The organism is Stenotrophomonas sp. HMSC10F07 (assembly GCF_001807895.1).
Taxonomy (GTDB): Bacteria; Pseudomonadota; Gammaproteobacteria; order Xanthomonadales; family Xanthomonadaceae; genus Stenotrophomonas; species Stenotrophomonas sepilia.
Genome location: NZ_KV791351.1, coordinates 1 through 46,668, shown reverse-complemented (window position 1 = coordinate 46,668; position 46,668 = coordinate 1). Strand labels below are relative to the sequence as shown.

The following is a 46,668-nucleotide window of genomic DNA, read 5'->3' as shown; positions in this document are numbered from 1 at the left end:
TGGCCCGGCGCTACCACCGCGCATTCTGGTAGCGCCGGGCCATGCCCGGCGACGCGTCGGGTCAGGCCTTCTTGCGCTCGGCGATGTAGGCCTGGATCTGCTGTTCCAGCACCGGCAGCGGCACCGAGCCCTGCTTGAGCAGGGTGTCGTGGAAGCCCTTGATGTCGAACTTGTCGCCCAGCTCCTTCTCGGCCTGCGCACGCAGGCGCACGATCGCGATCTCGCCCAGCTTGTAGCTCAGCGCCTGGCCCGGCCAGGAAATGTAGCGGTCCACTTCGGTGGTCACTTCATGCTCGCTCAGCGCGGTGTGGTCACGCAGGTAGGCCAGCGCCTGCTCGCGGGTCCAGCCCTTGCTGTGCACGCCGGTGTCGATCACCAGGCGCGCGGCGCGCCACATCTCATAGGTCAGGCGGCCGAAATCCTCGTACGGGGTTTCGTAGATGCCCATCTCCACGCCCAGCTTCTCGCAGTACAGCGCCCAGCCTTCGCCATAGGCGGAGATGTAGGCGTTGCGGCGGAACTCGGGCAGGTTCTTCTGCTCGGCGGCGATCGCGCCCTGCAGCGAATGGCCCGGATCGGATTCATGCAGGGTGAGCGCCGGCAGGTTGTACAGCGGGCGCGACGGCAGGTTGTAGGTGTTGAGCCAGTAGGTACCCATGCCACCGCGGCCGGCCGTCCAGAACGGTGCGATGTCCGGCGGCACCGGCACGATGGTGAAGCGGGCGCGCGGCAGGGTCATGTACTTGCCCAGCTGCCCATCGGCGCGCTTGGAAATCCACGCGGCGCGCGACAGCAGCTCTTCCGGCGTCTTCGCATAGAACTGCGGATCGGTACGCAGGAAGGTCAGGAACTCGGCGAAGCTGCCCTTGAACTTCACCTGCTTGATGATGTCGTTCATCTCGCCCTGGATGCGGGCAACTTCCTCCAGGCCGATGCGGTGGATCTCGTCCGGCGACAGGTCCAGCGTGGTGTACTCGTGGATCTGCTGCCTGTAGTAGGCCTTGCCATCGGGCATCGCTTCGGCGGCCAGGGTGGTGCGCGCCTGCGGCACGTACTCGTTGACGAAGAAGGTGCGCAGCTGCTGGAACGCCGGCACCACCTTGCCGCTGATCGCTTCACGCGCCTGCGCCTGCAGCCTGGCCTGTTCGGCGGCCGGGATGCTGTTGGGCAGCTTCTTGAACGGCGCGTACAGCGGCGATTCGGTCGGGTCCTTCAGCTCGGCAACGGTGGCGATGGACACTTCGCGGCCATCCAGCACCGCGCGCGGCACGCTGAAGCCGCGCTTCAGGCCGGCGCGCATGTTCTCGGTCTGCTGGCCGAAGTAACGCGGCACATCGTTCAGCCGTGCGATGTAGTTCTGGTAGTCCTGCACGGTCTTCATCTCGCGCCGGGCCATGAAGGACAGGTTGGACCAGAACGAGGAATCGGCATTGAAAGGCATTTCGTAGCCGCGCAGGCGCGTCTCTTCGGCCAGGTTGAACACCTGGTCGCGATAGATCGCGTAGTTGACCTGGTTGTCCGGCGACAGGGTCTTCGGGTCGATCTTCTTCAGTGCGGCCAGGGTCTCGTCCCACACCTTCAGGCGTGCCTGCTGCGCGGCCGGGCCGATGTCGGGCATGCGGGTGGCGTTGGCCGGGGCGTCTTCGTCCTCGCTGGCTTCACCACCTCCCTGCTGGCGCCACTTCCATTCCTTCTCGTACAGCGCGCGGAAGGCGGCATCCGCGGGCGATTCGGTGGCCACGCTGGCGGGCGCGGCGGCGGCGGCGGGCGCAGCGGCCAGGGCCACGGTGGGGGCGGACAGGGCGATCAACAGGGCAACGGCAAGACGGGTTTTCACGAGCACAGGTTCCCGGGAAGGCAGACCCCGATCATGGCACCGCCCACGGCCCGTGGCATGGGACGAAGGTCCTGCCTGCAGCGCAGGCAGGACCGGGAACCGGCCGCTCTGGTAGATGCCAACCTTGGTTGGCACACGGGGAAACCCAGCGCCGACCAAGGTCGGCATCTACCAGGGCAACGCCGCTGAACATGCAGTAGATCCACGCCATGCGAGGATGCGCCGGGGATCCTGACAGGGGTCAGAGCCCTTTCCAGTGGAAAGGGATCCGACCCCGCAGCCTCAGTGACTGGCCTTGTCCCGCTTCCAGCCGCGGTGCTTGATGTCCAGGTGCAGGCTGTACAGCGCGGTGAACGCCGGGAACAGGTTCTGCAGCACGCCCACCGAGTCCTGCTTGGCCGAGAACAGGAAGTAGCTCAGGGTCATCAGGCTGCCGAGCACGCTCATGTACCAGAACAGGCGCGGTATGACGGGTTTGCCGGCGCGCTTGGAGGCGATGAACTGGACCAGCCAGCGGCCGCCGAACATCAGTGCGCCGGTGTAGCCGATCAGCTTCCAGCCGGTCACATGCAGGCCGGTCCAGTACAGCCAGGTCAGGGGCTGATCCAGCCAGTGCAGCTCCAGATCCATCAGCGCTCCTCCACCGCGGTGCGCTTGCTTCGGGTGATCAGCCAGGCTACGCCACGCAGGTCGCGGATGCCGACCAGCGCGCGGCCGAGGTTGTTGTACTTGGACACGCCGGCGGTACGGTGGCGGTGATTGACCGGCACGCTGGTGGTCTTCCAGCCGGCACGCTGCATCAGCGCCGGCAGGTAACGGTGCATGTGGTCGAAGTACGGCAGGTCGAGGAACGCGCTGCGTTCGAACAGCTTGATGCCGCAACCGGTGTCGGGCGTGTCGTCGCGCAGCATGCGCGCACGGATGGCGTTGGCCCATTTGCTGGCCCAGCGCTTGCTGCCGCTGTCCTGGCGGTTGACGCGCCAGCCGGCGAACAGCTTCACCTGCGCCTCGGCGGCGTCGCGTGCGGCAAGCAGCTTGGGAATATCGGCCGGATCGTTCTGGCCATCGCCATCCAGGGTGGCGATCCACGGCGCGCGCGCGTGCTTGACGCCGGTGCGCACCGCCGTGCTCTGCCCGCTCTGGTTCACATGGTGCAGCACGCGCAGTTCCGGGGTGGTTGCCTTCAATCCCTGCAGCACCGCCAGGGTGTCATCACGCGAGTGGTCGTCGATGTAGACGATCTCGAACGGCAGCCGGCCACGCAGCGCAGCGGTGATTTCGGCGACCAGCGGGGCAACATTGTCGCGCTCGTTGAACACCGGGACGACAACGGAAAGCTCGGGTTGGCTCATAAGGCACTCGGCCAAAGGGGGGACAAAGACCGCGCATTCTCCGAAACCGAGGTTATCCGAAGATGAACCCGGCGGCGTGAGGATCCTTCCTCAGGCGCGATCGCCAAAATACTCGCGGCACCACTGCACCACAGGCGGCAGGCCTTGTTCGATCGGGGTCACCGCATCGAAGCCGAAAGCGTCATGTGCGCGCCGGGTATCGGCCATCGTGCGCACCATGTCGCCGGGCTGCATGGGCTTGTAGACCTTCTGCGCAGGGCGGCCGGCGGCCTGCTCGATCACGCTGATGAAGCGCTCCAGCTCGACCGGTGTATGGTTGCCGAGGTTGAACACCCGGTGCGGCACCGGACCGTCGGCCGGATGCGCGAGGGCGCCGAGGATACCGGATACGATGTCGGAGACATGTGTGAAATCGCGCTGCATGCGGCCTTCGTTGAACACGTCGATCGGCCGACCGGCCAGCACCGCGCGCGAGAACAGCAGCGGTGCCATGTCCGGCCGGCCCCACGGGCCATACACGGTGAAGAATCGCAGCCCGGTGGCATGCAGGCCGTACAGCTGCGCGTAGGTGTAGGCCATCAGCTCGTTGGCCGCCTTGGTCGCCGCGTACAGCGAGCGTGGCTGGTCCACGCGCTGGTCTTCGGAGAACGGCGGCGTGGCCGAATCGCCGTAGACCGAACTGCTGGAGGCATACACCAGGTGCTGCACGCCACGGTGGCGGCACAACTCGAGCATGTTGACGAAGCCGACCAGGTTGCTGTCGACGTAGGCATGCGGGTTTTCCAGCGAATAGCGCACGCCGGCCTGCGCGGCCAGGTGGATCACCGCGGTCGGCCGCACCTCGTCGAACAGTGCGGCCAGGCCCTGCTGGTCGGTCAGGTCCAGGGTGCGCAGGTCCAGCGCCGGACACAGCGCGGCCACGCGGTCACGCTTGATCTGCGGGTCGTAGTAATCGTTGAAGTTGTCCAGGCCGACCACGGCCTGGCCGGCCTCCAGCAGCGCGCGGGCGGTGTAGGCACCGATGAAGCCGGCAGCGCCGGTGAGCAGGATGGTCATGGCAGGGGCCTGGGAACGAAGTTCAGGCCCCTGATGTTACCGGTCTCAGAACAAACCGAAACGCTTCTTCGCCACGTTGGTGCGGCCGGGCTCGATCACATCGTTGATCTGTTTCGCATCGAAGCGGTCGAGCAGGGCGTCGGCGCCCTTCTTCAGCTTCAGGTCCATCTCTTCGGGGTACAGCGGAACCAGGCTCATGAAGCTGATGGTATTGCCATCCTCCAGCTCCAGCGTGGCGAAGTCCTCCGGGGCGGTCACCGGCGGCAGCACGATGGCACCGTCGAAACCCACGCCCGGCGCATAGGGCTCGCTGGGATGGCCGTTGGGAATGGTGTGGCCGAAGCCCAGCCACGTGTCGTACTCGTGCGGCAACCGCGCCATGCCCTTCAGCAGGCGCACTGGCCAGTAGTTGCGCTCATCCTCGAAGGCGTCCTGCGTGATCGGCCAGTCGGCCGGCAGGGTCACCATCAGTTCCATGTAGCGCGGCACGTCCGCATCCACCTCGGCGGGCACGGTCATCGGCAGGTCGCTCATGCCGGAGGTGACCAGGCGCAGGTACGGGCAGTGGTCATTGGCCGGCACCACGTGCACGTCGATGTGCACCAGGTCGGAGATGATTTCATGGAAGACACCGGACACCGGTCCCAGGTGGTGTTCGATGTGGGCACTGATCGCCTCGATGTGCCGTTCTTCGCCGATGGCGAGCACAAAGTCCTTCTCACGGCGATGTACCAGTATCTGGGTGCCGTCCGGGCTGACGTCTTCGTAGTCGTTGCTCATGTCCTGCTCCCTGGATGAGGCCACGGGCCGGAAGACGGTGCATTCCGCGGTGCGCGTGGCAGTGCGTTCCCTGTCATTCGCCGGGCGCGGCAGGAACAGGCCGCCTCCCCGGCGCGGCGCCGGGCTCAGCCCTGGCGCGCGCGCAGTTTTTCCAGCACGCCGTCCAGGGTGTCCAGGTCGGTGTAGTGGATGATCAGCTTGCCCTTGCCGCCACGGCCGTGGCTGATCGCCACCTTGGCGCCGAGCGCTTCGGACAGCTCGGTTTCCAGCGAGGCGATGTCGGCCTGCTGCACCTTCGGCGAGGCCACCGGACGGCTGCTCGGCACCTTGCCGGCGGCGAAAGCCTGCGCGCGCCGCTCGACCTCGCGCACCGACCAGCCTTCGTCGGCCGCTTCCTGGGCCAGCTTGCCGGCCAGTTCGGGGGCCAGGGTCAGCAGCGCACGGGCATGCCCCATTTCCAGGCGGCGGGTTTCCAGCAGCAGGCGGATCGCCACTGGTAGTTCCAGCAGGCGCAGCAGGTTGGACACCGCCGCGCGCGAGCGGCCGACGGCCTCGGCGGCCTCGGCATGGGTGAGCGTGAACTCGCTGATCAGGCGCTGCAGCGCTTCGGCTTCCTCCAGCGGGTTGAGGTCTTCACGCTGGATGTTCTCGATCAGCGCCATCGCGATGACGGTGCGGTCTTCCAGCTCGCGCACCACCACCGGCACTTCGTCCAGCCCGGCCAGCTGCGATGCGCGCCAGCGGCGTTCACCGGCGACGATTTCGTAGTTGCCCGCCGGCAGCTGGCGCACCAGGATCGGCTGGATCACGCCCTGCGACTTGATCGAGTCGGCCAGCTCGGAGAGCTTGCCCTCATCCATCTCGCGGCGCGGCTGGTACTTGCCCGGCTGCAGCTGGCCAACCGGCAACTTGCGCAGCACTTCCCCCGGCAGCGGCTCGATCACCGCCGTGGTGGCCTGCACCTGGCTGACCGCGCCCTTCGGGCCCAGCAGCGCGTCCAGGCCACGGCCGAGGCCTCGCTTCTTGGCTGCCGGCTTGCTGCTGGTCATCAGACGGTCTCCACGGCCTTGGTGGCCTTGTTGCGTTCGTTGTTGCGGCGGATGATCTCGCCAGCCAGGCCCAGGTAGGCCACGCCACCGCGCGAGGCGCGGTCGTAGCCGACGATGCTCTGGCCATGGCTGGGTGCCTCGGCCAGGCGAACGTTGCGCGGCACGATGGTGCGGAACACGCGATCGCCGAAGTGCTCGGTGAGCTCGGCCGAGACCGCGTTGGCCAGGTTGTTGCGCACGTCGAACATGGTGCGCAGCACGCCTTCGATCTCCAGCGCCGGATTGAGGTTGGCACGCAGCGCTTCGATGGTTTCCACCAGCGCGCTCAGGCCTTCCAGGGCGTAGTACTCGCACTGCATCGGCACGATCACCGAATCGGCAGCGGCCAGCGCATTGAGCGTCAGCAGCGACAGCGCCGGCGGGCAGTCGATCAGGATGTAGTCGTACTCGTCGCGGATCGGTGCCAGCGCGCGCTTCAGCCGCTGCTCGCGCTCGCTCTGCGCCATCAGCTGGATCTCGGCGGCGGTCAGGTCGATGTTGCCGGGAAGCAGGTCGTAGCCTTCGGCGGTCTGCACGCGTACATCGGCGGCGCTGGACTCGCCCAGCAGCAGATCGTAGGTGGAGGCGGCCAGCTCACGCTTGTCCACGCCACTGCCCATGGTCGCGTTGCCCTGCGAATCGAGGTCGACCAGCAGCACGCGCTTGGGTGCGTTGGCCAGGGAAGCGGCCAGGTTGACGGCGGTCGTGGTCTTGCCGACGCCACCCTTCTGGTTGGCGATGGCGATGATGCGGGCCATGCGGGTGTGCCTCGTCGACGTGTGCTGGGACCGGTCATTATGCGTACAACCGGCCCCTTGCGGAAATCGTGGATCGCCAACCCGTTGTTGCACAAGGGGCTGGCGGCGGGAATCAAGGGCCTGTAACAGTGACCAGGTGGCGTTCGCCGGCCAGGCCGGGCACGCTCAGCGGGGTCACCTCGCGCACCTGCCAGCCAGCCGGCAGGTCCGCGATCTCCTCATGCGGGTAGACGCCCTTCATGGCCAGCAGCACGCCCCCCGGCCGCAGCAGGTGGCCACCAACGCGGACGATGCCGGCCAGGGTATCCATGGCACGGGCGGTCAACTGGTCGTAACGACCCGCCTCGTCCAGCGCCTCGGCGCGCGATTCGGCCACGCGGGCATTGCCCAGGCCGAGTTGGCGCACGGCCTCGCGCATGAAGCGTGCCTTCTTGCCATTGCTCTCGACCAGGGTCACCTGCAGGCCCGGGCAGGCGATGGCCAGCGGGATGCCCGGCAGCCCGGGGCCGGTGCCGAGGTCGGCCAGGCTGCCATCGGCCACGAACGGCTGCATCGCCAGCGAGTCGAGCAGGTGGCGGGTGACCATCTCCTGCGGGTCGCGGATGGCGGTGAGGTTGTAGGTGCCGTTCCAGCGGTGCAGCAGGGCCAGGTAGCGCAGCAGCGGCGGCGCCAGCGCGGCATCCAGGCCCATGCTGGCCAGGCCCTGTTCCAGCGTGGCAGCCACGCTGGCGGGAAGTGGGTGTTCGCTCATGCCGGCATTATCGCCGGTTTTGCGCGCTGATTCCCCGCCTCAGTGCGGATACCAGGCCAACGCCGCCCGGAACTGACCGGTGGCCTGCCATTCGTGCAGGTGCCAGCGCGCGGCCTCGCCCAGTTCCGGGTCGCACCAGCGCAGGTGCAGGGCACCATCGGCCCCCGGCGCAAGCTGCAGGCGGTGCAGGCCGAACGAGATACCCTGGCCGTGCGCCTTCAGCATCGCTTCCTTGGCGCACCACACGCGGAAGAACCAGTGTTCGCGGTCGGCCTGGTCCAGGCTTTCCAGCCACGCCACCTCCTCCGGGTGGAAGAAGCGCTGCACGATCTCCAGCAGGCGGGCGCGCGGCCGCAGCAGTTCCAGGTCCACGCCCAGCCGCACGCCTTCGCCCAGCGCCACCAGCAGCACCTCACCGCTGTGGCTCCAGCCGGTGCCGTAGTGGGCCAACGGGCCGCTCAGCTCCGGCCGGCCCTTGTCGTCACGGACCAGTGGCAGCGTCTGCGGATCGGTGCCCAGCGCCTGCGCCAGTACCTGCCGTGCCTGCGGTTCGCCGCGCTGGCCGGGCACGTGCGGGCGCCGCCAGACCGTCACCGGACCGAAGCGCCACGGGCCATCGAGGGTGGCTGGCAGGCTCATCCGCACGCGCCCATCACGCAATTCCACGACGGGTTCACGGCCGTGCGCGTCAACTGGTCACCGTTCCCCACCGGAGGTTCGATCATGGGCATCATCATCTGGCTGATCGTCGGCGGCATCGTAGGCTGGCTGGCCAGCATCATCATGAAGCGCGATGCCCAGCAGGGCATCATCCTCAACATCGTGGTCGGCATCGTCGGCGCGCTGATTTCCGGCTGGCTGTTCGGCGGCGGCATCAACGAAGCGATCACCATTCGAACCTTCCTGTTCTCGCTGATCGGTGCAGTGATCCTGCTGGCGATCGTCAATCTGTTCACCCGCAAGAGCATACGGTGATCTGAGGGGTAGCGCCGGGCCATGCCCGGCGTCACCCTGCCGCCGCTGCGCTCGCCGGGCATGGCCCGGCGCTACCTCAACTCAACCCAACTGCACCCACGCCGGCGCATGGTCGCTCGGACGTTCCCAGGTGCGCGGCTCGCGGTCGATGCCCGAAGCCACCGCACCGCTCTTCAGCGCATCGGAGACCAGGGTCAGGTCGATGCGCAGGCCCAGGTTGCGACGGAAGCCGGCGGCGCGGTAATCCCACCAGCTGAAGGTGCCCGCCTCGTCGTTGTGCAGGCGGAAGCCATCGTGCAGGCCCAGCTGCAGCAGCTTGTTCAATGCGCCGCGCTCGGCGGTGGAGGTCAGGATGTGGTTGTCGTTCCACACCTCCGGGTCGTGCACGTCGCGTGCGTCCGGGGCAATGTTGAAGTCCCCCATCACGATCAGCTTCGGGTGGCGCTGCAGTTCTTCGGCGATCCAGGCATGCACCGCCTCAAGCCAGCGCAACTTGTACTCGTACTTGTCGGTACCGATGTCCTGGCCGTTGACCACGTACAGGTTGATTACCCGCAGGTCGCCGAAGGTACCGGCGATGACGCGCTTCTGCTCGTCCTCGAAGCCGGGAATGCCGATCTGCACGTCCTGTGCAGGCTCACGCGACAGCAGCGCCACGCCGTTGTAGGTCTTCTGGCCGGCGAACACGCTGCGGTAGCCGGCAGCGATCAGCGCAGAGTCGGGGAACTTGTGGTCCTCCAGCTTGGTTTCCTGGATACCGACGATGTCCGGGCCGAACTCCTTGAGCCACTGCTCCAGGTGCGGCAGGCGGACATTGAGCGAATTGACGTTCCACGAGGCGATTTTCATGCGGGCATTCTACCCGGGTGGCCGGGATGGGGCTCGGCCCGGATTCCCGTGTAGAGCCGAGCCCACGCTCGGCTGCATTGATCGGGCACCCAGCCAGGAGCAGCCGAGCGTGGGCTCGGCTCTACAGAAGAATCGGGCCCTGATTCAGTAGAGCCACGCCTTGCCTGGGTTCACCGCAGCAGCAGCTTCAACAACCCCGCAATCTTCGAATACGGCGGCCGCAGCCGGTCGCTGGCCGCCCAGCGCGACTGCCACAGCACCGGCAGCCGCTTGCTCATCGCATCGAACCCGGCCCGGCCGTGGTACGCGCCCATGCCGCTGGCCCCTACCCCGCCAAACGGCAATCCATCGGCGACGAAGTGCAGCAGCGTGTCATTCACTGTCACCCCGCCGGCCACCACCTGGCCGAGGATGCGCTCCACCGTGGCCGTGTCATGGCTGAAGGGATACAGCGCCAGCGGCCGTTCGCGGGACAGCACGTCCGCCAGCGCCGCCTCCAGGTCCGGGTAGGCCCGCACCGGCAGGATCGGCCCGAAGATTTCCTCGCGCATCAGGTCCAGATCGTCGGGCGGGTCCAGCACCACGGTCGGCACCAGCAGGCGCTCGCGGTCGGCGCGCACCTCATCCACCTGCGCCAGCGGAATCACCGGCACGCCGCGTTGCCGCGCCTGTGCCAGATAGCCCTGCAGGCGCCGGTACTGGCCTTCATTGATGATGCGGGTGTAATCGTCGGCATCGCTGAAGTCGCCATAGCGCTCGCGCACCTGCTGCTGCAGCGCCTGCACGAACTCGCGCTGGCGCACGGTATCGATCAGCACATAATCCGGCGCGATGCAGGTCTGGCCCGCGTTGAACCACTTGCCGGTGGCCAGCCGCGCGGCGGCTTTGCCCAGCGGAAAATCGCGGCAGACGATGGCCGGCGACTTGCCGCCCAGTTCCAGCGTGACCGGCACCAGATGCTCGGCGGCGGCGGCCATCACCTTGCGGCCAACGGCCGTCGAGCCGGTGAACAGCAGATGGTCCAGCGGCAGCGAGGACACCGCCGCGGCCACATCCGCCCCGCCCTGCACCACCGCCACCCGATCGGGCGGGAACACGCTGGCCAGCAGATCGGCCAGGAACGCACTGGTGCGCGGCGTGTGTTCCGAAGGCTTCAGCAGTACGTGGTTGCCGGCAGCGATGGCGGTGACCAGCGGCACCAGCGCCAGCGTGACCGGGTAGTTCCACGGTGAGATCACCCCGACCACACCCAGTGGCGTCGGCCGCAGCTGCGCGCGCGCCGGCCAAAGCTTCCAGCCGGCCCGTACGCGCTGCGGCTTCGACCAACGCCGCAGGTGGCGGCGCAGGTGATCGATGGCCGACAGCACGCTCATGCCATCGGCCAGCTTCGATTCGGTGTGGGCGCGGTGGCCGAAGTCCTCGGCGATGGCCGTGGCCATTTCGTCCAGGCGTGGCTTCAGCGCTTCGCGGAGGCGATGCAGGTCATTCTCGCGCTGGGCGAGCGTGGGCCGCTGCGACTGCCACGCGCTGCGCAGGGTGTGCAGGATGGCGGGGAGGTCGGCTGGGGCGGTGGTCGTCATGGGCCGACTATACGGGGTGCTGCGCGTTTGAATGGGGTCAGATCCATTTCGCGCGCGAAAGGGATCTGACCCCGGGCGCGAGAGGGCCTGCGGCTTCGGATGCCTGTCAACCGCGATGGCGGCATTGAGTTCTGTCTTTTCGCGTCTGCGGAGTTTTGTGCCGCGCGTTGCGCGGTCGCCGAGCATGGCTCGGCGCTACAGGGAAACGAAAAGGCCGTGGTCTGCACCACGGCCTCTCCTTCATCCGATGAATATCATTCTTACTTGGTGATATCCACGTTCTTGGTTTCGCGCAGGAACAGGCCGCCGATCACCACCGACATCAGTGCGATCGCAATCGGGTACCACAGGCCGTAGTACAGGTTGCCGGTACCGGCCACCAGCGCGAACGAGATGGCCGGCAGGAAGCCACCGAACCAGCCGTTGCCGATGTGGTACGGCAGCGACATCGAGGTGTAGCGGATACGGGTCGGGAACAGTTCGACCAGGTAGGCGGCGATCGGGCCGTAGACCATGGTCACGTACAGCACCAGCAGCCACAGCATGAAGATGGTGCCGGCGATGTTGATGCGCGCACCATCGGCCTTGGCCGGGTAGCCGGCGGTGGTCAGCGCGGTCTTCAGCTCTGCTCCGAACGCATCGGCCTTGGCCTTGCCTTCTTCCTTGGTCAGGCCCGCGGCCTCATACGAGGTGACGCTGGCGCTGCCGACATTCACCATCGCCAGCGAGCCGGCGGCGGCGGGCTGCACGTCGTACGGCACGCCGGCCTTGGTCAGCGCGGCGGTGGCCACGTCGCAGGAGCTGGTGAACTTGCGCAGGCCCACCGGATCGAACTGGAACGAGCAGGTGGCCGGATCGGCGACGACCAGGGCCGGCGAGCTGCTGCGGGCTTCTTCGATGGCCGGGTTGGCGAAGTGGGTCAGGCCCTTGAAGATCGGGATGTAGGTGATGGCCGCCAGCAGGCAGCCGGCCAGGATGATCTTCTTGCGGCCGATGCGGTCGGACAGCCAGCCGAAGAAGATGAAGAACGGCGTGCCCAGTGCCAGCGCTGCGGCGATCAGCAGGTAGGAGGTGGTGGCATCGACCTTCAGCATGCTGCTGAGGAAGAACAGCGCGTAGAACTGTCCGCCGTACCAGACCACGGCCTGGCCAGCCGCTGCACCGAGCAGGACCAGCAACATCAGCTTCAGGTTGCCGCCCTTCAGGCTGTCGCGGAACGGGGTCTTGGAGCCCTTGCCTTCAGCCTTCATCTGCTGGAACAGCGGCGATTCGCTCAGCTGCAGGCGGATCCATACCGAAATGCCCAGCAGCAGGATCGACACCAGGAACGGAATGCGCCAGCCCCAGGCTTCGAAGGCCTCGTTGCCCAGCGTCATGCGGCAGGCCAGGATGATCAGCAGCGACAGGAACAGGCCGAGCGTGGCGGTGCACTGGATGAAGCTGGTGTACAGGCCACGCTTGTCGTCCGGCGCGTGCTCGGCCACGTAGGTGGCGGCACCGCCGTACTCGCCGCCCATCGCCAGGCCCTGGGCCAGCCGCAGGATGATCAGGATCACCGGAGCGGCGAAACCGATCGAAGCGTAGTTGGGCAGCACGCCGACCAGGAAGGTCGAGATGCCCATGATCAGGATGGTGACCAGGAAGGTGTACTTGCGGCCGATGCGGTCGCCGAGGCTGCCGAAGAAGGCCGCGCCGAACGGGCGTACGAAGAAGCCGGCGGCGAACGCCAGCAGGGCGAAGATCATGCCCGTGGTTTCATTGACGCCACTGAAGAACTGCTTGGCGATGATGGCCGCGAGCGAGCCGTACAGGAAGAAGTCATACCACTCGAACACCGTGCCGAGGCTCGATGCGAAGATGACCTTCTTGTGGCCCTTGGTCAGGGTGCCCGCTTTATGTGCGGTGCTGGGTGTACTGGACATGGGACGCTTCCCCTCCGAAGCAATCGTTGTTGGTGGGTGCCGACCGTTGGTCGGCACTCAATTCGGTAGATGCCGACCTTGGCCGGCATTCAATCTCGGTAGGTGCCGGCCGCCGGCCGGCACGCTCTTAGAAGCTGTACTTCGTAGTGAACTGCAACCGGGTGATGTCACCCTTGTTGCCGTTCTCCACTTCGCGACGGCCATACATCAGCTCGGCGCCGATATCGACCTTGGGCAGCGGCGAATAGAAGATGTTGCCGCGGATGCTCTGCACGCTCTTGGTCACCAGCGGGCCGAGGATGCTGTCGTTGTCGTAGTCGCTGCGCGCGTAGATCAGGTTGGTGCGCAGCTTCGGCGAGAACGCATGCCGCCAGCCGACATAGCCGGCCAGCACGCCGGTCGGGTTGAGTTCGTCGCGGGCCACGTCATAGGCACTGTCGGCAGTGATGCCCAGGCCGATGTAGCGGGCGATGCCTTCGCCACCGGTCAGCTGGTAATGCAGCGAATCGCTGTCACCCATCACCCACTTGCCGCCCAGGGTCAGGCCGCCGGCCACCTTGTCGGCCTTCGCGCCGGTCGCCTGGTTGTCGACCTTCAACTGGCGGACGATGCCGCCGACACCGAAGGTGCCCCAGTCGCCCTTCCAGCCATAGCGCAGGGTCAGGTCGGGCAGGCTGCCACGGTCGGAGTTGGCGCTGGCGTTGGTCCAGGCGCCGGTGACCGGGTTGCGGGTGCCGGTGAGGGTGGTGGTTTCCGGGTTTTCCAGCGCGACGCTGAAGCCGCCCTGGGTGTAGCGCACCTGGGCCTGGCGCACGAAGATCACGCCGTCGGTGGGGCCGACGAAGTCGACCGCTTCCGGCAGTGCGGCAGCGTCCATGAAGTTGGACCAGGTCTGGCCGGCCAGCCAGTTGTTCCAGTACATGTAGGCGTGGCGCAGGGTCACGCCGTAGGTATTGGTGGCAGTCTGGTTGCCCAGCGAGTTGCCGAAGAAGTCCATCTCGAAGAACGCACCGGCCTTGTTGCCCGATTCGCTGACGTTGTCGATGCCCAGGTTGAAGCGCGAGAACTTGGCATGGGCGTTGAAATCGGTGCCCGAGCGCTTGCCGCTGCCGCCGGCGCCTTCCACCGGGGTCTGGCCCGGGAGGTACAGCGAACGGCCGGTGGCGTCGTCGGCCAGCTGGCCATCGCTGGTCTGGGTGGCCAGGAAGTCGGCCTTGATGAAGCCGCCGATCTTGACCGTGGTGCCCGGTGCCGCGCCCGGGGTGATGGTGGTGACCTGGATCGGCTGCTTGCCGGCCGGCACCTGTGCAACCGGCTTCTGCTCGGCCTGCACCGTGCGCACTTCGGTTACCGCCTGCTGGGTCTGGCTGATCTGGGTCTGTTGTTGTTGCTGCGAAGACAGCAGCAGCTGGACCTGGCGTTCCAGTTCGGCAACGCGTGCTTCCAGTGCCTTCTCTTTGGCGGTCTCTGCGAACGCCATGCCCGGTGCGACCAGGGCGACCAGCAGGCAGGCCGCCAAAGGTGTGCGCACGGCTTTCAACGTACGGTGGCTCATGTTGCCCTCTCTCCCAAGTGGCAAGGTGATGCCGCGCGTGGGGCACGGTCGAGCCGAGACTGCGGGGCGATTATGTATAGCGGCTATTCGCCATTGGTCGAACCCGGCCCTGCAGAGCGCTCACTTTCGACCATGGTCTAACCAGGGTGGTGACGCGGCCGGGGGTGGATGGGGCAAACTGAGGGGGATCGGTCGTTGCGATGCTGCGACCGCACATACAAAGTCAACGTGCAAGTGAGGGTGCCATGGCTGATATCTACCCCGTCGATCCGCAGTTCGCCGCCAAGGCACGCATCGACAAGAAGACCTATGAACAGCAGTACCAGGCGTCGGTGACCGACCCGGATGGATTCTGGGGCAAGGCCGCCGAGCGCCTGCAATGGATGCGCAAGCCGACGAAGATCAAGAACGTCAGCTACGACCTGTCCGACTTCCACATCAAGTGGTTCGAGGATGGCGAGCTCAATGCCAGCGTGAACTGCCTGGATCGCCAGCTCGAGACGCGCGGCGACAAGACCGCCCTGCTGTTCGAGCCGGACGGCCCGGATGCACCGGCCCAGCACGTGACCTATCGCGAACTGTATGAGCGCACCTGCCGCCTCGGCAATGCGCTGCGCAACCTTGGGGTCAAGAAAGGCGACCGCGTCACCATCTACCTGCCGATGATCGTCGACGCCGCAGTAGCCATGCTGGCCTGCGCGCGCATCGGTGCGATCCACTCGGTGGTGTTCGGTGGCTTCGCGCCGAACTCGATCGCCGACCGCGTCAGCGACTGCCAGAGCAAGCTGATCATCACCGCCGACGAAGGCTTGCGCGGTGGCCGCAGGATTCCGCTGAAGGCCAACGTCGATGCCGCGCTGAAGCTGCCGGGCACGAACACGGTTGAAACCGTGCTGGTGGTGCGCCACACCGGCGGCGCGGTGGACATGCAGGCCCCGCGCGACCGCTGGTTCCACGATGTGGTGGACAGCCAGCCGTCCACCTGCGAACCGGAACGCATGAACGCGGAAGACCCGCTGTTCATCCTCTACACCTCCGGCTCCACCGGCAAGCCGAAGGGCGTGCTGCACACCACCGGCGGCTATCTGCTGTATGCGGCCTACACCCATGAAGCGGTGTTCGACCTGCGCGAGGACGATATCTACTGGTGCACTGCCGACGTCGGCTGGGTCACCGGCCACAGCTACATCGTGTACGGGCCACTGGCCAACGGTGCGACCTCGCTGATGTTCGAAGGCGTGCCGAACTATCCGGACACCTCGCGCTTCTGGAACGTCATCGACAAGCACAAGGTGAGCATCTTCTACACCGCCCCGACCGCCATCCGTGCGCTGATGCGCGAAGGCGAGGAGCCGGTGAAGAAGACCTCGCGCGCGTCGCTGCGCCTGCTCGGCAGCGTCGGCGAGCCGATCAATCCGGAAGCCTGGCGCTGGTACTACGAAGTGGTCGGCGACAGCCGCTGCCCGATCGTCGATACCTGGTGGCAGACCGAAACCGGCGGCATCCTGATCTCGCCGCTGGCCGGCGCGATGGACCTCAAGCCGGGGTCGGCCACCCTGCCCTTCTTCGGCGTGCAGCCGGCGCTGGTCAATGCCGATGGCGAGATCCAGGACGGCCCGACCGAGGGCAACCTGATCATCCGTGACTCCTGGCCGGGCCAGATGCGCACGGTGTACGGCGACCACCAGCGCTTCATCGATACCTACTTCCGCACCTACCCGGGCAGCTACTTCACCGGTGACGGTTGCCGCCGCGATGAAGACGGCTATTACTGGATCACCGGCCGCGTCGACGACGTGATCAATGTGTCCGGCCATCGCATCGGCACCGCCGAAGTGGAAAGCGCGCTGGTCTCGCATCCGAAGGTGGCCGAAGCGGCGGTCGTGGGCTTCCCGCACGACGTCAAGGGCCAGGGCATCTACGCCTACGTCACCCTGGTGGCCGAAGAGGCCCCGAGCGATGAACTGCACAAGGAGCTGATCGCCTGGGTGCGCAAGGAGATCGGGCCGATCGCCACACCGGACCACCTGCAGTGGGCACCGGGCCTGCCGAAGACCCGCTCGGGCAAGATCATGCGCCGCATCCTGCGCAAGATTGCCGAAAACGCGCCGGACCAGCTCGGCGACACCTCGACCCTGGCCGATCCGTCGGTGGTGGCGTCGCTGGTGGACGAGCGCAAGGTGCGCTGATGCAGAACCCGGAGTCGGATCCCTTTCCACCAGGAAAGGGCTCTGACCCCATCTGGTTTCCCCCACGGTTCCCCCCGACCATGACCACCCTCCTGATTGCCGATGACCACCCGCTGTTCCGCGAAGCCCTGCGTGGAGCCGTGCAGCGGGTCATCCCCGGCGTGCAGCTGTTCGAGGCCGACAGCGTGGAAGCGCTGTACGCGCTGGCCGACCAGCACAACGACGCCGACCTGGTCCTGATGGATCTCAACATGCCCGGTGCGCAGGGCTTCAACGCACTGGTGCACATGCGCTCACTGCACCCCCAGCTGCCAGTGGTGGTGGTGTCCGCGCGCGAAGAAGCCACGGTGATGCGCCGCGCGCTCGACCACGGTGCGCTGGGCTTCATCCCGAAGTCTGCGGATTCGGACACCATCGGCCATGCGCTGGGCACCATCCTCGATGGCGAGACCTGGGCACCGCCGGAAGCGCACAACGTGCCGCCCACCGGCAGCGAAGAACGCGAAGTCGGCCAGCGCCTGCGCGAGCTGACCCCGCAGCAGTTCCGTGTCCTGCAGATGCTCGGCGCTGGCCGCTTGAACAAGCAGATCGCCTACGACCTCAACGTCTCCGAAGCGACGATCAAGGCCCACGTCACCGCCATCCTGCGCAAGCTCGGCGTGACCAACCGCACCCAGGCCGTGCTGATGGCCGGCAAGCTGGCCATCGACGACGACGCCATCGTGCTGCCGCCGGAAGAAGACTGAAGGTGACGGACTGCGGAGCCGAGCATGGGCTCGGCTCTACAGACGTCATGATGCCCCTGTAGAGCCGAGCCCACGCTCGGCTGCTCTTTGCCTCAATACCAATCACTCCTCAAGCAACCATCGACTCCACGCATAGGGATACTCCCCGATGCACGTGGCCAGCCCTGCACGCACCGGATTGGCCGCGATGTACATCGCCTGTGTGCGCAGGCACTCATCGCCGCGCAGCGCATGATCGTAGTATCCCGGCTGCCAGATCGGCGCGTTGGCCTCAGCGCGCCTGCCGATGGAACGCCCGCTCCGTGATTTGAGGATCTGCATGCAGCCGGCAAGCGTGCCGTGTCGCAGCTCGATCAACCAGTGCAGGTGGTCCGGCATGATTACCCAAGCTAGGGAGAACGTCCGCCCCGTCCGCTCGACCGTGCGTAGTGCCTCGATCAGCAGATCGACGTTCGTCTCATCGTCGAACCAGCGTCGCCGCGCGTGGGTCACTGCGGTGATTGCATAGACATTGCCGGTCTGCGACCACCGGCCAATACGGAGTGCGGGGCTGGACATGCCCGAAGACTATGCAGCGACCGCCAGGCTGCCCATCAGTGCAACACCGCATGGCCTGTCAGCCAATGCCCCCTTGTAGAGCCGAGCCCATGCTCTGGTGCTGTTCGCCTGAAGACCGCGCTACGCGCGAGAGCCGAGCGCGGGCTCGGCTCTACACGACTCTGCGGCACCTGAACCCGTGGAGCCGAGCCCATGCTCGGCTGCTGTTCGCTTGAAGACCGCGCTGCGCGCGAGAGCCGAGCGCAGGCTCGGCTCTACAGGAACAGGCGTTACCCCACGCCGTGCAGGTGTTCGTACAGGATCGTCGCGCCGATGATCACCAGGATCACGCCGCCGATGATCTCGGCACGCTTGCCGACCATGCTGCCCAGCACGCGGCCGAGCATGATGCCGACGGTGACCATGGTCAGCGTGCACAGACCGATGACCGCGGCCATCACGCCGATATGCACGTCCATGAAGGCCAGGCCGATGCCCACGGCCATCGCGTCGATGCTGGTGGCGAAACCGGTCAGCGCCAGCTTCCAGAAGCCGTGGTGCTGCGAAGGGTCTTCATCATCTTCGCCACTGTCCGGGCGCAGGCCGTTGTAGATCATGTGGATGCCCAGCGCGCCGAGCAGGCCGAAGGCGATCCAGTGGTCGAAAGCTTCCACGTACTGCAGGGCGGCACGGCCGAGCAGCCAGCCGATGATGGGCGTGATCGCCTCGATGACACCGAAGATGATGCCGGCGCGCAGCGCGTCACGGAACACCGGCTTGCGCATGGCGGCACCCTTGCCGATCGCGGCGGCGAAGGCATCGGTGGACATGGCAAAGCCGATCAGGAGGATCGAAATGGGGGACATTGGCGACTGCTGAAGGTCGGGCTAGGACGGACGCACGGCCTGCGCTCGCGCCCAACCTGACGTTGCGCGCGCGGGCCGCTGGTCTCGCCAACCATCATGGTTGTCCACGCCACGGCGCACTGGCCGAGTATGTTGACGTGGACGATTCCTGCGAAGGAATCCGGCTACTCCCCAAGGGGACGCGAAGCTTAGCATCGCGATCCGCGCGTGGCGCATTTCCATCGAAACGCGCAGGCAGGGCTGGTTTGTATAGCGATGGCTATATCAGCCCCGCACTGCGTGGGGGAGCCGAGCGTGGGCTCGGCTCTACAGTCGCCCGTCAGGCGCCGCTGTTGCCGGCGTCGCGCAGCGCGCCCAGGAAGGCGCGCAGCGAGGCCGGCTTGATCGGTTTGGTCAGCACGCGGTAGCCGCGTTCGCGCGCCATCCGCTTCAACTCGTCGCGACCATCGGCGGTCAGCAGCGCACCGGGCAACGGGTAGCCCGCAGCCTCGCGAAGTGCCACCAGCGCATCCAGGCCATCCATGCGGTCGTGCAGGTGGTAGTCCACCAGCATCACCTGCGGGCGCTCGGCGATCTTCTCCAGCGCCTGGTCGACGGTGGCGGCGGTGATCACCTGCACCTGCCAGCGGCCGAGCAGTGCGCGCATGCCGTCGAGGATTTCCTCGTCGTTGTCCACGCACAGCACCCGCAGGCCCGCCAGCGAATCGCTGCGCACCGGTGTGGCCACGGCCTGGGTCGCCTTGGCAGGCTCGGTGTAGCCGGGCAAGGGCGCAACCCGCGGCAGGATGATCGAGAACATCGAGCCACTGCCAACGCGGCTGCGTGCATTGAGGCGATGGTCGAGCAGGCGCGAGATGCGCTGGCAGATCGACAGGCCCAGGCCCAACCCCTGCTCGCCCCAGTCGAACGGCTGCTGGTAGCGGTGGAACTCGTCGAAGATCTGCCGCATGTGGTGTTCGGGAATGCCAGGGCCGGTATCCCACACCTGCAGTTCCACCTCGTCGCCGCGCTGGCGCACGGCCAGTACGATGCGCCCCTGGCGTGTGTAGCGCAGCGCATTGGCCAGGAAGTTCTGCAGTACGCGGCGCAGCAGGCGGCGATCACTGCGTACCCACGCCGGGCGCGCGAACAGGTCCAGGCGCAGGCCACGACCGGCGGCGACCGGCGTGTACTGCGCCGCCAGTTCGCGCATCAACGCACTCACATCGAACTCGCCGATCACCGGGTGCAGGCCACCGGCATCCAGCCGCGACACGTCCAGCAGGCCATCCAGCAGTTCTTCGGCCGCGCGCAGCGACGCATCCACGCGTTCGGCCAGGTGCTTCTGCTCATCGCTCACGTGGTCGCTGTCACGCAACGCCGAAGCGAACAGGCGCGCGGCGTTCAGTGGCTGCAGCACGTCGTGGCTGATCGCCGCCAGGAAGCGCGTCTTCGACTGCTGCGCAACCTCGGCCTCATGCGAGCGCTCGGCCACGCGCTGTTCCAGCGTCTCGTTGGCTTCAAGCAGCGCCCTTTCAGCGTGCTTGTAGTCGGTGATGTCGTTGTAGCTGGTCACGTAACCGCCGCCGGGCAGCGCCTGGCCACGCATCTCGATCACCTTGCCGTCGCTGCGGGTGCGCTCGAACACGTGCGGCGAGCCAGCCCGCATGTAACCGATGCGGCGGTTGATCTGCACTTCGATATCGCCCTCGCCCAGCTCGCCGCGCTCGGCGTTGTAGCGGATCAGGTCGGCCACCGGGCGGCCCACGTAGAGCATGCCGTCGGGGTAACCGAACATGTCCTGGTAGCGGCGGTTCCACGCGGTCAGGCGCATGTCCGGATCGACCACGCTGACCCCGGCGCTGATGTTCTCCAGCGTGGTCGACAGGATCTCGCGGTTGAAGCGCAGTTCCTGCCCGGCTTCGTCCAGCACCGCCACCACTTCCCCCAGGTCCATGCCCGAGCCACGCAGCAGGCTGGTCAGCAGCAGGCGCGCCGATGCCGCACCGATCGAGGCGGCCAGCAGGCGCTCGGTGAACTGCACCCACGGCCGGTCAGCCGGTGCCGAGGATTGCAGCTCACGGCCCAGCGACTGCGCCTGCTCGAAGAACGAACGCCGTGCATGGCGTTCGCCGACCACGCGCGAAGCCAGCGCCAGCAGGTCGCCCACATGCACATGCCCGGGCCAGCCGCCGGCCACCGACGGGCGCTCGGCATACGGGTCGAGGAACGGTGCCGCACGCAGGCGCTCGTCGACGCCGGGCCGCCAGCGTGCGGACACCAGCATCATCGTGGCCGCATTGACCAGCAGCGACCAGAACGTGCCGTGGGTCAGCGGGTCCCAGCCGGACATGCCGAACAGCTGCTGCGGACGCAGCCACTCGATGCCGAACGGGCCGTGCTGTACCCAGGCGGCGTCGACCCAGCCGGCCATGGTCATCGCCGGCAGCAGCAGGGTGTACAGCCAGGTGGCAAAGCCCAGCAGCATGCCCACTTCGACGCCGCGCCGGCTGGCACCGCGCCAGTACAGGCCGCCGATCAGGCCGGGCGCGAATTGCGCCACCGCTGCGAACGCCATCAGGCCGTACGAGGCCAGCGTGCTGTCGTTGCTGCTGGTGCGGTAGTAGCTGTAGGCCATCAGCGCCAGCAGCAGGATCGCCAGGCGGCGGATCCACAACACGCGCGAGGCGACGTCAGCGGCTTCCTGGTGGTCACCGCTCCGACGCAGCAGTACCGGCATCACCAGATCATTGCTGACCATGGTCGCCAGCGCGATGGACGAGACGATGACCATGCCGGTGGCCGCCGAGAAGCCGCCCACGTAGGCGATCAGCGCCAGCGCATTGCGGCCTTCGGCCAACGGCAGCGCCAGCACCATCGAGTCGTCGGCGACGCTGCCGCCGGTGCCGAACAGGGTCACGCCGGCGGTGGCGATCGGCAGCACCATGCCCGAGATCAGCACCAGGTAACCGCCGAACATCCAGCGCGCGCGGCGCACGTCGCGCACGTCACCGCACTCGACCACGGCCACGTGGAACTGGCGCGGCAGGCAGATGATGGCGAGGAAACTGAGCAGGGTCTGCGAGATGAAGCCGACCGGCGGCAGGCCGGTGAACAGCGTATGCACCGACTCGACCACCGCGTCGGTGCGGTTGCTCAGCCACAGGTAGGCGAACACGCCCACCGCCAGCATCGCCAGCAGCTTGATCACCGATTCAAAGGCAATCGCCAGCATCATGCCGTGGTGGTGCTCGGTGGCATCGACCTGGCGGGTACCGAACAGGGTGGCGAACAGCGCCATCAGCAATGCCACGTACAGCGCCGGGTCGGTGAAGAAGCCGGTCGGGCCGGTGTTGCCGGTCAGCACCTGCAGGCTCATCGCCACCGCTTTGTACTGCAACGCCAGGTACGGAATGATGCCGATCAGCGCGATGATCGCCACCAGCGCCGCCAGCCGCCGCGAGCGACCGAAGCGCGAGGAGATGAAATCGGCGATGGAGACCACGTTCTGGCTGCGTGCGATCAGCGCCAGGCGCTCGATGATGCGCCAGCCGAACACCAGCAGCAGCAGCGGGCCGATGTAGATCGGCAGGTAGCCCACGCCATTGCGCACGGCAGTGCCGACCGCGCCGTAGAAGGTCCACGACGAGCAGTACACCGCCAGCGCCAGGCTGTAGACGACCGGCCGCAGCCACGGCCGGTCGGGGTACATCGGCCGACGGTCGCCCCACCACGCCACGCCGAACAGCAGCGCGGCATAGGCAACCGAGACCAGCAGCAGGACCCAACTGGAGACCACGCGTGTGTTTCCGTCGGAGGAACCCGCAGTGTAGGCCAGGCGCGGCCGGGTGTACGGGCTCGTTGGGGGCAACCGCCCCCACCAGTGTGGGGGCTTACGCGGTGCGGGCCACGACCGTGGGTCGTGGCCGGCTTCTTACTGGGCCGGCACGCCCATTTCCTTCAGCAGTTCCGGCGCCGGGTAGACCTTGGCCAGCAGCCAGCGCAGGTAGCGCATGTCCACGTGCACGGCACGCTTGTAGCGCGGGTCGAACCACCAGCTGGCGCTGACCGACTCCCAGTTGCTGTCAAAGTTCAGGCCGATCAGTTCGCCCTTGGCATTGAGCACCGGCGAGCCGGAGTTGCCGCCGGTGGTGTCCAGGTTGGTCAGGAAGTTGACCGTCTGGGTCTTCAGTGCCGGATCGGCGGTGCTGCCGAAGTCACCCTTGGCGATCGCTGCCAGCAGCGGCTTGGGTGCGTCGAACGGATAGGCGTTGGTGTTCTTCTCGACGATGCCGGCCACGGTGGTAACCGGCGAGTAGGTCACGCCATCGCGCGGGTGCAGTGCCTCGACCTTGCCGTAGCTGATGCGCAGGGTGCGGTTGGCATCCGGGTACACGGCGCGGCCCTGCTTGGCACGCCAGGCGAACAGCGCCTGCATGTAGGCCGGGCGCAGGCGCAGCTGCTCGCCCTCGCGGGTCTTGCTTTCGTTCTCGATGCGCAGCTGCGCGGCCACCAGCGGGCCGGCCACGGCGATCAGCGGATCGGCGGCCAGGGCCTTGCCTTCGCGCGCAGCCGCGAAGCGCGACAGGCGCTGCGCCTCGTCACCCAGCTGAGTGCCGGCGTACAGGGTGTCCAGTGCCTTGGCCAGCTGCTGCGGGGTACGGCCGAAGGCGGCGTCGAACTCGGCCACGCGCTGCGCGTCCGGCAGCTGCTGGTAACGGGTCAGCAGGGTGGTCAGCAGGGCCTTCTCGACCTCCGGCGCGTAGCGGCGCTGGACCTGCTTGAGCACGCCTTCGATCATCGCCTGGTCGCGCTGCTGGTAACCGCTCTCGCGCTGCGCGTCCGGTTTGGCCGATTCGATGCGCAGGCGCTCCAGCAGCAGCGCCGAGCGCAGCAACTGGCTCTGTGCGGCCATCTGGTCCAGCAGCAGGTCACGCTCGCCCACCGCCGCGCCCTGTGACAGGTTGGCCAGCAGCGCCTTGATGTCGCTCTGGTACCTGCGGTCGGTGGCGGCCAGCATCGCGGTCTCGTCGGCGGCACGCTGGGCCTTGGCGTCGCTGCGCAGCAGACCTTCCAGCTCACCGGCGGCGCGCTTGCGGTTGTTCTTCAGCGACTGCAGCTGCGAAGCGTAACGGGTACGTGCCTGCGCGTCCTTGGCGGTTGCCGCCTCGATGGTGTCGATCATCTGCTGGAACACCGAAACGCGGCGCGGCAGCACGGTGTCGATCTGGCCGGCGAATTCTGCCGCGGTACGGTGGCGGTAAGTGATGCCCGGATAACCGGCCAGCATCGCGTAGTCGCCCTCCTTCGGGCCCTCCACCGACATCTGCAGGTGTGCCGGCGCCTGGTAGGGCACGTTGTCCTTGCTGTAGGCGGCCGGCTTGCCGTCCTTGCCCACATAGGCGCGCAGCAGGGTGAAGTCGCCGGTGTGGCGCGGCCACATGAAATTGTCGATCTCATCGCCATAGTTGCCGATCGCACGCGGCGGCGCGTACACCAGGCGCACGTCGCTGAGTTCCAGCTGGGCGATGCGGTAGAAGTCGGTGCCGTAGTACATGTTGGCCACCGAGCAGCGCACACTGCCATCCTTCTCGCACTCGGCCACGATCTGCTTGCTGGCGGCATCGACGGCATCGAAGTAGGCACGGCCGGTCTTGCCGCGGGCCTGCGCCAGCACCTGGTCGGTCACCTTGTCGAAGCCGACGGTGACCAGCACGCGGAAGTCCGGGTTGGCCGGGCGCTCATCGGCACGGTCCCTGGCGATGAAGCCACCGTTGATCAGGTCGTGCTCTGGGGAGCTGTTGTACTGGATCACGCCCATCGCCACGTGGTGATTGGTCAGCAGCAGGCCGTCGCTGGACACGAACGAGCCGGTGCCGCCGCCAGCGCGCACCACCGCGCTCAGCGGCGGCGCGGTGACATTGGCCAGGTCGGCCGGATTACCCTTGAAGCCAGCGGCCTGCAGCGGCTTGGCCAGGTCCGGCAGCTGGGTCGGCATCCACATGCCTTCATCGGCGTGGGCACCGGCGGCGAGGGTCAGGCCCAGGGCCAGGGCGGTGGGAAGGGCTTTGCGTGGTGACATGAGGCAATCCGGTACGACAGAACAGCCCGGGACCATAGCCGCTGGGGCCGCATGGGGCAACGGCCGATGGTTGGGGGCACCGATGCTGGCTAGAATCAGGCACGGATACTAGGGAAGGACCGATGATCGCAGGAATCGATCTGGGCACCACGCATTCGACAGGGCTATCTGCCGCCGAGGCGCTTGCCGACCGCATCGTCCGCAACGGTCAGCAACGCGATCCGGCAGACTTCGCAGCCTGGCTGCAGCAGTCCCCGGAACTGCAGCCCCCCGCGGATGCTGGCGCGGTGAACCTGGCAACCTGGCAACGGCTGATGAAGGGCACTACGCCGTTCCCGCAAGCGAACTTCGAGCAGCTGGCCGACCGCTTCCAGTGGTATGACCGGGACAGTAGCCGCGAGTGCTACGACATGGCCGCCCTCGGCCACAGCATGCACCTGTGCTGGTTGCTGGTGCCAGGCAACGAGACCGCGCTCGCCCGTTACATGCATCTTGAGAATGCGCCGGTTTCGGTGGTGCAGGCCCGCACCCGTGTCGCCCGGCTCAGTGGCCCCTGGCACCCACTGCGCGCGCGCATCCAGGCGCTGTCCGCGCGCACGCGGCACGAAATGCGTGAAACGCTGCATTACCTTGTCGGCGTGCCTGTGATGGCGCACGTGGCGCTCCCACCGCCATTGCAGCGCAGGCAGGTCATGTTCTGGGCGGCCGCATGCGACGCCCTGCACCATTCCGTGCCGTCACGCAGACGCTTCACGCGGCGAACGGTCGCTTTGGCACTGCTTCTGACGTGCGCCCTGCTGGCCGCCATCGCAATCCTCCGCGGGGCATTTTCCAGCTCCCCCGGCAATGCAGACAGTGATCGTTCAAGCCTGCAGCCCCCACACGAGGCAAACCCATGAGCAACTGGATGGACCTGCTGGAGCGCGCCAAATCCACCGACCCGCAACCTTTCGCGGTGTACCTGCAGGGTCTGCGCAGCCAGTGGTCCCTGGACGAGCGCGCTGAAGCCAGTGCTAGGGTGCTGCAGGCGCTGCGCGCGCGGCAGGCGCCCATGAACCTGTCCGAAGCCGCGGCGCTTTACCAGGCCTTCGGCTGGGACGACGCGGGCTGCGGCCTGGCACCAGGCGAACTGCGCGAGCTGGCCGAACACGCCTGGCAGGACTGGCTGCAACTGCCCGCGCAGACCGATCTGCTGGCCCAGCAGATGGAGGCGCGTGGCGGACGCTGGACCAGCCACGATGACGCTGCCAGCCGCCTTCAGCAGCTGCGCGAACCGCGTTCGCACCTGCGCAACCTGATGTCCGCGCTGCCGCTGCGCGTGCCGCGCCAGGCCGCAGCGTTGATGGACGTACTGGGCTGCCAGGAGGACCGTCCTCTGCCGCCCGGCATCGATGCGGGCCAAGCCCGCTTCTGGGCCGGCGCCAGCGATGTCACCCGCCTCACCGCAGCACAGTTGTCATTGCTGCGTGCACTGCTGGCAAGCGTGGCGCTGACGTTGATGGCCTTCATCGCGTTGGCCACCACCCAGATCGCCAACACGCTGCTGCCCTACCAGTCGGAAGAGCAGCGCAGGGCGATCGTGCTGGGCACGGCAGCGCTGGCGCCACTGCTCGGCACGCTGCTGGCCATTGGCCTGCGTCATCTGTTCGTCTGGCAGAGCGCCCCTGAAGACCCGTCCGTGCCGCCTTCCCGGCTGCGTTGGCTGGCCCTGCCGGTCGCCTGCGCAGCCATCGCAGTGGTCGGTACCGCCGTCTACCTGTGGGTGCCCTCGCCTTCGCTGTGGTTGGCACCGCTGTGCTGGCTGCTGGCCTGGACCGTGCTGGCCACGGCATGGATCCGCTACCAGCTGCGCCGGGGCAAGCCCGTCCGCATGGAATTGCCAGTGTCATTCCTGGTGATGCTGTCCGTGCTCAGCGTGCTGCCGGCGCTTCTGGGTGCGCTGCTGCTGTGGAGCATGGACCTGTCCGGGCACCGCCAGCGGCTGCGCCGCAGCTGAAGAAGCCAGGGGTCGGACCCTTTCAACGAAAGGGCGCCGCCCCCGACCCGGTCATTTCTCCCGCCGCCAGTTGATCGAACCACGGTTTTCCACCGTGCTCGATTCCACTTCCACATCAAACCCGCGGCGCAGCAGGTACTTCAGCGTGATCACCGAACCGGCGCCCACCAGCGACACGCCGTAACCCACGTAAAGCTTGGGCGAGATGTACTTGCCGACGCCGATCACCGAACCACCCAGCGCGCGCGACTGGCTCACGCCTGCATCATCCAGGCCCAGCTTGGCACCCAGCTGCGAGGCGAGCAGGCCACTGCCAGCCGAGAGCGCCGCCGAGGCCGCGTTGACCTGCTGCGCCTGGTCGCTGCTGGCGCCGGTCAGGCTGCGTCCCAGCACCAGATAGGCCAGTGCCTCGGACTGCGACATCGCCGGATCGGACCACACGTCGGCACGGGGTTGCTGGGCACGCCCGGTCACGTCGATGCCGGCGGTGACATCACCGATGCGGCGCTCGGCGCGGATGTTGATGCGCGGGTCGGACACCGCGTTGTAGTTCCAGTTGAGGTTGCCACGGGTGATGGTCAGGTCCTGCCCATACGCCTTGTAGCGGCCGCTCACTTCCAGGCCGCCATTAGCGGTCATTTCGCGGCCGGGCTTGGCCCAGACCTGCATCTTGCCGGTCAGCGCGCCCTTCAGACCGAACCCGGTCATCTTCACCTTGTCGCCCAGGCTGACCGTCAGGTCCATGTCCAGCGGCGAGGTGCGCGACTCTTCCGGATCGGCCGGGTCGAGCACCACCACGTCTTCGGACACCGAGGTGCCGCGGTCCAAGCGTTCCAGATCGATGTCGGCCTCGGGCACGTGCACGGTGCCGCGCAGCTCCATCGCCGCCTTGGCCAGGGTGAAGTCGAGGTTGGGGTTGGCGACGATGCGCAGTTCGCTGGTGTTGGACAGCAGCACGTTCTCGCCATGGATCTTCAGCTGCAGCGGCTGCGCATCGCCGAACCACGACAGGCCACCGTCCACGTACAGCGTGCCCTGGCCCGAGTTGGCCTGCGCGGTGATCTTGGCCGAACCATCGGGCTGGGCCACGAAGCTGCCCTTGCCCTGGTCGAAGGTCAGGCCGAGCGCCGGGAATTCACCCTTGAAGTTGCTCAGCTGTGCGTCACCGCCCAGCGACGGCTGGCCTCGCGTCCCGCGCAGGCTGACGTGGCCTTCGATCAGGCCGGTCGGTCGCACGATGTCCGGCGAGAACAGCTCCAGCCAGTACAGCCGCGACATGTTGAGGTAGAGCTCACCATTAAGCGGCGCACTGGCTTCCCAGCCGGTCTGCATCTTGGCGTCGACGAAGCCATTGCCCTGGAAGCCCATGCCCAGGTAGCCCTTGATGCTGGCCGGGGTCATGTCGAGCTTCAGCGAGAACTGGTCATAGCGCACCAGCTCGCCGCGGGTGGTATCGCCCACGGTGTTGCGGTTCTCGCCCAGGCGGACGCCGCCTTCCTTCGAGCGCACCTCCACATGGCCTTCCCAGGCGTTGCCGCGCGGGCGGATGTGCGCGTCCAGGCTGACATCGCCGCGAAGGTAGATGCGGCGCCCGGACTGCGGCGGCAACCACGGCTGCACCAGCGCCAGCGGCAGCGCGTCGCTGCGCACCACCAGGCCTTCGCGCGGCCAGTTGGCCTGTGCGCACAGCGCGCCGCTGCTCGCGGCGGCCAGGCAGGCTTCGGACAGGGTGTAGGTGCTGCCGTTGATCGCGAACGCCGCCGGTGCACGCAGCGCCCAGGCATCGCCCTTCACCGGTGCGATGCGCAGCGACGCCAGTTCGCCACGCCACTGCGTGCCCTGCTGGCGCACGCTACCCTGCAGCTCGACCGCACCCATCTCGTTGCGGGTCTGCGCGGCCAGGCGCAGGTTGGACACACTGCCCTGTGCGTCGATGTTCAGCCGCTCCAGCAGCATGCCCGCGTTGACCTGCTGGCCCTGCACGGCCAGCGTGCCGCTGTCGCCGCGCCACGGCAGGCGGCCCTTGATGCTCACGCTCTCGGCACCGTAGCCATCCCAGTTGAGGTTGTTGCCGACCAGGTCAGCGGTGATGTCCGGCGCATCGCGCGGGCCCTTCACCTGTACCTGGCCACGCAGGCCACCGTCGGCGCCCGGCAGCAGGTCGCTCAACTGCAGCGGCTCGAAACGCGCATCGATGTCGAGGCGGTCGCCGACCTTGCCCGACGCGGTCACCCGGCTGCTGCCCAGCGACAGCTTCAGGTCACCCTGGCCCTGCGCGCCCTGCAGTGCGAACTTGCCCTGTGCGTCGAGATTGCGCTGGCGCAGGATGCCCTTCAGCGAGGGCAGGTCCACCGTGGCTTCCAGCGTACCCGAGGTGCCCGGTGCGGCATTGGCCGGCGGCGGCAGCTGGCGGCCCTTGGAGGCCAGGTTGCCGGACAGGCGGCCGTTCCAGCCCGGCACGAAATAGCCGGGGTCGAAGTCCTTCAGCGTGGCCTTGGCGTCCCAGTCCAGCTGCGGTGCCCACGCCACCTGGCCTTCCACCTGCAGCTGGCCACCCGGGGTCTGCGCCTGCAGCTGGTGGATCGACGCGGCCTGATCGTTGCCGCGCACGTCGAAGCGCAACTGCGCCTTCTGTGCATCACGCTCCACCTCGGCGCGGCCGATCGCGGCCCAGGCCTTCAACGTGCCAGCCAGGCCAAAGCGTGCTTCCTTCAGGGTCACCGGCACCGGTGCGCTGCCGGCGGTGTTCGGATCGGGCGTCGGCACATAGGTCAGGTCCCGCGCGACCACCGAGAAGTTGAGCTTCTGCTGGTCTTCCTGGCTGAAATCGGCGGTGCCCTCCAGGCGGGCTTCGCCACCGAGGCCCTTCAGCAGCAGCGGCGAGACCTTCAGTACCTGGTCCTGCAATGACACCATGGACGGTGCAAGTTCCAGTTCCTGCTCGCCCTGCTTCACCCTGCCACGCAGGTTGGCATTGCCGCCCTTGCCAGCAGCGGTGAAATCCAGCGACAACGGCGTGATCGCCGAGCTGGCCAAGGCCGGCGACAGCAACGCCAGATCCAGCTCGTCGCTGCGCACGCTGGCGTTCCACGTCGGGTCGGTGCGGCCATCGAACACCAGCATCGCGTGCAGCGGCTTCGGTGCACGCCCGGCCACCGCCACTTCCATGTGCGACAGGTCACCGCGGGCGACCAGGCCGACGGTAGCGGCTGTGCGCCCACGCGGTGCCGGCAACACCGCCGTCACCGTCACGTCGGTGTCGTAGTCCTTGGCCGGGATGTAACGGCCCTGGGCAGTGAAGTTGCCCATGTCACTGTCCACCACCAGCTTGTGCGCCTGGAACTCGCCGTTGGCGATCTCGATGCCGCCGCGCACGCGGCTGATGTCGATCACCGGTTCGTTGGCCTGGCTGATGCGGAAGCCATCGATGGCGATGGCATCGGCCTGGATCGCCAGCGGCATCTCGATCTGCGGCAGGGAATCGGGCCACGACGGCAGCTTGAACGGCTCATCGCTCTTGGCCAGGTTCAACGTCGCGTTGGTCAGCTCCAGCTTGTCCAGCAGCAGCTTGCGGCCCAACAGCGGGCGCAGGTCCGGCTCCAGGTGGGCACGCTCGGCGTGGAAATGGATGTCGTCATAGCGGAAGTCGACGTTGTACAGGGTCAGCGGTCCGGCCACCGGGCCGTCCACCTTGTCCCAGGTGAAGCTGGCGCCCACCGGCAGCCGCGCCACCACCTGGGCCAGCAGTACGTCACGGCCGGCCACGGTCTGTAGCAGCCAGTAGACCGCCAGCAGGGCAAGCAGCACCAGGCCCAGCACGCCCACACCCGACCATGCCCAGAAGCGGCGACGGCGATAGAAGCGCACGCGTGGCGGCGGGGTGTTCGGGGTAGGTGCGGACGCGCTCACAGGTCCGCTCCGATGTTCAGGTACAGCTGGAACTGCGAATCCGGGTTGTTCAGGCCGTGCGCCACGTCGATGCGCACCGGGCCCACCGGCGATTTCCAGCGTACGCCGAAGCCAACGCCGGTATGCAGGTCGATGGTGTTGTCGAAGGCACTGCCGGTATCGACGAACACTGCCGCACCCCAGGGGCCACCGTTGAAGTAGTGCTCGTACTCGGCCGAGCCGATCACCAGGTTCTTGGCACCCAGCGCGTACTTGTCCGGCTTCGGCGTACGCGGGCCGACCTCACGGTAGGCGTAGCCGCGGATGCTGCGGTCACCACCGGCGAAGTAGCGCAGGCTCGGCGGCATCGCCACCAGATCGCTGGTCCAGGTGGTGCCGCCCTCGCCGCGCAGGATCAGGCGATTGCTTTCACCCACCGGGATGTACCAGCGCAACACGGCGTTGGCCTGCACGAAGCTGGTATCCGAGCCGGCGCCTTCCACGCCGGCACGCACCGTTGCAGCGCCGCTGATGCCCTTGCGCGGGAACATCTCGTCGTCGACGTTGACGTAGTCGGCAACCATCTGCGGGTACACCAGCGTCGAGGTGTTGTAGACCGCGTCGGTGAATTCGGTGCCGGAGGCATAGCGCCAGCGCTCGCGCAGCGCGTTGATCGAGGCGATCGCGGTCCAGTGTTCGTTGATCTCGCCGCTGCGGCTGGCGATCAGCTTGAAGTTGCGCAGGTCGATGTAGTCGGTCTGCTCGTCATACGCGCTGGCAGCGAAGGTGTACCAGCCATCAAGCCAGTTGAAGGCCGGAATGCGGTAACTGGTGACCAGGCTCTTGCGCTTCTGCGCATAGTCCAGCTGCGTGTTCATCTTGTGGCCACGGTTGTTCAGGAACCGCCGCTCGATGCCACCGCGCACACCCGGGCCGCTCTCGCTGCCGTAGCTCAGGCCTGCGGTGTAGATGGTGCGCTTGGCCCGGGTCAGCTTCACGTCCACCGGCACTTCGCCGTTCTCGTCGGCCTGGTCCGGGCGCGGCTGGATGTCGATCACGCTGAAGTAGTCCAGCTTGGTCAGCGACTCGCGCAGCCGGTCCAGCTTGCCCTCGTGGTAGTAGCTGCCCTGGTCCCAGTACACCAGTGGATCGAACAGCTTGTCGACGAAGTAATCCTGCTCGAAGCGCACCGGGCCCATGTTGTAGCGGCGGCCGCTGTCCCAGGTCAGGTCGATGTCGGCGGCGTTGTCGGCGCGGGTGATCTGCACCTGGCGCTGGGTGTAGTCGGCATCGAAGTAGCCGCGCTCGGCCAGGCGCCGGGTGATGGTGATCTTGCTGGCTTCGTACTGGGTGTGCTCGAAGCGCTGGCCCTTGCGGGGCTTGAAGGCGGCCAGGTCGTCCTGCAGGTACTGGTCGTACATCGCCGGGCCGGTGATGTCGATGTGCTCGCGGCGCACGGTCACCGGGGCGCCCTTGTCGACATGGATCAGCACGCGCACGTGCTCGTCCTCACGCGGCGCCTCGACCTTGATCACCGGGTTGTAGTAGCCGAACGGCTCCAGCGCCTGGCGGGTCTGCCGCTCGGCCTGCGACAGCAGGTACTCCAGGCGCGATTCGCCCTGCTCCTTGCCGATCGTGTCGTACAGAGACAGCGATTCCTGGATGTTCTCGATGATTGCGGCGTCGTCGCCCTTGTCCAATCCCTTGATGTCCACCTTGTCGATGGTGCCGCGCGCATGGACCACGGAAGTGGCGGCCAGCGACAGGACCATCAGCGGCAGGGCGTATTTCTTTGGCTGCATGCGGCACAGCATACCGACCGGAGGTGACGATGCGAAATGCATCACGTCATTGCGGATCGGTTGTTAAGTGGCGGTCAAAATACACCGCAAAGTGTCGATTGTCGCAACCGACCAATCAGGATGCCGGCATCGTCCACGATGTCGGCAATGACCCCGATAGACAACGCCGGCGATGTTCCTGTAGTGCCGGCCGCTGGCCGGCACCCCACAGATCGGGGGCAATGCCGGCCAGCGGCCGGCACTACCGATACGGGCGTCAGCTCGACAGATGCTCGATCGCCGCCACCTTGCCCAGGCGCTCGCCCAGCATCGTCAGCAGCGCCAGGCGGTTGCCACGCAGTGCCGGATCTTCCGCGTTGACCATCACGCCATCGAAGAACGCGTCGACCTGCGGACGCAGGCGCGCCAGGCGTGCCAGCACCGCCACATAGTCCTTCTGGTGCAGGCTGGCGCCGGTGTCATCGATGGCGGCGGTGACCGCTTCGGCCAGCGCGCGCTCGGCATCTTCCTGCAGCAGTGCCGCGTCGATCTGCGCCGGAATCTCGCCCTCGGCCTTGCGCAGGATGTTGCGGATGCGCTTGTTGGCCGCGGCCAGCGCCTCTGCCTCCGGCAGCGCGGCGAAGGTGCCGATTGCATCCAGGCGGCGATCGAAGTCGTACAGCGAGGCCGGCTTCAACTCGGCCACCGCGTTGAAGTGCGTGGCCGGCACGCCCTTGTCGCCGTAGTAGCCCTTCAGGCGGTCGAGGATGAAGTCGTACAGCTCGCCGACATCGGCCTGCACGTTGCGCGCGGCCAGGCCGGCATTGGCGCTGGCCATCAGCGCGCGCAGGTCCAGTTCGAAGCCGCTTTCGATGATCGTGCGGGCCAGGCCCAGCGCATTGCGGCGCAGCGCGAACGGGTCCTTGTTGCCGGTCGGCTTCAGGCCTGCAGCGAAACCACCGGCCAGCGTATCCACGCGTTCGGCGATGGCCAGCACCTTGCCCAGCGGCGACAGCGCGATGTCGTCACCACCGAAGCGTGGCTGGTAGGCCTCGTCGATGGCCAGCGCCACGTCGGCCGATTCACCACCGGCCACGGCGTAGTGGCGGCCGGCGATGCCCTGCAGTTCCGGGAATTCGTTGACCATGCGCGACTGCAGGTCGTTCTTGGCCAGCTCGGCAGCCCGCTTGGCCTGCGCCGGATCGGCACCGACCTGGGCTGCGATCACTTCGGCCAGTGCGGCCACGCGCGCCACCTTGTCGGCCACGCTGCCCAGCTTGGCCTGGTAGGTCACCGTCTTCAGGCCGTCGCCCATCGACACCAGGCCCTGCTTCAGGTCCTCGTCGAAGAAGAACTTGGCATCGGCAAAACGCGGGCGGATCACCCGCTCGTAGCCCTTGGCCACTTCGGCCACGTCCTTCGATTCGATGTTGGCGATGCCGATGAACTTCTCGGTCAGCGTGCCGGCGGCATCCAGCACCGGGAAGAACTTCTGGTTGATCTCCATCGTTTCGATCAGTGCTTCCTGCGGCACTGCCAGGAAGGCGCGTTCGAAGCTGCACAGCACCGCCGAGGGCCATTCGACCAGGTTCACCACCTGCTCCAGGTTGTCTTCGGTGATGCGGGCGCTGCCACCGGCCCCGGCTGCAGCGGCCTCGACCTCGGCGACGATGCGCGCACGTCGCTCGCTCGGGTCGACCAGCACGAACGCGGCGCGCAGCGCTTCAACGTAGTCCTGCGGCTGCGCCAGCGACACGGCCTGGTCGTGGTGGAAGCGATGGCCACGGCTGGCACGGCCGGCCTGCAGGCCGAACAGTTCGGCCTCGACCACGTTGGCGCCGTGCAGCAGCACCAGCCAGTGCGCCGGGCGGGCGAAGCCCCAGGCGTGATCGCCCCAGCGCATCGGCTTGGGAATCGGCATCGCCGCGATCGCCTCGCGCAGGATTTCCGGCAACAGGCTGGCGGTGCTCGCGCCCGGGGTCACCGCGCGGTGCACGAAGCGCTCGCCCTTGTTGTCGGTGGTCTTCTCCAGCGCGGTCCAGTCGATCCCGGCCTTGGCGGCGAAGCCCTGCAGGGCCTTGGTCGGCTGGCCTTCGGCGTCCAGCGCGATGTTCAGATACGGGCCCAGCACTTCGCTGTGCTGTTCCGGCTGTTCCAGGCCGACGCCCGGCAGCAGCACGGCCAGCCGGCGCGGGGTCGACAGCGGGCGGGCATCGCCCAGCTCCAGCGCGACGCCACGCTTGCGCAGGCCTTCGACAACACCGTCGAAGAACGCCTGGGCCAGGCCCGGCAGCGCCTTGACCGGCAGCTCCTCGGTGCCCAGTTCGATCAGCAGGGGGGACAGTTGGCTCATCGGTTCGATCCTGTGGTGGGGGCGCAGCGCGCAACGCGTCCGGCGCCCCGGGTAGTTGATGAAAAGCGGGACGGTGCAGGAAGGCGGTCAGGCCTTCTTCGCACCCGGGAAGCCCAGCTTCTCGCGCTGCTCGTAATACGCCTTGGCCACCGCCTGGGCCAGCGCGCGCACGCGCAGGATGTAGCGCTGGCGCTCGGTCACGCTGATCGCGCGGCGCGCATCGAGCAGGTTGAAGGTGTGGCTGGCCTTCATCACCTGCTCGTAGGCCGGCAGCGGCAGGCCCACTTCCACCAGCTTCTGCGCTTCACGCTCGCAGGCATCGAAGCGGTGGAACATTTCGTCCACGTCGGCGTATTCGAAGTTGTAGGTGCTCTGCTCCACCTCGTTCTGGTGGTAGACGTCGCCGTAGGTCACCGGCTGGCCGTCCGGGCCGTAGGTCCAGACCAGGTCATAGACGTTGTCGCAGTTCTGCAGGTACATGCACAGACGCTCGAGACCGTAGGTGATCTCGCCCAGCACCGGTCGGCACTCCAGGCCACCGGCCTGCTGGAAGTAGGTGAACTGGGTCACTTCCATGCCGTTGAGCCAGACTTCCCAGCCCAGGCCCCACGCGCCCAGCGTCGGCGATTCCCAGTTGTCCTCGACGAAGCGCAGGTCGTGCACCAGCGGATCGATGCCCAGTGCCTTCAGCGAATCCAGGTACAGCTGCTGGATGTTGTCCGGCGCCGGCTTCATCGCCACCTGGTACTGGTAGTAGCGCTGCAGGCGGTTCGGGTTCTCGCCGTAGCGGCCGTCGGTCGGGCGGCGCGACGGCTGCACGTAGGCCGCGTTCCAGCTTTCCGGCCCGATCGCCCGCAGGAAGGTGGCCGGGTGGAAGGTACCGGCGCCCACCTCCAGGTCGAGCGGCTGGATGAGCACGCAGCCCTGCTGGGCCCAGAACTGGTTCAGGGTCTGGATCAGGCCCTGGAAGGTGATCGGAACGGTCGGGGTCGCGGACATGCGTACGAGTCTTGGCCGGCAAGGGGGTGCGCTAGTATAACGGCCGACCTGCGGGGCATTCCGTACCCGGGAGGAGCAGGCAGATGGAACATCGGCTGCCGGTGGGCACGCCCGGCGAGCCAGGCGGCGTCCCGCTGCCGTGGGGCCGCCTGCATTTCGAGCAGGTGGGTGCGGCGCTGCTGGCCGACGGCCTGGTCGCCGAGCACGAGGGCGAGCGCATGCGGTTTTCCGCACAGGGCGCGCGCAATGCCAGTGAAGTGCACCCGCTGGTGCTGCTGTCCAACCTCAAGCTGGCCACCCGCGACGGCGGCGAACTGACCCTGGAACGCCTGACCGAATGGCTGGCCCGACGCACCGGCAACCGCTACCTGCGCATCGATCCGACCCGGGTCGACGTCGCTGCGGTCACCGCGCTGGTCTCCCACGCCTATGCCCGTCGCCACCGCTTCCTGCCGCTGGCAGTGGATGCCGAACGGGTACTGGTGGCCACCAGCGAGCCGCTGGTGCAGGAATGGCGCCGCGACCTGCAGCACCTGACCCGCCGCCGCATCGAGCTGGCGGTGGTCAATCCGCTCGACCTGCACCGCTACACCATGGAGTTCTACGGGGTGACCCGTTCGGTGCGTGGCGCGCGCGGCGACGTCCGCGGCGAGGCCAACACCACCCTGCCCAGCTTCGAGCAGCTGGTCGAGCTGGGCCGCACCGGCGACGTCAATGCCGACGACCAGCACATCGTGCACATCGTCGACTGGCTGCTGCAGTACGCCTATGAGCAGCGGGCCTCGGACATCCACCTGGAACCGCGCCGCGAGATGGGACGCATGCGCTTCCGCATCGATGGTGTGCTGCACAAGGTGTTCGAGGTGCCGCCGGCAGTGATGACCGCGGTGGTCAGCCGCATCAAGGTACTCGGCCGCATGGACCTGGCCGAGCGCAGGCGCCCGCAGGACGGCCGCATCAAGACCCGCTCGCCGGGTGGCCGCGAGGTCGAGATGCGCCTGTCTACCATGCCCACCGCCTTCGGTGAGAAGTGCGTGATGCGCATCTTCGACCCCGATGCCGCCTTCAAGAGCATCGACCAGCTCGGCTTCAGCCCGCAGGAGGCCGCTGGCTGGAATGCACTGGTCGAGCGCCCGCACGGCATCGTGCTGGTCACCGGCCCGACCGGCTCGGGCAAGACCACCACCCTGTATTCCACGCTGAAGCGGCTGGCCACGCCGGACGTGAACGTGTGCACGGTGGAGGACCCGATCGAGATGATCGCCCCCGAGTTCAACCAGATGCAGGTGCAGGCCAACATCGACCTGGACTTCGCCAGCGGCGTGCGCACCCTGCTGCGGCAGGACCCGGACATCATCATGATCGGCGAGATCCGCGACCTGGAAACCGCTCAGATGGCGGTGCAGGCCTCGCTGACCGGCCATCTGGTGCTGTCCACGCTGCATACCAACGACGCGCCGTCGGCGGTCACCCGCCTGCTCGACCTGGGCGTGCCGCACTACCTGCTGGCCAGCACCCTCAACGGCATCCTCGCCCAACGCCTGGTGCGCACCCTGTGTCCGCACTGCAAGCAGCCGCACACCCTCGGTGCGGCCGACTGGGCGGTGCTGGCTGATAGCCAGGCTGCATATCCAGATGCCGCCACGCCCTGTCGTCCGGTCGGTTGCCTGGAGTGCCGGCGCACCGGATTCCTCGGCCGCATCGGCCTGTATGAGTTGCTGCCATTGGGCTCGCGGCTGCGCGGGCAGATCCGCGCCGACATGGATCTGGCCGGTTTCACCCGTGCCGCGCGCGCTGAAGGGCTGCGAACCCTGCGCCAGGCCGGGCTTGAAAAGGTGGCGCAGGGGCTGACTACAATCGAGGAAGTCCTGTCAGTGCTGCCGCCCCCGGATGAACCCAGCCCCCTTCCTGATCCTTGAAACCGGCCGCCCGGTACCGTCGCTGCGCCGCTACGGGCGCTTTCCGCACTGGATCCGCGTCGCCGCCGGGCTGGAGGAACATGAGACGGTGGTGGTCGATGTCGAACACGGTGGCGCCCTGCCCGATCCGCACGGTTTTGCCGGGGTACTGGTGACCGGCTCGGCCGCCTTCGTTACTGACCACGCCGACTGGAGCGAGCGCAGCGCGGCGTGGCTGCGCCAGACCGCCCACGCTGACCTGCCGGTGTTCGGCATCTGCTACGGCCACCAGCTGCTGGCGCATGCGCTGGGCGGTGAGGTGGCCTACAACCCGGCCGGGCGCGAGTCCGGCACGATCGAACTGGAGCTGCAGCCACAGGCGGCACAGGATCCGCTGTTCCAGGGCCTGCCGCAGCACTTTGCCGCTCACGCCACCCACCTGCAGACCGTGCTGCGCGCACCCGACGGTGCCGAGGTGCTGGCACGCTCGCCGCTGGATGGCTGCCACGCGTTCCGCTGGGGGCGCCAGGCCTGGGGCGTGCAGTTCCACCCCGAATTCGCCACCCACCACATGCGCGGCTACGTGCGCGCCCGCGCCGACTGCATCGGCCGCCACGGCGGCTGTGCGCGCAGCATCGAGCGCGCAGTCAGCGCCGCACCGCTGGCCCGCCAGCTGCTGCGCCGCTTCGTCCGACAGGCGCGGCTGTCTTCAGCCCAGCCGGCGGCAAAACAGGGATAATCAGCGGCACGGGCAACCGCCCGTCCCCTCCTGTCCTTCCCGGATGTCCATGAAAGAGATTCGCAAGCTGCCGGCCTCGGCGGGCGCCCAGTGGTTGCTGGATACGTTCTCGCTGTATCGGCGTGCGCCGCTGCAGCTGGCCCGGATCGGCCTGGCCTGGCTGCTGGTGAGCTGGGTGGTCACCCTGTTGTCGACGCTGATTCCCGGCGCCGCCGGCATGGCCGTGCAGCTGATGACCCTGGCCATCTCGCCGATCATGTTCGGCGGCATGCTCTACGCCGTGGGTGAGATCGACGAAGGCCGCCCGGGCCTGTCCTCGCACCTGCTGCAGCCGATCCGCGACCACCGCGTCAGCCACCTGCTGGTGCCGCTGGCGATCCAGGTGCTGGCGGTGCTGCTGCTGGGCGCGTTGCTGTTCATGATGATCGGCCGCGAAGGCTTCACCGCCTTCAGCGAGGTCATGACCAAGATGGAAGAGATCAGCCGCAGTGGCCAGCAGATCAAGCCGGACGATGCCGCAGCGCTGGTGGCCAACCTGCCGGCCAAGCGCATCGCGCTGTGGATGCTGCTGGTGTTCCTGAGCGCGGTGGCGCTGTCGCTGGCGATGTTCACCCAGCCGGCGCTGGTGGTGTTCGACAAGCAGAGCGGCATGCACGCGCTGCGCCTGAGCCTGCAGGGCTGCATCGAGAACATCGGCGCGATGATCGTGTTCGCCGTGCTCGGCCTGATCGCCGCGTTCTGCATCTACATCCTGTTCGTGATCGTGATCCAGATCGCGATGCTGATCGGTGGCCCGCTGGCCGCCGCCTTCATCGCGCAGCTGGTGCTGACCACGGTGCTGATGCCGCTGTATGTCGGCGCGGTCTATGCCGCGTGGAAGCAGATGTTCGTGCACCGTGGCAGTCGCGCCGCACCGCCGGTCCCGACCACCCCGACCTCGAGCGACGTGTTCCACGCCTGACCGGTCCCACCGGTAGCGCCGGGCCATGCCCGGCGGTGGCATCACATCGCACCCCGCACGCCGGGCATGGCCCGGCGCTACCGCATCAGGCGGCGGGTTTCTTCACGGCCGACGACGGCACCAGCCAGCGTGCGGCGTGGATGCCGAGCTCGTAGAGCAGGCACATCGGGATCGCCAGCATCAGCTGCGAGACCACGTCCGGCGGGGTCAGCACCGCCGCCAGCACGAAGATGCCGACGATCGCGTAGCCACGGCCTTCCTTGAACTGCTGCGGCGTCACCCAGCCCAGCAGCACCAGGATCACCATCGCCACCGGCAGTTCGAAGCTGCCACCGAAGGCGAAGAAGATCGCCAGCACGAAATCCAGGTAGGCATTCGCATCCGGGGTGATCGCGATCACGTCCGGGCTGAAGGTGGTCAGGAAATGGAACACCGCCGGCAGCACCAGGAAGTAGGCGAAGGCACAGCCGGTGTAGAACAGCAGTACCGAAGACACCAGCAGCGGCACCGCCAGGCGCTTCTCACGCGCGTAAAGCCCCGGGGCGACGAAGGCCCACAGCTGGTACAGCAGCCACGGCACCGCCACGAACAGGGCAACGAAGAAGGTCAGCTTCAATGGCGCGAAGAAGGCGCCGGCCGGATTGGTCGCGATCATCGTCTGCCCGTTGGGCAGCTGCGAGACCAGCGGTTCGGCCAGCGCGTTGTACAGCTTCTGGGTAAACGGCAGCAGCGCCAGCAGCACCACGCCCAGGCCCAGCAATGCGCGCACCAGGCGGCCGCGCAGTTCCACCAGATGTTCGACCAGCGAGCTTTCGCCGAAATCCTGTTCACTCATGGCTGGCGCTCCGTGCGCTGCGGCGTCGGAGCACCGGCTTCAGGGGGTGTCGCCGGCATCGGCTCTGGCGCAATGCCCTCCTGTACCGGTGCATCGGCAGGCGGCAGGCCGCCCATATGCGGCGGCGGATCCGCAGGCGCCGGTGCGCGTACTTCCTGCGCCAGCGCATCGCCCTGCTGCTGCGCCTGCTGCGCTTCGCGACGGATCGCCTCGCCGCTGGCGCGCAGCTGGTTCTCGGTGTCCTGCATGCCCTGGCGCACCTCCTGCATCTGCCGCTTGATGTCCTCGGCCTGCAGTTCGCGTTCCAGTTCCTGTTTCACCGAATCCCACTGATTGCGGGCACGGCGCACCCACAGGCCAGCGAAGCGGGCCGCCTTGGGCAGGCGCTCAGGACCGAGCACCACCAGGGCGACCACCGCGATCACCAGCAGTTCGCTGAAGCCGATATCAAACACCGCAACCGCTCCGGATCAGCGAGGGGTGCGGTCGTGCTCGTCCTGCGCGGAGCGCGAGGCGTCCTGGCTGCGCGACTCGTCGCCCAGCTGCGCGTTCGGCTTGTCCTCGTCGCGCATGCCCTTCTTGAATTCCTTGACCGCCGAGCCGAGGTCCTTGGCGCCACTGGTCAGGCGCTTGGTGCCGAACACCAGCAGGACGATGGCCAGCACGACCAACCAATGCCAGATGCTGAAACTGCCCATAAAGACGCTCGTTACGTTAGTGATCAGGCTGTCGAGCATAGCGCACCGGCTGTCAGCCGGCGCGCGTGACGAAAGTCAGTTCCCGCCCAGCGTTTCCGTGCGGATTTCGCCGTCGTTGACCGGCTGGAAGCCCTGCTGCTGCGGCGGCGGGTTCTGCGGCACGTTCTGCAGCGGCGCGGTGGTGGCTTCGGCGGGGGCCGCCGGCGCTGCCTGAACAGGCGCCGGCGCAACCGCCGGGGTCGCCGCCGGACGCGGTGCACTGCCACCATTGCCGTTGCGATTGTTGCGGGCGGCGTAGGTGGCCTCTTCCAGACGATCACGGAAGGCGACCACGTCCATCGACGGCGAACCGGCGGCGCGACCTTCGAAGATCATGCGCGGCGTGGTGTTGCTGCCGTAGGCGTCAAGGTTGGCGGCATCGTCGATCTGCAGCACCGCACCATCCAGCGCGACGCCCGCGAACAGCCCACGGGCACGCGACCAGGACCAGATCTCGGCCTTCAGCTGGCCGTCGGTGGCGGCGGCGGCATTGCGGCCGACCGGACCGGCGGCAACGCCAGCATCGGCGCCGAGCGTGAACTTGCCGTTGACCAGATTGTCCAGGCTGCGGTCGTTGCGGAACACCAGAACCACATCCGAAGATTGCACGCCGGCCTGGAAGCCGATGCTGCCACCGGTGAGCTTCACGAACACCGGGTTGGACCATGCGCCATTGGGCATGCGCACCGACATCAGGCCGTGGCCACGACGACCGCCAATGACAAGACCGGCCTTGATCGTGTCGGGAATGACGATGACCGCGCGGCCTTCGTCGAGCAATTTATCCGGAATGCCCTGTTCAGGAATTTCCTGGATTTCGGCCAGCACGCGCACGGCGTTGCGGGCGCGCTGGTCTTCCTGCGGTCCGGCCATGGCCTGGCTGGACAGCAGGCTGGCGGCGATCAGCAGGGCTTGGATCGGGCGACGCATGGCAGGCTCCAGAAGTCAGTCCATAGGAAGATATAGCAAGTGACTGAAATTAGTGGTGTTGTCATGAATCCCCAATGAGCGTTCCCTGCCCGCATTGATGCGCGCTATGCCTGCAATCCGAACCCTGCATCCCGGTGCGGCGCCGGATAGGCGACAATACCGCCCATGCTCGACGCACCCGATACCGCCGTGCTGGCGGTCAACCTAGGCACGCCCGAGACGCCGACGGCCCCCGCCGTACGCCGTTACCTGGCCGAATTCCTGTCCGACCCGCGCGTGGTCGCGATTCCGGCACTGCTCTGGCAGCCGCTGCTGCGCGGGCTGATCCTGCCGCTGCGAAGCGGCCGGTCGGCGGCCAAGTACGCCCAGGTCTGGCTGCCCGACGGCTCACCGCTGATGGTACATACGCGCCAGCTGGCGCAGGCCATGCAGGCCCTGCTGCCGACCCTGACGGTACGCCATGCGATGCGTTACGGCGAACCGGCGCTGGCCGGCGAGCTCGACCGTCTTGCCGCCGACGGCGCGCGCCGGATCGTGGTGTTGCCGCTGTACCCGCAGTACTCCACCACCACCACCGCCTCGGTCGAAGACCGGGTCGATGCGTGGCAGCGCCGCAACCCGGGCGTGACCGTGAGCCTGGTGCGGGATTACTCGGTCGATCCCGGCTGGGTCGAGGCCATTGCCGGATCGATCCGCCGCTACTGGGAACAGCACGGTCGCGGTCAGAAACTGATGTTCTCCTTCCATGGTATCCCGCAGCGCCTGGCCGACGCGGGCGACCCGTATCCGCAGCGCTGCGAGGCCAGTGCGCAGGCCATCGCCAATGCACTGGGCCTGGTCAAGGACGACTGGCAGATGGGTTACCAGTCGCGCTTCGGCCGCGAGCGCTGGTTGCAGCCGTATGCCGAGCCCAGCCTGTGGGCGCTGGCCGAATCCGGCGTGAAGCAGATCGACGTGGTCTGCCCGGGATTCGCCACCGACTGTCTGGAGACGCTGGAAGAGGTTGCGCTGGGCTTCACCGAAACACTGGCCGAGCGCGGTGCGACGATGCGCTACATCCCCTGCCTCAACGCCGAACCGGAGCATGCACGCGCCTTGGCACGACTGGCCGTGTCCTCGCTGGCATGAGCCTGCAACCGTTTGAACTCCAGGTCGGTTGCGCACGCGTCGCCGGCCTGCGCAACCACGGCGGCGGCCCACGCGTGCTGGCCCTGCATGGCTGGCTCGACAACGCCGCCAGCTTCGTGCCGCTGGCGCCGCACCTGTCCTCGCTGCAGCTGGTGGCCATCGACCTGCCCGGTCACGGCCACAGCGCGCATCTGCCGGCCGGTGCCAGCTACACCACGGCCGCCGCGATCTGCCACGTACTCGACGTCGCCGATGCACTGGGCTGGGACCGCTTCAGCCTGCTCGGCCATTCGATGGGTGCCGGCATTGCCAGCCTCACCGCCTCGGTCAGCGATCGCATCGAACGGCTGGTGGCGATCGAAGCACTCGGCGGCCTGCGCGGTCCCGAGGAAGAAACGGCGCATCGCCTGCGCGAGCATGTGAACGCCACGCGCGCGTTGGCACGCAAGCAGCTGCGCGTGTTCCCCGATCTGGCAGCGCCGATCCGCGCGCGGATGATGACCAACCAGCTCAGCGAACCCTGCGCACGGCTGCTGGTCGAGCGCGGTGTGGAACCGGTCGAAGGTGGCTACCGCTGGCGCAGCGACCCGCGCCTGATGCTGCCCACTGCGATCCGCCTCAGCGAAGGCCAGATCGACAACCTGCTGCAGGCCATCGCCTGCCCGACGCAGGTGATCTATGCCACGCCGGCGCAGTCCTACTATCCCGAGCCGATGCGCAGTGATCGCCTGCAGCACCTGCGTGATGGACGGCTGGCCGTGTTTCCCGGCAACCACCACCTGCATATGGAAGACCCGGCACGCATCGCCGAGGTGATCCTGCGCTTCCTCGGCAACGACAACGCCGGCTGAGTCGCAGCGTCCGCTGCACTTCATTCTGCGCACTTCCGGCCGATACATCAGTTGCGGGCCACTGCGTCCGCAGCACGTGGGCCCGGTCGGGCCTGCGGCGTGTGTCTGGTCCTGCAAGGAAGTCCGCATGCCCGCTCCATTGCTCCGTCACCCACAGGATGTGGTCACGGCGCCCCGTCTGCGCGACGTTGATTGCGTCGCATTCCCCGAATTCCCGGTCCATGCCCTGGCCACGCACTCGTGCGTGCGTCACCGTGTGGCCGTTGTCGTCTGCTGATCCAGGAGTCGCCGATGTCCGCTGCATCCACTCGCCCCCCCGATACCGCCCGCCTGCCGCATCTGCAGCGGCTCGCCCACCGCGCTGACCGCCGATTGCTGATCGGCAGTGCGGCACTGGCGGTGGCCGGCCTGGTGCTGGCCCTGCGCGGGCCTCATGTCCTGACCGCCTCGCTGGTCGCGGCCGCTGTGCTGCCTGCCATGTGGCTGGCCGGTCCCAAAGCGGGCCATAGCGCCACCCGCAATGGCCTGGCGCTGTTGTTGTCGCTGCAGTTGGCATGGTTGTGCGCGATCGCGGGCCTGTCGCCGGCGTTGCCGATTGCACTGCTGCTGGGCGTGCTGTTGAGCCATCGTGATCGCCTGCCGGTATGGCTGGCCGGCGGCATCGGCACGCTCGCGCTGTTGGCGCCGCTGCTGCAGGGCGCAGCAGTGGGACCTACGTTGCTGCAGGCAGGCCTGTTCGCCGGGCTGACGGCATTCCTCGGCCAGGTCGCGCTGCGCCTGCGCCAGCAGACCGAGGCGCTTGGCCACGGCCCGCGCCGGCTGGCTGCGCTGGCCCGCGACATCGCCACGGGCACCGACCTGGGCGCACATGCCGACACCGCATCCTATGCACCCGGCTCGTTGGCCCATGCGCTGGCCGATACCGCGCGCCACGTCCAGGCCCAACGTGGGCGTGAGGCTGAGGCGCATGCCGAGAATGCGCAGATCCGTCAGGCGCTGGACGCCTCGCGCACCGCGATGATGATCGCCGACAATGATCACGTGATCCGCTATGTGAACCGCTCGGTGGTGGCTCTGCTGCGCAACCAGCAGGCGACACTGCGCCAGGCCTTCCCTGACTTCGATGCCGAACGCCTGGTCGGCAGCAGCATCCATCGCTTCCATGCCAACCCGGACCGCATCCGCGCCATCCTCAATGGCCTGCAGGCCAGCCACAACGGCAAGGTACAGATCGGCCCGGTGCACTTCGCCCAGGTGGTCACCCCGGTGTTCGATGCACAGGGCATGCGCCTCGGTTTCGCCGTGGAATGGCATGACCGTACCCAGGAGCTGGCGCTGGAGAACGCCGTGGCCGGCATCGTCGCTGCTGCCGCTGCCGGCGATCTCGGCCAGCGCCTGCAGGCAACCGAAGGCGCCAGCTTCCTCGATGGCCTGACCGGTGGCATCAACCAGCTGCTCGATACGCTGGGCAGCACCGTCAACGACGTGCGGCAGATGCTTTCGGCGCTGGCCAACGGCGATCTCGATCGGCGCATGCACGGTGAGTACCACGGTGCCTTCGCCGCGATCCAGCATGATGCCAACGCCACCGCCGGCCAGCTGGCGCGCATGGTGGGCCGCATCCAGCAGTGCGCGGCCTCGATCAGTACCGCCGCCAGCGAGATCGCTGCAGGCAATGGTGCGCTGTCCGAGCGCAGCGAGCGCCAGGCGGCGCACCTGCAGGAAACCGCAGCCTCGATGGAGGAGCTGACCGTCACCGTGCGCCAGAACGCTGCGCATGCGCGCGAGGCCAGTGAGCTGGCTGCGTCCACGCAGAGCGCCGCCAGTGATGGCAACACCGCGATGCAGCGGGTTGTCGACACCATGCAGGCGATTGAAGGCGCCTCAAAGCGGATTGGCGACATCACCGGCGTGATCGATGGCATCGCCTTCCAGACCAATATCCTCGCGCTCAATGCGGCGGTGGAAGCCGCACGTGCCGGTGAGCAGGGCCGTGGCTTCGCCGTGGTGGCCAGCGAGGTGCGCGTGTTGGCGCAGCGCTCCGCCGCCGCCGCACAGGAAATCAAGAAGCTGATCGATGAGGCAGGCCGACAGGTGGGCGAAGGTGCCCAGCTGGTGGCCGACGCCGGCCAGCGGATGCAGGGCATTGTCGGCGGCGTGGAGAATGTCAGCCATCTGATGCGTGAGATCTCGGCGGCCTCGCAGGAGCAGTCGATCGGCATCGAGCAGATCAACCAGACCGTGGTGCAGATGGATCAGGCCACGCAGCAGAACGCGGCGCTGGTGGAAGAAGCCACCGCGGCCGCACGCGAGCTGCAGACGCAGGCGGGGACGCTTACCGAGGCAGTATCGGTGTTCCGCCAGCAGGAACCGCACGAGGTCCCGCGGGCCGCCTGATCCGGGCCTGCAATGCGATCCTGATCAAGACGGCGCCCGCAGGGCGCCGTTTTTTTGCCTGCTTTTGCGTGATGGGTCAGGAAAAGTCCGCTTCCGGACCTGCCGTGAGGAGCGGCCAACCTTGGTTGGCGCAATGCTTCCTCGTGGACGGCATCCACGCATGGCGTGGATCTACCGGGCGATGTAACGCCATCGGGTTGCCGGCCAGCGGTCGGCACTACCCACGTTTCCTGTGCACAAAGAAAAACCCCGCTGCGTCAGCAGCGGGGTTTT

The 46,668-nt window shown here is 67.3% G+C and carries 36 protein-coding genes and 1 riboswitch; of the genes, 11 read left to right on the top strand and 25 right to left on the bottom strand.

Going from position 1 to position 46,668, the window contains the following annotated elements; all coding sequences use genetic code 11:
- Positions 1-61: 61 nt before the first annotated feature.
- From HMPREF3114_RS06220 to HMPREF3114_RS06180, 9 genes are all read right to left on the bottom strand, one after another.
- Positions 62-1,837: a DUF885 domain-containing protein gene (locus HMPREF3114_RS06220; protein WP_053498812.1), complete on the bottom strand. Its 1,776-nt coding sequence runs from the start codon at positions 1,835-1,837 to the stop codon at positions 62-64.
- A gap of 282 nt (positions 1,838-2,119) precedes the next feature.
- Complete coding sequence (locus tag HMPREF3114_RS06215; RefSeq protein ID WP_019661748.1) at positions 2,120-2,467, bottom strand: lipid-A-disaccharide synthase N-terminal domain-containing protein; 348 nt, start codon at positions 2,465-2,467, stop codon at positions 2,120-2,122.
- Complete coding sequence (locus HMPREF3114_RS06210) at positions 2,467-3,189, bottom strand: glycosyltransferase family 2 protein (protein WP_005420380.1); 723 nt, start codon at positions 3,187-3,189, stop codon at positions 2,467-2,469. The genes HMPREF3114_RS06215 and HMPREF3114_RS06210 overlap by 1 nt, the downstream gene beginning before the upstream one ends.
- 90 nt (positions 3,190-3,279) lie before the next feature.
- On the bottom strand, positions 3,280-4,245 hold the full coding sequence (locus HMPREF3114_RS06205) for an NAD-dependent epimerase/dehydratase family protein (RefSeq protein WP_005420382.1): 966 nt from the start codon (positions 4,243-4,245) through the stop codon (positions 3,280-3,282).
- A gap of 45 nt (positions 4,246-4,290) precedes the next feature.
- Positions 4,291-5,025, bottom strand: coding sequence for a suppressor of fused domain protein (locus HMPREF3114_RS06200; protein ID WP_053498802.1), 735 nt, complete (start codon positions 5,023-5,025; stop codon positions 4,291-4,293).
- A 125-nt stretch (positions 5,026-5,150) separates the two neighbouring features.
- Positions 5,151-6,074: a ParB/RepB/Spo0J family partition protein gene (locus HMPREF3114_RS06195; protein ID WP_053498800.1), complete on the bottom strand. Its 924-nt coding sequence runs from the start codon at positions 6,072-6,074 to the stop codon at positions 5,151-5,153.
- Complete coding sequence (locus HMPREF3114_RS06190; RefSeq protein WP_005420387.1) at positions 6,074-6,871, bottom strand: ParA family protein; 798 nt, start codon at positions 6,869-6,871, stop codon at positions 6,074-6,076. The genes HMPREF3114_RS06195 and HMPREF3114_RS06190 overlap by 1 nt, the downstream gene beginning before the upstream one ends.
- A gap of 112 nt (positions 6,872-6,983) precedes the next feature.
- Complete coding sequence (gene rsmG / locus HMPREF3114_RS06185) at positions 6,984-7,622, bottom strand: 16S rRNA (guanine(527)-N(7))-methyltransferase RsmG (protein WP_005420388.1); 639 nt, start codon at positions 7,620-7,622, stop codon at positions 6,984-6,986.
- A gap of 39 nt (positions 7,623-7,661) precedes the next feature.
- On the bottom strand, positions 7,662-8,261 hold the full coding sequence (locus HMPREF3114_RS06180; RefSeq protein ID WP_053498798.1) for a 4'-phosphopantetheinyl transferase family protein: 600 nt from the start codon (positions 8,259-8,261) through the stop codon (positions 7,662-7,664).
- Between the two features lie 84 nt (positions 8,262-8,345).
- On the opposite strand from HMPREF3114_RS06180, the gene HMPREF3114_RS06175 reads away from it, so the two are divergent.
- Positions 8,346-8,597 carry a GlsB/YeaQ/YmgE family stress response membrane protein gene (locus HMPREF3114_RS06175; protein ID WP_005411656.1) on the top strand — a complete coding sequence of 84 codons (252 nt, stop codon included), beginning with the start codon at positions 8,346-8,348 and terminating at the stop codon, positions 8,595-8,597.
- A gap of 81 nt (positions 8,598-8,678) precedes the next feature.
- On the opposite strand, the gene xth is transcribed toward HMPREF3114_RS06175, so the two are convergent.
- From xth to HMPREF3114_RS06155, 4 genes are all read right to left on the bottom strand, one after another.
- Positions 8,679-9,446, bottom strand: coding sequence for an exodeoxyribonuclease III (gene xth / locus HMPREF3114_RS06170; RefSeq protein WP_053498796.1), 768 nt, complete (start codon positions 9,444-9,446; stop codon positions 8,679-8,681).
- A 170-nt stretch (positions 9,447-9,616) separates the two neighbouring features.
- Entirely contained in the window at positions 9,617-11,026 is a 1,410-nt protein-coding gene (locus HMPREF3114_RS06165) for a coniferyl aldehyde dehydrogenase (protein WP_053498795.1), read from the bottom strand.
- 260 nt (positions 11,027-11,286) lie between these two features.
- Complete coding sequence (locus HMPREF3114_RS06160; RefSeq protein WP_049412037.1) at positions 11,287-12,948, bottom strand: MFS transporter; 1,662 nt, start codon at positions 12,946-12,948, stop codon at positions 11,287-11,289.
- A 127-nt stretch (positions 12,949-13,075) separates the two neighbouring features.
- Positions 13,076-14,503 (bottom strand): DcaP family trimeric outer membrane transporter, encoded by a 1,428-nt coding sequence (locus tag HMPREF3114_RS06155; protein ID WP_053498792.1) that lies wholly within the window; start codon positions 14,501-14,503, stop codon positions 13,076-13,078.
- Positions 14,504-14,748: 245 nt separating this feature from the next.
- On the opposite strand from HMPREF3114_RS06155, the gene acs reads away from it, so the two are divergent.
- Positions 14,749-16,692, top strand: coding sequence for an acetate--CoA ligase (gene acs, locus HMPREF3114_RS06150; protein WP_053498791.1), 1,944 nt, complete (start codon positions 14,749-14,751; stop codon positions 16,690-16,692).
- 80 nt (positions 16,693-16,772) lie between these two features.
- A complete protein-coding gene (locus HMPREF3114_RS06145; RefSeq protein ID WP_005420420.1) occupies positions 16,773-17,438 on the top strand; it encodes a response regulator transcription factor in 666 nt (221 codons plus the stop codon).
- Positions 17,439-17,540: 102 nt separating this feature from the next.
- On the opposite strand, the gene HMPREF3114_RS06140 is transcribed toward HMPREF3114_RS06145, so the two are convergent.
- From HMPREF3114_RS06140 to HMPREF3114_RS06125, 4 genes are all read right to left on the bottom strand, one after another.
- Positions 17,541-17,996: an REP-associated tyrosine transposase gene (locus tag HMPREF3114_RS06140; RefSeq protein ID WP_053498790.1), complete on the bottom strand. Its 456-nt coding sequence runs from the start codon at positions 17,994-17,996 to the stop codon at positions 17,541-17,543.
- Positions 17,997-18,265: 269 nt separating this feature from the next.
- On the bottom strand, positions 18,266-18,841 hold the full coding sequence (locus HMPREF3114_RS06135; RefSeq protein WP_053498787.1) for a manganese efflux pump MntP: 576 nt from the start codon (positions 18,839-18,841) through the stop codon (positions 18,266-18,268).
- A gap of 89 nt (positions 18,842-18,930) precedes the next feature.
- Positions 18,931-19,020: riboswitch (yybP-ykoY riboswitch) on the bottom strand.
- Positions 19,021-19,160: 140 nt separating this feature from the next.
- The gene (locus HMPREF3114_RS06130) at positions 19,161-22,619 is read right to left on the bottom strand and encodes a hybrid sensor histidine kinase/response regulator (RefSeq protein ID WP_070489366.1); all 3,459 of its coding nucleotides are present in this window, start codon (positions 22,617-22,619) and stop codon (positions 19,161-19,163) included.
- Between the two features lie 135 nt (positions 22,620-22,754).
- Entirely contained in the window at positions 22,755-24,902 is a 2,148-nt protein-coding gene (locus HMPREF3114_RS06125; protein ID WP_053498782.1) for a S46 family peptidase, read from the bottom strand.
- A 122-nt stretch (positions 24,903-25,024) separates the two neighbouring features.
- Here HMPREF3114_RS06125 and HMPREF3114_RS06120 point away from each other — a divergent pair, with 122 nt between their 5' ends.
- Together HMPREF3114_RS06120 and HMPREF3114_RS06115 are read left to right on the top strand one after the other, a co-directional pair.
- Complete coding sequence (locus HMPREF3114_RS06120) at positions 25,025-25,801, top strand: hypothetical protein (RefSeq protein WP_053498780.1); 777 nt, start codon at positions 25,025-25,027, stop codon at positions 25,799-25,801.
- Positions 25,798-26,898, top strand: a complete 1,101-nt coding sequence (locus HMPREF3114_RS06115) for a hypothetical protein (RefSeq protein WP_053498777.1) — start codon at positions 25,798-25,800, stop codon at positions 26,896-26,898. Before HMPREF3114_RS06120 ends, HMPREF3114_RS06115 begins: the two co-directional genes overlap by 4 nt.
- Before the next feature lie 51 nt (positions 26,899-26,949).
- On the opposite strand, the gene HMPREF3114_RS06110 is transcribed toward HMPREF3114_RS06115, so the two are convergent.
- The 4 genes from HMPREF3114_RS06110 to glyQ form a co-directional block, all read right to left on the bottom strand.
- On the bottom strand, positions 26,950-30,807 hold the full coding sequence (locus HMPREF3114_RS06110; protein WP_070489364.1) for a translocation/assembly module TamB domain-containing protein: 3,858 nt from the start codon (positions 30,805-30,807) through the stop codon (positions 26,950-26,952).
- Positions 30,804-32,600, bottom strand: coding sequence for an autotransporter assembly complex protein TamA (locus HMPREF3114_RS06105; protein ID WP_032954656.1), 1,797 nt, complete (start codon positions 32,598-32,600; stop codon positions 30,804-30,806). Before HMPREF3114_RS06105 ends, HMPREF3114_RS06110 begins: the two co-directional genes overlap by 4 nt.
- Positions 32,601-32,844: 244 nt before the next feature.
- Positions 32,845-34,920 (bottom strand): glycine--tRNA ligase subunit beta, encoded by a 2,076-nt coding sequence (gene glyS, locus HMPREF3114_RS06100; RefSeq protein WP_070489362.1) that lies wholly within the window; start codon positions 34,918-34,920, stop codon positions 32,845-32,847.
- 87 nt (positions 34,921-35,007) lie between these two features.
- Positions 35,008-35,919, bottom strand: coding sequence for a glycine--tRNA ligase subunit alpha (glyQ, locus tag HMPREF3114_RS06095; RefSeq protein WP_049412007.1), 912 nt, complete (start codon positions 35,917-35,919; stop codon positions 35,008-35,010).
- Between the two features lie 83 nt (positions 35,920-36,002).
- On the opposite strand from glyQ, the gene HMPREF3114_RS06090 reads away from it, so the two are divergent.
- The 3 genes from HMPREF3114_RS06090 to HMPREF3114_RS06080 are packed head-to-tail and all read left to right on the top strand — an operon-like array spanning position 36,003 to position 39,517.
- Positions 36,003-37,838, top strand: a complete 1,836-nt coding sequence (locus tag HMPREF3114_RS06090) for a GspE/PulE family protein (RefSeq protein WP_070489360.1) — start codon at positions 36,003-36,005, stop codon at positions 37,836-37,838.
- The gene (locus HMPREF3114_RS06085) at positions 37,810-38,556 is read left to right on the top strand and encodes a glutamine amidotransferase (protein ID WP_065177803.1); all 747 of its coding nucleotides are present in this window, start codon (positions 37,810-37,812) and stop codon (positions 38,554-38,556) included. Before HMPREF3114_RS06090 ends, HMPREF3114_RS06085 begins: the two co-directional genes overlap by 29 nt.
- 49 nt (positions 38,557-38,605) lie before the next feature.
- Positions 38,606-39,517, top strand: coding sequence for a BPSS1780 family membrane protein (locus HMPREF3114_RS06080; protein WP_070489359.1), 912 nt, complete (start codon positions 38,606-38,608; stop codon positions 39,515-39,517).
- An 85-nt stretch (positions 39,518-39,602) separates the two neighbouring features.
- Here the strand turns inward: HMPREF3114_RS06080 and tatC are convergent, their stop codons facing one another.
- From tatC to HMPREF3114_RS06060, 4 genes are all read right to left on the bottom strand, one after another.
- Positions 39,603-40,352 (bottom strand): twin-arginine translocase subunit TatC, encoded by a 750-nt coding sequence (tatC, locus tag HMPREF3114_RS06075; protein WP_005420449.1) that lies wholly within the window; start codon positions 40,350-40,352, stop codon positions 39,603-39,605.
- Complete coding sequence (gene tatB / locus HMPREF3114_RS06070; RefSeq protein WP_053500646.1) at positions 40,349-40,807, bottom strand: Sec-independent protein translocase protein TatB; 459 nt, start codon at positions 40,805-40,807, stop codon at positions 40,349-40,351. The genes tatC and tatB overlap by 4 nt, the downstream gene beginning before the upstream one ends.
- 15 nt (positions 40,808-40,822) lie before the next feature.
- Positions 40,823-41,050 carry a Sec-independent protein translocase subunit TatA gene (gene tatA, locus HMPREF3114_RS06065; RefSeq protein WP_053500648.1) on the bottom strand — a complete coding sequence of 76 codons (228 nt, stop codon included), beginning with the start codon at positions 41,048-41,050 and terminating at the stop codon, positions 40,823-40,825.
- Between the two features lie 75 nt (positions 41,051-41,125).
- Positions 41,126-42,019 (bottom strand): lipid-binding SYLF domain-containing protein, encoded by an 894-nt coding sequence (locus HMPREF3114_RS06060; RefSeq protein ID WP_049411991.1) that lies wholly within the window; start codon positions 42,017-42,019, stop codon positions 41,126-41,128.
- A gap of 165 nt (positions 42,020-42,184) precedes the next feature.
- Between HMPREF3114_RS06060 and hemH the strand changes: the two genes are divergently transcribed.
- The 3 genes from hemH (at position 42,185) to HMPREF3114_RS06045 (ending at position 46,395) form a co-directional block, all read left to right on the top strand.
- Positions 42,185-43,147: a ferrochelatase gene (gene hemH / locus HMPREF3114_RS06055; protein WP_053500650.1), complete on the top strand. Its 963-nt coding sequence runs from the start codon at positions 42,185-42,187 to the stop codon at positions 43,145-43,147.
- Complete coding sequence (locus HMPREF3114_RS06050; protein ID WP_053500652.1) at positions 43,144-43,998, top strand: alpha/beta fold hydrolase; 855 nt, start codon at positions 43,144-43,146, stop codon at positions 43,996-43,998. Before hemH ends, HMPREF3114_RS06050 begins: the two co-directional genes overlap by 4 nt.
- Positions 43,999-44,289: 291 nt before the next feature.
- Positions 44,290-46,395, top strand: a complete 2,106-nt coding sequence (locus HMPREF3114_RS06045; RefSeq protein ID WP_070489357.1) for a methyl-accepting chemotaxis protein — start codon at positions 44,290-44,292, stop codon at positions 46,393-46,395.
- The last annotated feature ends 273 nt before the right edge of the window (positions 46,396-46,668 follow it).

What these genes read in the sequence shown, in the direction of transcription:
- HMPREF3114_RS06215 (WP_019661748.1), bottom strand. Translation starts at nt 2,467, where the DNA reads ATGGATCTGGAGCTGCACTGGCTGGATCAGCCCCTGACCTGGCTGTAC.
- HMPREF3114_RS06210 (WP_005420380.1), bottom strand. Translation starts at nt 3,189, where the DNA reads ATGAGCCAACCCGAGCTTTCCGTTGTCGTCCCGGTGTTCAACGAGCGC.
- HMPREF3114_RS06205 (WP_005420382.1), bottom strand. Translation starts at nt 4,245, where the DNA reads ATGACCATCCTGCTCACCGGCGCTGCCGGCTTCATCGGTGCCTACACC.
- HMPREF3114_RS06200 (WP_053498802.1), bottom strand. Translation starts at nt 5,025, where the DNA reads ATGAGCAACGACTACGAAGACGTCAGCCCGGACGGCACCCAGATACTG.
- HMPREF3114_RS06195 (WP_053498800.1), bottom strand. Translation starts at nt 6,074, where the DNA reads ATGACCAGCAGCAAGCCGGCAGCCAAGAAGCGAGGCCTCGGCCGTGGC.
- HMPREF3114_RS06190 (WP_005420387.1), bottom strand. Translation starts at nt 6,871, where the DNA reads ATGGCCCGCATCATCGCCATCGCCAACCAGAAGGGTGGCGTCGGCAAG.
- rsmG (WP_005420388.1), bottom strand. Translation starts at nt 7,622, where the DNA reads ATGAGCGAACACCCACTTCCCGCCAGCGTGGCTGCCACGCTGGAACAG.
- HMPREF3114_RS06180 (WP_053498798.1), bottom strand. Translation starts at nt 8,261, where the DNA reads ATGAGCCTGCCAGCCACCCTCGATGGCCCGTGGCGCTTCGGTCCGGTG.
- HMPREF3114_RS06175 (WP_005411656.1), top strand. Translation starts at nt 8,346, where the DNA reads ATGGGCATCATCATCTGGCTGATCGTCGGCGGCATCGTAGGCTGGCTG.
- xth (WP_053498796.1), bottom strand. Translation starts at nt 9,446, where the DNA reads ATGAAAATCGCCTCGTGGAACGTCAATTCGCTCAATGTCCGCCTGCCG.
- HMPREF3114_RS06165 (WP_053498795.1), bottom strand. Translation starts at nt 11,026, where the DNA reads ATGACGACCACCGCCCCAGCCGACCTCCCCGCCATCCTGCACACCCTG.
- HMPREF3114_RS06160 (WP_049412037.1), bottom strand. Translation starts at nt 12,948, where the DNA reads ATGTCCAGTACACCCAGCACCGCACATAAAGCGGGCACCCTGACCAAG.
- HMPREF3114_RS06155 (WP_053498792.1), bottom strand. Translation starts at nt 14,503, where the DNA reads ATGAGCCACCGTACGTTGAAAGCCGTGCGCACACCTTTGGCGGCCTGC.
- acs (WP_053498791.1), top strand. Translation starts at nt 14,749, where the DNA reads ATGGCTGATATCTACCCCGTCGATCCGCAGTTCGCCGCCAAGGCACGC.
- HMPREF3114_RS06145 (WP_005420420.1), top strand. Translation starts at nt 16,773, where the DNA reads ATGACCACCCTCCTGATTGCCGATGACCACCCGCTGTTCCGCGAAGCC.
- HMPREF3114_RS06140 (WP_053498790.1), bottom strand. Translation starts at nt 17,996, where the DNA reads ATGTCCAGCCCCGCACTCCGTATTGGCCGGTGGTCGCAGACCGGCAAT.
- HMPREF3114_RS06135 (WP_053498787.1), bottom strand. Translation starts at nt 18,841, where the DNA reads ATGTCCCCCATTTCGATCCTCCTGATCGGCTTTGCCATGTCCACCGAT.
- HMPREF3114_RS06125 (WP_053498782.1), bottom strand. Translation starts at nt 24,902, where the DNA reads ATGTCACCACGCAAAGCCCTTCCCACCGCCCTGGCCCTGGGCCTGACC.
- HMPREF3114_RS06120 (WP_053498780.1), top strand. Translation starts at nt 25,025, where the DNA reads ATGATCGCAGGAATCGATCTGGGCACCACGCATTCGACAGGGCTATCT.
- HMPREF3114_RS06115 (WP_053498777.1), top strand. Translation starts at nt 25,798, where the DNA reads ATGAGCAACTGGATGGACCTGCTGGAGCGCGCCAAATCCACCGACCCG.
- HMPREF3114_RS06105 (WP_032954656.1), bottom strand. Translation starts at nt 32,600, where the DNA reads ATGCTGTGCCGCATGCAGCCAAAGAAATACGCCCTGCCGCTGATGGTC.
- glyS (WP_070489362.1), bottom strand. Translation starts at nt 34,920, where the DNA reads ATGAGCCAACTGTCCCCCCTGCTGATCGAACTGGGCACCGAGGAGCTG.
- glyQ (WP_049412007.1), bottom strand. Translation starts at nt 35,919, where the DNA reads ATGTCCGCGACCCCGACCGTTCCGATCACCTTCCAGGGCCTGATCCAG.
- HMPREF3114_RS06090 (WP_070489360.1), top strand. Translation starts at nt 36,003, where the DNA reads ATGGAACATCGGCTGCCGGTGGGCACGCCCGGCGAGCCAGGCGGCGTC.
- HMPREF3114_RS06085 (WP_065177803.1), top strand. Translation starts at nt 37,810, where the DNA reads ATGAACCCAGCCCCCTTCCTGATCCTTGAAACCGGCCGCCCGGTACCG.
- HMPREF3114_RS06080 (WP_070489359.1), top strand. Translation starts at nt 38,606, where the DNA reads ATGAAAGAGATTCGCAAGCTGCCGGCCTCGGCGGGCGCCCAGTGGTTG.
- tatC (WP_005420449.1), bottom strand. Translation starts at nt 40,352, where the DNA reads ATGAGTGAACAGGATTTCGGCGAAAGCTCGCTGGTCGAACATCTGGTG.
- tatA (WP_053500648.1), bottom strand. Translation starts at nt 41,050, where the DNA reads ATGGGCAGTTTCAGCATCTGGCATTGGTTGGTCGTGCTGGCCATCGTC.
- HMPREF3114_RS06060 (WP_049411991.1), bottom strand. Translation starts at nt 42,019, where the DNA reads ATGCGTCGCCCGATCCAAGCCCTGCTGATCGCCGCCAGCCTGCTGTCC.
- hemH (WP_053500650.1), top strand. Translation starts at nt 42,185, where the DNA reads ATGCTCGACGCACCCGATACCGCCGTGCTGGCGGTCAACCTAGGCACG.
- HMPREF3114_RS06050 (WP_053500652.1), top strand. Translation starts at nt 43,144, where the DNA reads ATGAGCCTGCAACCGTTTGAACTCCAGGTCGGTTGCGCACGCGTCGCC.
- HMPREF3114_RS06045 (WP_070489357.1), top strand. Translation starts at nt 44,290, where the DNA reads ATGTCCGCTGCATCCACTCGCCCCCCCGATACCGCCCGCCTGCCGCAT.